At 51.3% G+C, this 57,671-nt stretch carries 50 protein-coding genes, 1 pseudogene and 1 riboswitch (2 of these 52 cut by a window edge); of the genes and pseudogenes, 26 read left to right on the top strand and 25 right to left on the bottom strand.

The window, feature by feature from the left end:
- Positions 1-471 carry the 5' portion of a transporter substrate-binding domain-containing protein gene (locus B3Z23_RS10835; RefSeq protein ID WP_294909366.1) on the bottom strand. Its footprint begins 300 nt before the window's first position, so the window shows 471 of its 771 coding nt (coding positions 1-471); the start codon lies at positions 469-471; its stop codon lies beyond the left edge, outside the window.
- A 139-nt stretch (positions 472-610) separates the two neighbouring features.
- On the opposite strand from B3Z23_RS10835, the gene B3Z23_RS10830 reads away from it, so the two are divergent.
- Positions 611-1,192 carry an NAD(P)H-dependent oxidoreductase gene (locus tag B3Z23_RS10830; protein ID WP_038017725.1) on the top strand — a complete coding sequence of 194 codons (582 nt, stop codon included), beginning with the start codon at positions 611-613 and terminating at the stop codon, positions 1,190-1,192.
- Here the strand turns inward: B3Z23_RS10830 and B3Z23_RS10825 are convergent.
- Both B3Z23_RS10825 and B3Z23_RS10820 read right to left on the bottom strand, forming a co-directional pair.
- Positions 1,189-2,115, bottom strand: a complete 927-nt coding sequence (locus B3Z23_RS10825) for a LysR substrate-binding domain-containing protein (RefSeq protein ID WP_294909363.1) — start codon at positions 2,113-2,115, stop codon at positions 1,189-1,191. The two genes, B3Z23_RS10830 and B3Z23_RS10825, sit on opposite strands and share 4 nt — an antisense overlap.
- Before the next feature lie 148 nt (positions 2,116-2,263).
- Positions 2,264-2,575, bottom strand: coding sequence for a MoaF-related domain-containing protein (locus B3Z23_RS10820; protein WP_294909361.1), 312 nt, complete (start codon positions 2,573-2,575; stop codon positions 2,264-2,266).
- Between the two features lie 186 nt (positions 2,576-2,761).
- Between B3Z23_RS10820 and B3Z23_RS10815 the strand changes: the two genes are divergently transcribed.
- Positions 2,762-3,691 (top strand): LysR family transcriptional regulator, encoded by a 930-nt coding sequence (locus tag B3Z23_RS10815; protein ID WP_294909359.1) that lies wholly within the window; start codon positions 2,762-2,764, stop codon positions 3,689-3,691.
- On the opposite strand, the gene B3Z23_RS10810 is transcribed toward B3Z23_RS10815, so the two are convergent.
- Positions 3,606-4,133, bottom strand: coding sequence for a GNAT family N-acetyltransferase (locus B3Z23_RS10810; protein WP_294909357.1), 528 nt, complete (start codon positions 4,131-4,133; stop codon positions 3,606-3,608). The two genes, B3Z23_RS10815 and B3Z23_RS10810, sit on opposite strands and share 86 nt — an antisense overlap.
- An 11-nt stretch (positions 4,134-4,144) precedes the next feature.
- Between B3Z23_RS10810 and B3Z23_RS10805 the strand changes: the two are divergent.
- Positions 4,145-4,471, top strand: a pseudogene (locus B3Z23_RS10805) (LacI family transcriptional regulator); the annotation flags it as partial.
- A gap of 32 nt (positions 4,472-4,503) precedes the next feature.
- Here B3Z23_RS10805 and B3Z23_RS10800 read toward each other — a convergent pair.
- A complete protein-coding gene (locus B3Z23_RS10800) occupies positions 4,504-5,427 on the bottom strand; it encodes an alpha/beta hydrolase (RefSeq protein ID WP_294909355.1) in 924 nt (307 codons plus the stop codon).
- 114 nt (positions 5,428-5,541) lie between these two features.
- Entirely contained in the window at positions 5,542-7,845 is a 2,304-nt protein-coding gene (locus tag B3Z23_RS10795) for a TonB-dependent siderophore receptor (protein WP_294909428.1), read from the bottom strand.
- 289 nt (positions 7,846-8,134) lie between these two features.
- Between B3Z23_RS10795 and B3Z23_RS10790 the strand changes: the two genes are divergently transcribed.
- Complete coding sequence (locus tag B3Z23_RS10790) at positions 8,135-9,052, top strand: DMT family transporter (protein WP_294909353.1); 918 nt, start codon at positions 8,135-8,137, stop codon at positions 9,050-9,052.
- Positions 9,053-9,138: 86 nt separating this feature from the next.
- Here B3Z23_RS10790 and parE read toward each other — a convergent pair whose 3' ends face one another.
- Genes parE through nudF form a run of 5 tightly spaced genes read right to left on the bottom strand, consistent with a single transcriptional unit; the run spans position 9,139 to position 13,581 of the window.
- Entirely contained in the window at positions 9,139-11,034 is a 1,896-nt protein-coding gene (gene parE / locus B3Z23_RS10785; RefSeq protein WP_294909352.1) for a DNA topoisomerase IV subunit B, read from the bottom strand.
- A gap of 45 nt (positions 11,035-11,079) precedes the next feature.
- A complete protein-coding gene (gene yqiA, locus B3Z23_RS10780) occupies positions 11,080-11,661 on the bottom strand; it encodes an esterase YqiA (protein ID WP_038017707.1) in 582 nt (193 codons plus the stop codon).
- 3 nt (positions 11,662-11,664) lie between these two features.
- Complete coding sequence (cpdA, locus tag B3Z23_RS10775) at positions 11,665-12,492, bottom strand: 3',5'-cyclic-AMP phosphodiesterase (RefSeq protein WP_294909349.1); 828 nt, start codon at positions 12,490-12,492, stop codon at positions 11,665-11,667.
- A 31-nt stretch (positions 12,493-12,523) separates the two neighbouring features.
- Complete coding sequence (locus tag B3Z23_RS10770; RefSeq protein WP_294909347.1) at positions 12,524-12,949, bottom strand: DUF1249 family protein; 426 nt, start codon at positions 12,947-12,949, stop codon at positions 12,524-12,526.
- Entirely contained in the window at positions 12,946-13,581 is a 636-nt protein-coding gene (nudF, locus tag B3Z23_RS10765; protein ID WP_294909345.1) for an ADP-ribose diphosphatase, read from the bottom strand. The genes B3Z23_RS10770 and nudF overlap by 4 nt, the downstream gene beginning before the upstream one ends.
- A 221-nt stretch (positions 13,582-13,802) precedes the next feature.
- On the opposite strand from nudF, the gene tolC reads away from it, so the two are divergent.
- From tolC to B3Z23_RS10750, 3 genes are all read left to right on the top strand, one after another.
- A complete protein-coding gene (gene tolC / locus B3Z23_RS10760; RefSeq protein WP_294909343.1) occupies positions 13,803-15,275 on the top strand; it encodes an outer membrane channel protein TolC in 1,473 nt (490 codons plus the stop codon).
- A gap of 140 nt (positions 15,276-15,415) precedes the next feature.
- Entirely contained in the window at positions 15,416-16,075 is a 660-nt protein-coding gene (locus B3Z23_RS10755; protein WP_294909341.1) for a DUF1190 family protein, read from the top strand.
- A gap of 8 nt (positions 16,076-16,083) precedes the next feature.
- Positions 16,084-17,244, top strand: a complete 1,161-nt coding sequence (locus tag B3Z23_RS10750; RefSeq protein ID WP_294909339.1) for a glutathionylspermidine synthase family protein — start codon at positions 16,084-16,086, stop codon at positions 17,242-17,244.
- Between the two features lie 48 nt (positions 17,245-17,292).
- On the opposite strand, the gene ygiD is transcribed toward B3Z23_RS10750, so the two are convergent.
- Together ygiD and ribB are read right to left on the bottom strand one after the other, a co-directional pair.
- Positions 17,293-18,078, bottom strand: coding sequence for a 4,5-DOPA dioxygenase extradiol (ygiD, locus tag B3Z23_RS10745; RefSeq protein WP_294909426.1), 786 nt, complete (start codon positions 18,076-18,078; stop codon positions 17,293-17,295).
- 198 nt (positions 18,079-18,276) lie between these two features.
- Complete coding sequence (ribB, locus tag B3Z23_RS10740; protein WP_294909337.1) at positions 18,277-18,933, bottom strand: 3,4-dihydroxy-2-butanone-4-phosphate synthase; 657 nt, start codon at positions 18,931-18,933, stop codon at positions 18,277-18,279.
- 106 nt (positions 18,934-19,039) lie between these two features.
- Positions 19,040-19,188: riboswitch (FMN riboswitch) on the bottom strand.
- Positions 19,189-19,370: 182 nt separating this feature from the next.
- On the opposite strand from ribB, the gene ubiK reads away from it, so the two are divergent.
- Entirely contained in the window at positions 19,371-19,667 is a 297-nt protein-coding gene (gene ubiK / locus B3Z23_RS10735; RefSeq protein ID WP_294909335.1) for a ubiquinone biosynthesis accessory factor UbiK, read from the top strand.
- A 48-nt stretch (positions 19,668-19,715) separates the two neighbouring features.
- On the opposite strand, the gene hldE is transcribed toward ubiK, so the two are convergent.
- The 3 genes from hldE to B3Z23_RS10720 form a co-directional block, all read right to left on the bottom strand.
- Positions 19,716-21,146 (bottom strand): bifunctional D-glycero-beta-D-manno-heptose-7-phosphate kinase/D-glycero-beta-D-manno-heptose 1-phosphate adenylyltransferase HldE, encoded by a 1,431-nt coding sequence (gene hldE, locus B3Z23_RS10730; protein ID WP_294909333.1) that lies wholly within the window; start codon positions 21,144-21,146, stop codon positions 19,716-19,718.
- Positions 21,147-21,328: 182 nt separating this feature from the next.
- Positions 21,329-24,169, bottom strand: a complete 2,841-nt coding sequence (glnE, locus tag B3Z23_RS10725) for a bifunctional [glutamate--ammonia ligase]-adenylyl-L-tyrosine phosphorylase/[glutamate--ammonia-ligase] adenylyltransferase (RefSeq protein ID WP_294909331.1) — start codon at positions 24,167-24,169, stop codon at positions 21,329-21,331.
- A gap of 45 nt (positions 24,170-24,214) precedes the next feature.
- The gene (locus B3Z23_RS10720) at positions 24,215-25,531 is read right to left on the bottom strand and encodes an inorganic triphosphatase (RefSeq protein WP_294909329.1); all 1,317 of its coding nucleotides are present in this window, start codon (positions 25,529-25,531) and stop codon (positions 24,215-24,217) included.
- A gap of 200 nt (positions 25,532-25,731) precedes the next feature.
- Here B3Z23_RS10720 and B3Z23_RS10715 point away from each other — a divergent pair, with 200 nt between their 5' ends.
- Together B3Z23_RS10715 and B3Z23_RS10710 are read left to right on the top strand one after the other, a co-directional pair.
- Positions 25,732-26,355 carry a TIGR04211 family SH3 domain-containing protein gene (locus B3Z23_RS10715; RefSeq protein WP_038017663.1) on the top strand — a complete coding sequence of 208 codons (624 nt, stop codon included), beginning with the start codon at positions 25,732-25,734 and terminating at the stop codon, positions 26,353-26,355.
- Positions 26,356-26,445: 90 nt separating this feature from the next.
- Entirely contained in the window at positions 26,446-27,672 is a 1,227-nt protein-coding gene (locus tag B3Z23_RS10710; protein WP_294909326.1) for a multifunctional CCA addition/repair protein, read from the top strand.
- Between the two features lie 54 nt (positions 27,673-27,726).
- On the opposite strand, the gene bacA is transcribed toward B3Z23_RS10710, so the two are convergent.
- Together bacA and folB are read right to left on the bottom strand one after the other, a co-directional pair.
- Positions 27,727-28,545 (bottom strand): undecaprenyl-diphosphate phosphatase, encoded by an 819-nt coding sequence (gene bacA / locus B3Z23_RS10705; RefSeq protein ID WP_294909324.1) that lies wholly within the window; start codon positions 28,543-28,545, stop codon positions 27,727-27,729.
- Positions 28,546-28,751: 206 nt separating this feature from the next.
- The gene (gene folB / locus B3Z23_RS10700) at positions 28,752-29,111 is read right to left on the bottom strand and encodes a bifunctional dihydroneopterin aldolase/7,8-dihydroneopterin epimerase (protein ID WP_294909322.1); all 360 of its coding nucleotides are present in this window, start codon (positions 29,109-29,111) and stop codon (positions 28,752-28,754) included.
- 103 nt (positions 29,112-29,214) lie between these two features.
- Between folB and plsY the strand changes: the two genes are divergently transcribed.
- Positions 29,215-29,838 carry a glycerol-3-phosphate 1-O-acyltransferase PlsY gene (gene plsY, locus B3Z23_RS10695; protein WP_294909319.1) on the top strand — a complete coding sequence of 208 codons (624 nt, stop codon included), beginning with the start codon at positions 29,215-29,217 and terminating at the stop codon, positions 29,836-29,838.
- Positions 29,839-29,867: 29 nt separating this feature from the next.
- Here the strand turns inward: plsY and tsaD are convergent, their stop codons facing one another.
- Positions 29,868-30,887 (bottom strand): tRNA (adenosine(37)-N6)-threonylcarbamoyltransferase complex transferase subunit TsaD, encoded by a 1,020-nt coding sequence (gene tsaD, locus B3Z23_RS10690; protein WP_294909317.1) that lies wholly within the window; start codon positions 30,885-30,887, stop codon positions 29,868-29,870.
- 282 nt (positions 30,888-31,169) lie between these two features.
- Here tsaD and rpsU point away from each other — a divergent pair, with 282 nt between their 5' ends.
- The 12 genes from rpsU (at position 31,170) to B3Z23_RS10630 (ending at position 43,652) form a co-directional block, all read left to right on the top strand.
- Entirely contained in the window at positions 31,170-31,385 is a 216-nt protein-coding gene (gene rpsU, locus B3Z23_RS10685) for a 30S ribosomal protein S21 (protein WP_001144069.1), read from the top strand.
- Between the two features lie 116 nt (positions 31,386-31,501).
- The gene (gene dnaG, locus B3Z23_RS10680) at positions 31,502-33,247 is read left to right on the top strand and encodes a DNA primase (RefSeq protein ID WP_294908061.1); all 1,746 of its coding nucleotides are present in this window, start codon (positions 31,502-31,504) and stop codon (positions 33,245-33,247) included.
- A 269-nt stretch (positions 33,248-33,516) separates the two neighbouring features.
- Complete coding sequence (rpoD, locus tag B3Z23_RS10675) at positions 33,517-35,361, top strand: RNA polymerase sigma factor RpoD (RefSeq protein WP_294908057.1); 1,845 nt, start codon at positions 33,517-33,519, stop codon at positions 35,359-35,361.
- Between the two features lie 359 nt (positions 35,362-35,720).
- Positions 35,721-36,533: a DeoR/GlpR family DNA-binding transcription regulator gene (locus tag B3Z23_RS10670; protein WP_294908055.1), complete on the top strand. Its 813-nt coding sequence runs from the start codon at positions 35,721-35,723 to the stop codon at positions 36,531-36,533.
- Positions 36,517-37,155: an aldolase gene (locus B3Z23_RS10665; RefSeq protein WP_294908052.1), complete on the top strand. Its 639-nt coding sequence runs from the start codon at positions 36,517-36,519 to the stop codon at positions 37,153-37,155. Before B3Z23_RS10670 ends, B3Z23_RS10665 begins: the two co-directional genes overlap by 17 nt.
- 45 nt (positions 37,156-37,200) lie before the next feature.
- Positions 37,201-38,115 (top strand): AEC family transporter, encoded by a 915-nt coding sequence (locus tag B3Z23_RS10660; protein ID WP_294908049.1) that lies wholly within the window; start codon positions 37,201-37,203, stop codon positions 38,113-38,115.
- A gap of 51 nt (positions 38,116-38,166) precedes the next feature.
- On the top strand, positions 38,167-38,865 hold the full coding sequence (locus B3Z23_RS10655) for a molybdate ABC transporter substrate-binding protein (protein ID WP_294908046.1): 699 nt from the start codon (positions 38,167-38,169) through the stop codon (positions 38,863-38,865).
- Positions 38,866-38,885: 20 nt separating this feature from the next.
- Positions 38,886-39,563, top strand: a complete 678-nt coding sequence (locus B3Z23_RS10650; protein WP_294908043.1) for an aspartate/glutamate racemase family protein — start codon at positions 38,886-38,888, stop codon at positions 39,561-39,563.
- Positions 39,557-40,828: a 3-oxo-tetronate kinase gene (gene otnK, locus B3Z23_RS10645; RefSeq protein ID WP_294908040.1), complete on the top strand. Its 1,272-nt coding sequence runs from the start codon at positions 39,557-39,559 to the stop codon at positions 40,826-40,828. The genes B3Z23_RS10650 and otnK overlap by 7 nt, the downstream gene beginning before the upstream one ends.
- A gap of 193 nt (positions 40,829-41,021) precedes the next feature.
- A complete protein-coding gene (locus B3Z23_RS10640; RefSeq protein WP_294908037.1) occupies positions 41,022-41,822 on the top strand; it encodes a hypothetical protein in 801 nt (266 codons plus the stop codon).
- A 271-nt stretch (positions 41,823-42,093) separates the two neighbouring features.
- On the top strand, positions 42,094-42,798 hold the full coding sequence (locus tag B3Z23_RS10635; RefSeq protein ID WP_294908035.1) for a GntR family transcriptional regulator: 705 nt from the start codon (positions 42,094-42,096) through the stop codon (positions 42,796-42,798).
- Between the two features lie 17 nt (positions 42,799-42,815).
- Positions 42,816-43,652 (top strand): urea carboxylase-associated family protein, encoded by an 837-nt coding sequence (locus B3Z23_RS10630; RefSeq protein WP_294908032.1) that lies wholly within the window; start codon positions 42,816-42,818, stop codon positions 43,650-43,652.
- A 160-nt stretch (positions 43,653-43,812) separates the two neighbouring features.
- On the opposite strand, the gene B3Z23_RS10625 is transcribed toward B3Z23_RS10630, so the two are convergent.
- Complete coding sequence (locus B3Z23_RS10625; protein ID WP_294908029.1) at positions 43,813-45,084, bottom strand: flavin-containing monooxygenase; 1,272 nt, start codon at positions 45,082-45,084, stop codon at positions 43,813-43,815.
- A gap of 169 nt (positions 45,085-45,253) precedes the next feature.
- A complete protein-coding gene (locus tag B3Z23_RS10620) occupies positions 45,254-46,138 on the bottom strand; it encodes a DMT family transporter (protein WP_294908026.1) in 885 nt (294 codons plus the stop codon).
- 106 nt (positions 46,139-46,244) lie between these two features.
- Here B3Z23_RS10620 and B3Z23_RS10615 point away from each other — a divergent pair, with 106 nt between their 5' ends.
- On the top strand, positions 46,245-47,579 hold the full coding sequence (locus B3Z23_RS10615; protein ID WP_294908023.1) for a PLP-dependent aminotransferase family protein: 1,335 nt from the start codon (positions 46,245-46,247) through the stop codon (positions 47,577-47,579).
- A 39-nt stretch (positions 47,580-47,618) separates the two neighbouring features.
- On the opposite strand, the gene B3Z23_RS10610 is transcribed toward B3Z23_RS10615, so the two are convergent.
- The 4 genes from B3Z23_RS10610 to malT all read right to left on the bottom strand — a co-directional run bounded on the left by B3Z23_RS10610 (position 47,619) and on the right by malT (position 53,840).
- Positions 47,619-48,860 (bottom strand): LVIVD repeat-containing protein, encoded by a 1,242-nt coding sequence (locus B3Z23_RS10610; RefSeq protein ID WP_294908020.1) that lies wholly within the window; start codon positions 48,858-48,860, stop codon positions 47,619-47,621.
- Positions 48,861-48,869: 9 nt separating this feature from the next.
- Positions 48,870-49,934 (bottom strand): sugar ABC transporter substrate-binding protein, encoded by a 1,065-nt coding sequence (locus B3Z23_RS10605; protein WP_294908017.1) that lies wholly within the window; start codon positions 49,932-49,934, stop codon positions 48,870-48,872.
- 284 nt (positions 49,935-50,218) lie between these two features.
- Positions 50,219-50,659: a hypothetical protein gene (locus tag B3Z23_RS10600; protein WP_294908014.1), complete on the bottom strand. Its 441-nt coding sequence runs from the start codon at positions 50,657-50,659 to the stop codon at positions 50,219-50,221.
- A gap of 454 nt (positions 50,660-51,113) precedes the next feature.
- A complete protein-coding gene (gene malT / locus B3Z23_RS10595) occupies positions 51,114-53,840 on the bottom strand; it encodes an HTH-type transcriptional regulator MalT (RefSeq protein ID WP_294908011.1) in 2,727 nt (908 codons plus the stop codon).
- 295 nt (positions 53,841-54,135) lie between these two features.
- Between malT and malP the strand changes: the two genes are divergently transcribed.
- Positions 54,136-56,553, top strand: coding sequence for a maltodextrin phosphorylase (gene malP, locus B3Z23_RS10590; RefSeq protein ID WP_294908008.1), 2,418 nt, complete (start codon positions 54,136-54,138; stop codon positions 56,551-56,553).
- A 9-nt stretch (positions 56,554-56,562) separates the two neighbouring features.
- Positions 56,563-57,671: the 5' portion of a 4-alpha-glucanotransferase gene (malQ, locus tag B3Z23_RS10585; protein WP_294908005.1), read on the top strand. The gene runs 979 nt beyond the window's last position; only the first 1,109 of its 2,088 coding nucleotides appear in the window; its start codon is at positions 56,563-56,565; the stop codon falls past the right edge of the window.

The raw sequence follows: 57,671 nt of genomic DNA, 5'->3' as shown, positions 1-57,671 counted from the left end.
ATACTGATGAACAAAGGCTTCATTGGTGCCCCCTGCCGGTTCAGTTACCCGCACCTCCGGGCGATTAAGTTGTTCCACCGTCTGATACTTTTCCCGATCGGCACAACGGACCAGCGGAATTTTTCCGTCACTGCCGAGCGGTCTGGCAAACCAGGCAATTCGCTGACGATTCAGAGTGACCGACACCCCGCCTACCGCAATATCGCAATGCTGGCTGACAAAATCATGACTGAGAGTCTTCCAGCGGGTTGCAATCCACTGTGGTTTAGCCCCAAGGCTGGCAGCCAGTGATTCAGCCATCGAAATATCCAGCCCTTCATAGTGCCCGTCAGGCCGCAAGAAACTATAGGGCTTATAATCACCCGTGGTGCAGACCCGCAATACTTTTGTCTGTAATACCGTATCAAGATGTGATTGTGCACTGACCATCAGTGGCAGTAACAATAGGGCCGGACAGAATACTTTTAACATTTCTTTCCCCGCAAGCAGTGATAACAGATTACATTCGCTGATTATTGCGCTGGCTGCAAAGGTATTATGCAGAACAGGCTATTTTTTTCTGCAACGTTGCGGTTAACAATAGGCGCATACTTTTCGAGAGGAACAGACAATGAGTAAGATCCTGATTATTGACGGGGGCACCACCTTCGGCCATTCCGCCGGACGCCTGAACCATACACTCAGCGACGAAGGTGCCAGCGAACTGAGCCGTCTGGGACATGAAGTGTCAGTCACCCGCATCGACCAAGGATACGACATTGAAGCAGAAATTGAGAAATTTGCCAGTCATGACACCGTTATCCTGCAAATGCCAGGTTGGTGGATGGGTGAGCCCTGGACGGTAAAAAAATATATTGATGAAGTCTTTACCTATGGCCACGGGCGTTTATACGCCAGTGACGGACGTACCCGTGCCGACAGTGAAAAGAAATATGGTTCCGGCGGACTGCTGCAGGGCAAAACCTACATGCTGTCACTGACCTGGAACGCACCGTTGCAGGCATTTACTGACCCTCAGCAATTCTTCGAGGGTGTGGGTGTAGATGGTGTTTACCTGCACAGCCATAAAGCGTTCCAGTTCCTGGGAATGAGTGGTCTGCCAACCTTTATCTGTAATGATGTGATCAAAAATCCACAGGTCCCGCTGTACCTGGAGAATTACCGTCAGCACTTACAGCAGGTGTTCGGTTAGTTTTTTGACGTAGCCGAGGGGGGCAGCAACAGGCCGTGTTCAATCACGGCCTGTTGCAGATAATCCAGAAAACAGCGGATTCGGACGGCCAGCGCGGTGTTACGGTAGTACAGCGCATGAACCGGTAATAACATACTTTGTATTTCCTGTTCCAGAATAGGTACCAGCCGGCCCTCTCTCACCGCGACTTTCGATGCAAAATCTGACAATCTTGCGATCCCCTGACCGGCAATCGCCAGCTGCAATAGCGTTTCGCCACTCGATGCACGCAGCGTTGGGGTAATCTGAATGAATTCCTGACGATGATTAAATACTGGCCAGTGGTTATGCACCACAGGCTGAGTAAATCCCAAAGTACGATGGTTTGCCAGTTGCTCTGTCTGCACCGGTATACCATAACGACGCAGATAATCCGGACTGGCAAACAACCGCAACGGGCTGTAGCCGAGGATTCGCGCATTTATACGGGAATCCTGCAATGCGCCCATGCGAATCGCAATATCCGTTTGTTGTTCTAACAGATCAATCGGCAGATCATCCGTTGTCAGTTCCGGGTCTATCTGCGGATAATGGCTGATAAATCCCTCCAATAGTGGCACGATGACATGCTGCATAAATGAGGGGGCAGTATTAATCCGTAACCGTCCGGAAGGGGTTTCCCGGCGTACAGCCAGTTCATCTTCTGCCGATGCCACAGAGGCCAGAATTTGTCTGGCCCGCTGAAGAAACAGCTCACCTTCCGAAGTCAATGCCATCCGCCGGGTGGTCCGCAGCATCAGCGTGGTATCCAGCTTATTCTCCAGACGGCTGAGTGAGCGGCTGACAGAAGAGACCGTCATTGCCAGTTGTACAGCCGCCGCCGTAATTGAGCCGCTGTCTGCTACCGCAACCCAGATTCGCATATCTTCCAGAGTGACTTTCATTGGTGAGTTCAGTGGTCCCCGCCATCCACTTTGAACGAGTGAATGGTCCTGTAAACATTCAAAGATTGCAGTTTGCCACCGTCAGGTCGGTGGCTACCAGAGAACCCGCACAAAATACCTGTCCGGGGAGGACGACCTGCTGTCCGTATCAGACGATTTGTCCTTCCATAATATAAAAATCGCCACCCATTGTCGTGTAGTAAGCGTAAGAGCGACCAGTGTCGAAGTTATCACAATGCACCACAGTATTATTATCCGATTCCTGCCAGCTGATCAGAAAACTGCCGTCAGCAAGGGCGCGCCACTGAAAAGGCACATCCATGATCGTCCCGGTCAGCTCACCACTCAGAAATTCCACGGTAATAATCTCCTGCTGTGGATGATAACTGTTTTTTACCACCAGCCCGTTATTCATTGTCAGGGTGAAACTTTTACCTGCTTGTGGAAACTGAATTGCCATGGTCTTTCTCCTACAAATTTTATTCACAGCCCCCGGTCTAAGCCGTTGAGCTTACCCACGCAAAACGCCACCCGAAGGGTAAGTTCTGCTGACCACGGCATACTAACTGTTAGCAGAGCCGGGAATAATCTACACTTAGGAAATAGTGAATAGAAAAATATTCTTTAATCAGTCAGGGATAAAAATATGTATTCAGTCAAAGACTTATCGATATTTATCCGGGCAGCGCACAGTCATAGTTTTGCTGAAGCGGCCAGCAGCCTGGGGTTAACCCCCTCAGCCGTCGGGAAGGTGATTCAGAAAATTGAAGATCGCCACCATATCCGACTGTTTAAGCGCAATACCCGCAATATTTTCCTGACTGAAGAAGGAGAGATCCTGTTGCAACATGCCACAACGATTGTCGGGGAATTTGATAATGCGGTGAATGCTTTCAGTGAACTGAAAAAGAGTGAACAGGGAAAACTGAAGATCAGTATTCCGAATATCGATTCGCTGTTTGGTCAACTGCTGGCAGAGTTTATGCGGGCTCATCCGCAGACAGAACTGGAGATCAATGTGAATGATGATCACAGTGACATCATCAAAGAGGGTTTTGATGCTGTGATTCGTTTTGGCGAAAGTGCCGATTCACGCTTGTATGCCCGGACAATTGGCACGCTGACGATGGGAGTATTCCATGCCCCTCACTACCCACCGGCAGAAACGCTGACTGCCAACCGGTTTCTGCTCTACCGCTTTCCTTCTACCGGCAAAACAGAACACTGGGAAGGAGCACTGCCGTTGGATCCACGGGCGGTAAAACACGCCAGTGTGGTGAATTCGATCCCACTTATCCGTCGGTTGTGTCTGGCCGGAAGCGGGCTGGCGTGGTTACCTGAAGTCGTATGTCGTGAAGACCTGCTGGCTGGCCGTCTGCAGAGAATGGCAGGCAGCGAAACCACCCAGCGTACCGTGAATATTGTCTGGCCTGAGAAACGTAATGCCGGGCTCAGATTACGTGCCTTTATCCAGTTTTTTGCCCGTGAATTTATGAATCACCCGATGCTGAAGCCGCCCGCAGAGGTTCAAGAGGCAGATAAAGGAAGGTCAGATCCAGCCACCGACCAAACTTAGTGCCGACTTCCGGAATTCTGACTTCACCGGTAAACCCGAGTGACTGATGCAATGCAATCGACGCCAGATTCCCGGATTCGATTGCAGCCACCATCACATGTAATCCCTGTGCGACCGCCAGCGAAATAAGTTCATTCATCAGCAACCGCCCCGCCCCTTTACCCCGAAAGTCATGCCGGACATAAACCGAATGTTCAACGGTAAAACGGTAACCTTCTTTCGCACTCCACTCTCCATAGCTTGCGTAACCAGCGACCTTATCCTGTTCATCAGTAATAACAATCACCGGATAGCCAGCCAGCCGTCTTTGCGCCATCCAGGACTTTCTCTCTTCACTGTCTACGGTGCTCTCAGTCCAGAGAGCCGTCGAATGAATAACAGCATGGTTATAGATACCGGCAATCGCTTCACAATCCTCAACACTGGCGTGGCGTATTTTCATGGTGGACACTCTCCGGGCTGTCGCGGGCAATGATCCACAAAATTGAACGGGGAGAAAGTAGCCCCGCCGCCATGTCTCCCCCGGCGCGATCCCCGTCGATCTGGTTAGTGTCGAATTGCCTCGCCGGCGTTTCGGTGCCAATGCCTGCCATCTCATACATGTCACGCAGACAACTGATCTGGGTACTGGAAGGTGAACTGGTGTTTAGCGAAGGCAATCATCAATTTACACTGGACCGCGGCGACTGCCTGGAATTAGGAGATCCTGTGGATTGTATCTTTACTAATGCCAGTGACCAGTTATGCCGCTACGCCGTGGTGGTCCTGAAGTCACAGTAATCAGAGGCTGGCAGAAGACCTGTCGGCCATGGTTATTGCTGCTGTGACACCCGCAGCAGTGCTTGTTCCAGAGATGCCGGGAACATCTGACCGTGGCTCAGCCCGGGGAATAGCAGATAACTGGCCGCAGCGCCTTTATCATGCAACTGAGTCACGGTTCTGCTGACCGCACCCAATACATCACTCCCCGGTGCCGCATTTTTCCGTTGCGGATCGCCATCACCTTCCATCAGAAACAGTTGTTTATCCCGCAGCTGTTCAGCCGGAAGTGACGTCATCTGTGTCAGCAGGCTAAAGTCCATCTGCCCCAGCGATGGACTGGCGGAATAATACTGATGAAAGAAATCCGAATTAACATACGAGTCCAACACCCATAGTCCGGCAAATGAGTGTCCCCAGACCCCACGTTGCGCGGTATTCAGTGGCAGACCTTTTTCTGCCTGCGGTGCGATGGTATCTTCCAGCAATTTACGAAACACCAGACTCCCGCCGGTGGGTCTGCCACGGCTCATCTGTTGCAGGGATCTTCCGTCCCCGGACGCCTCAGGGGTATAGTCGTAGGTCCGGGCGTTAAGATCGAATGGCAGGTCGGTCTGATAACCGACCGCTACAATCACCGGTGGGTTATGTTGTGACAGTTTTTCCAGCAGCGGTTCAGAGAGCTTATCCATCACTGAGTTACCGTCCAGCATATACAGCACGGGATACCCTTTCAACGGCGGTATTTTATCAGGAATCGCAGTCCACACCCTGTAATGTCGCTGTCCATCTGCCGAATCGAAACTGTTCATCCTGAAGTGGTAGACTGCCGAACCTTTGTCAGCAATGTTAGGTCCCAACGGGGCCATATTGGGTCTGGCATTTGCCACAGAGCAGGTGCCAACTAACCAACCGCTAATACAGATCAGCGATATCAGAGTCTTGTAGCCAGTCAGTCTGCGGCCAGAAACATTCATCAACATCTTTCTCCAATCGTCATACCGCCGGCAAAAAACGGTGGTATCGGGTTAACTCTGTCAGACAGTCAGCGAAAATCAGGGCAACAGAACGCCGCCCTGTTGTACTGATTATCAGAAGTGCATTCCCAGTTCCATGTAGTAAGTACGTCCTGACTCATTATAGGTCCGGGCACCGGCTCCATAAGCGTAAGTTCCACTGGCTCCGGAAGTTAAGGCATTACCCTCACGGTAGTGACGTTTATCCAGCAGGTTATCGATACCTGCAGTCACATCCACATTTTTATTCACACTGTAGACTGCGCTAAATCCAAATACCGCATAAGGATTCACCTGCCAGGTTTCTGTGCCGGAAGTAGCGACTCCCTGAGTATTATATTTTTGCGGTTTTTGTCTGCCATACCAGGTCATGGTCCCCTGAACAGCCAGGTCATTGGTCGCCTGCCAGTCCAGAGTAGAGTTGATAGTAAATTTAGGAATAATCGACAGATAATCACCGGTAGATTTATTCTCATTCGCAATGATATAGGTGAAGTTGTTATTCATCGTCACGCTATCACTGATCGGGAAGTTAAGGGTACCTTCCAGTCCCTCCACCAGTGACTTAGGTACATTGGCCCACTGATAAACATTTGAAGTACCGTTGTAGTACGAAGAGGTGGTACCGGCCTGGATCTTGTTACGGTAATCGTTGCGGTACCAGGTCAGACCGGCCTGAACACCATCGTGATGGTATTCAATCCCAATTTCTTTATTGATGCTGGTTTCAGCCTTCAGGTTTTTATTACCCTGCAGGTAGCAAGTAGACCCTGTGTCATAACAACCGTTGCCATTGCTGTACAGCAGGTAGTTCGGGTTGGTCTGGTAAAGATTTGGCGCTTTCCATGCACGCGCAATCCCCATCTTCAGAGTGAAGTCATCACCCAGATCCTGAGACAAATTCAGAGACGGACTGACATTACTGCCGGTATAAGACTGATGGTTAAAACGCACTCCTGGCGTGAGACGGGTTGAATCGGTCAGGTCGATATTATCTTCGGTATAGATACCCCAGATATTCGCCGAGCTGTATTTACTTCGGTTGGTTTCAGAGACTCCGTCAATTTCTGACGTCGCGGTATAGGAATTCGACGTCGGATCCTTCATCGCCTGATGGTTAAATTCAGCGCCAAAAGTCAGGTTTTGCTGCACCCAGCCATTGATCGGAATGTTAATATCCGAGTGGACATTGGTATCATTCAGATTAATGGTGGCGAAACCTTCATCGGTGCTCGAAAACAGCCCTTCCAGGCCGCCGGATAAACCTTCTTTCAGGCGGGTATTACGGGTTTTCTCGAACTGGATGTAGTTATTGGTGGTGACACCATTATCCCAGGCACCGGTATATTTCAGCGCCAGAGTCTGGCGATAAATAATGTTGGTTGCCTTACCGTAGTAAGCTTTGGTCAGAGTTGAACTGTTAGTATTCTGGGTATCTCCGGCATACAGGTTACCCTGACGGCTGTAGCCAGCATCTAGTTCCAGCGCCTGCATCGGGGCAAATTCCCAGCGCAGCACACCGTTAATATTTTTGTTGATGACCCCTTCACGGCCCGCCGGAACCTGACCTGCATATTTCCCGGTACGTTCTGCGGAATGGCCGTCGTTTATATTCTGACCATCGGCCTGGGTCTTACTCCAGTTACCGTACAGACGCATCGTCAGGTTATCGGTCAGCCCGCCACTCAGGTCGAAGTTTTCACGTTTGGTCGCGCCTTCCTGTTTGTGTTCCGGTACGTTGTAATAACTGTTAAAGCTACCATGCCAGGTTTTACCGGTCGGTTTAGTGACAATATTCACTACCCCGCCCATAGCTCCATTTCCATACATAGCTGCAGCAGGCCCGCGAATAACTTCGATATGATCGATCATCTCCGGAGGCACCCAGTTGCTGTCGCCACGAGTATCACGTTCGCCACGCCAGCCATAACGTACGGAGTTCTTGCTGCTGACCGGCATACCGTCGATAAGGATCAGAGTATTTTCCGGTCCCATACCACGGATATCAATCTGTCGGTTGTTACCGCGCTGACCACTGGTAGAGTTGCCCGTCAGGTTAACGCCAGGCATGGTACGGATAATTTCAGATACATCGCGCTGAATGGGATGTTTTTTGATAGCTTCCTGATCGATGATCGAGACTCCCGGCGCCTGTAAGGTCTGTACCCGCCCGGTCACTACTATGGTGGATCCATCTTCTTTCTTCGCTTCAGGAGCGGATGCGTGTTTGGTTTCAGGAGAGGCCGGTTTTGTCACTGCTGCTGCGGTGTTTTGTGTGGAATTTTGATCCAAAGTATCGGCTGCTTCAGATACAGGGATAATAAAACTGCCTGCTACCAGCGATGCCAGCAGCGAGTATTTCAATGAGTTATTTGCCATAGAGGAGTAAAATTGTGGTGTATTATTATTGAACACAAATAGTAATGAGAATCATTATTGATTTCAATAACACTCTGAAATACAAACGTAAGAAAATCGTAAAGCGCTTCATCCTGCCTCAGGCAAAGGTGATATTCTCCGTGACTACGGGTCTATTGAGCCATTTTTCATTAATAAATGATCAATAAACTCCGATAATTTAGTCATTTTTTTATTGGAATACATAATTTATTACAAATAGAATGACCCACAATTTTAGCGACAAGTGTCCGTAGAATTTAAGGTTGCAATGAATACATCCCGACAGGGTATCTATCTGGTTTTACTCGCCGCCACGCTGTGGGGAAGCTCAGGAGTCTGTGCCCAGTATCTTTTTGAATCATATCATTTCAGTGCCGGCGGAATGACAATGCTCCGCCTGCTGGCTGCCGGTCTGCTGCTGACCTTGCTTGGAATATTACAAGGCAATCATCCGTTGGCCATGTTCCGCGAAGCTACTTCCTTCAAACGACTGCTGATTTTCAGTGTCTTTGGTACCCTGCTGGTCCAGCTCTCTTTTCTTATCACGATTCAGAAAACCAATGCGGCAACGGCGACGGTATTACAGTTTCTGGCCCCGGTGGTGCTGGTGTTGTATACCATGTTCAGCAAGCGAACCTTGCCTGGGCTGATGACTTTTATCGCTGTACTGACTTCGCTGGCAGGTACGCTATTAATGGCGACTCACGGTGATCTGTCCTCATTACAACTTCCGGTATGGGGGCTCATCTGGGGATTAATTTCTGCCGGCGCAGCGGCATTTAACTCATCTTACTCGTCAAAACTGATCCGCCAGTTCGGTACCTTACCGGTGGTCGGAATCAGTATGCTGATTGCCGGAGGCTGTCTGGTTCCGTTTTGCCTGCCGGGACTTCACCTTGGGCAGCTGGATACCACTGGCTGGCTGGCGTTGGGATATCTGGTGCTGGTAGGAACCGCCTTAACTTTCAGCCTGTTCCTGAAAGGTGCCTTTCTGACCGGCAGCCAAAATGCCAGCATCCTGAGCTGTGCTGAACCTCTGAGCAGTACAATACTGTCAGTATTAATACTGGGAGTATCTTTTGGCGTGGCTGACTGGACAGGATCGCTGCTGATTATTCTGTCGGTAATATTTATTACCTTAGCACCGGACAGACAGCGGGCAAAAACCACCTTAACTGAGCTGTAACTCCGTCATCTCACAGGGAAAGGTTGATTCTACAGAGGTAAGGCCGAAAAGAGATTACCGGCAGGCGTATAGCCTGCCGTCAGTCACTAGACTTCGATGTCAACTTTATCACCGCGCTCCTGCAACCAGTTACGGCGGTCTTCTGAACGTTTTTTCGCCAGTAACATATCCATGACTTTGAGAGTTTCATCCACATCATCGTCATCAACGGTCAGTTGGACCAGGCGGCGGGTATTAGGATCAAGAGTCGTTTCCCGTAACTGCAGCGGATTCATCTCACCCAGGCCTTTAAAGCGCTGGACGTTGACCTTACCGCGTTTACGTTTCAGTTGTTCCAGAACCCCGGCTTTCTCGTCTTCATCCAGCGCATAGTAGACTTCTTTGCCAAGATCGATACGGTACAAGGGAGGCATGGCAACATAGACATGACCCCCTTTTACCAGCGAACGGAAATGACGAACGAACAGCGCGCACAGTAAGGTGGCAATATGCAGCCCGTCAGAATCGGCATCGGCCAGGATACAAATCTTACCGTAGCGTAGCAGGCTGAGATCTTCGCTGTCCGGATCGATACCGATGGCTACAGAAATATCATGAACTTCCTGCGAAGCCAGCACTTCATCCGAAGAGACTTCCCAGGTATTCAGTATCTTGCCTTTCAACGGCATAATGGCCTGATACTCCCGATCGCGGGCCTGTTTCGCAGAGCCTCCTGCGGAATCACCCTCGACCAGGAACAGTTCGGTTTTGTTCAAATCCTGCGCGGTGCAGTCGGCCAGTTTGCCAGGCAGTGCCGGACCACTGGTAATTTTCTTACGTACCACCTTTTTCGCCGCCCGCATCCGCCGCTGGGCGCTGGCAATAGCCATCTCTGCCAGTTGTTCTGCCAGCTGGACATTCTGGTTCAGCCACAGGCTAAAGGCATCTTTCACCACTCCGGACACAAAGGCTGCCGTCTGCCGGGAAGAGAGACGCTCTTTGGTCTGTCCGGCAAACTGCGGATCCTGCATTTTTACCGACAACACATAGGCACAACGGTCCCAGATATCTTCTGCCGAGAGTTTGACTCCGCGCGGCAAAATATTCCGGTATTCGCAGAAATTGCGCATCGCATCCAGCAGTCCCTGACGCAGCCCGTTGACATGGGTTCCGCCTTGCATCGTCGGTATCAGGTTAACATAGCTTTCTGTCAGTAATTCTCCACCTTCCGGCAGCCAGAGTAAGGCCCAGTCAACCGCTTCGGTATCGCCGGAAAAACTGCCGACAAAGGGTTGTTCGGGTAATGTCAGCAGGCCATCCACCGCTTCTTTCAGATAATCTGTCAGCCCGTCCTGGTAACACCAGCGTTGCTCAGTATTGTTGGCTTTATCGCGGAAAATAATCTCCACGCCAGGGCAGAGTACGGCTTTGGCTTTTAGCAGATGAGTCAGGCGTGAGACTGAAAAACGCGGGCTGTCAAAGAACGACGCATCGGGCCAGAAGTGCACACGGGTACCACTGTTACGACGCCCGACCGTGCCGGTAACCCGCAGATCTTCGACTTTCTCGCCGTTTTCAAACGCCATTTCATACACTTCGCCATTACGACGCACCGCCACTTCAACACGGGTCGATAACGCATTCACTACCGAGATCCCTACGCCATGCAGGCCACCTGAGAACTGATAGTTTTTGTTAGAGAACTTACCCCCGGCATGCAACCGGCAAAAAATTAATTCAATCGCCGGCACACCTTCTTCAGGGTGAATATCCACCGGCATTCCTCGTCCGTCATCAATCACTTCCAGTGACTGATCAGCATGCAGGATTACTTCCACACGTTTGGCGTGTCCGGCCAGTGCTTCATCGATACTGTTATCGATGACTTCCTGCCCAAGGTGGTTAGGACGCGTGGTATCCGTATACATGCCGGGGCGCCGACGAACGGGCTCCAGCCCGGTCAGTACCTCAATAGCATCCGCGTTATAACTTGATTGAGTCATCGTTCTCTTTTCGTTAGTTCTGAATTTTGTTAGCCGGATGCGAAGTTACTCGCTGGCTATCCCCAGGAAATCAATAAGCTGCGCAAAATAGCGATCAATGCCCTGGAAGGCATGATCGCCCCCTTCCTCGATGGTCTGCCGGCAGGCGGAGTAATACTCCAGTGCGACGCGATAATCGAGGACCTCATCTCCGGTCTGCAATAACAGCCAGAGCAGGTCCGGAGCCTCAAGGGGATCAATATGCATCACCTTCAGATCATAGATATGGCGAGACTCTAACACATAATCTTGCCCTGTGTATGGGTTCCGGTTGTCGCCGAGAAAATCTTCCAGCAGTTCAAAAGGCCGGGTCGCCGGGTTAATCACCACCGCCGGTAGCATAAAACATTGTGACAACCAGGTCGCATAAAATCCCCCCAGCGAAGATCCGACAATACCCAACGGACGCCCGGCATGTTGCATCACCAGTTCCTCCAGCAGCAATGCTGCTTCATCCGGATACGCGGGCAACTGTGGGATCAGCAGAGTAATTTCCGGATGGTGCTGCTGAATCCATTGCTGTAACAGGGTGGCTTTTGCTGAACGAGGAGAGCTGTTAAAACCATGCAAATAGAGCAAGGTGGACATTAGTTAATATCCTTCCGATTCCATATCTGGCAGAAATTCGCGGGTATTCAGACGACACACCTGCGTCGCCAACTGCCCATCGGCTCCCAGTGTCAGCCAGCGCCAGCCCGGAGCGACAGAATCGATAGTGAATCCTGAACAATGGGGTTTGAACTGCACACAGGTTGAAGGCGTTGCCAGCACCCGGCGGCCCTGCCAAATCTCGTCCATTTCCTGATGAATATGGCCGCAAAGCAGGGTTGCTGCCCGGGGATATTTTTGCAGAATCATATCCAACTGATGAGAATTACGTAAGCTGTGCTGATCCAGCCAACTGCAACCTGATGCCACAGGATGATGGTGTAACAGAATCACGGTATCTCTGTCGGGGTAAGCCGCCAGCGCTTTTTCCAGCCATTCCAGTTGAAACTCACTCAGCATACCATGAGGAACGCCATAGACCTGGCTGTCCAGCAACAGCATCTGCCAGCGATTACCGAGCAACACATGTTTAGACTGGCTGATACCGGCTTTCGCCAGGGTATCGTACATTGCCGGCTGAAAATCGTGGTTTCCGGGCAGCCATACACAAGGCGCGGGCAGGCGTTGGATACCCTCCGCAAAATGCTGGTAGGCCTCCACAGAATGGTCCTGCGACAGATCGCCGGTGGCAATAATCAGATCGTAATGCTGTTGCGAGGCGATGACCGCATCCAGCACAGCCTGATAACCCGACCAGGTATTGACCCCCAGCAGAGTTTCATTTTTTCCCTTAAACAAATGCGTGTCGGTGATTTGCAGCACTTTGATCTGCAAATCGTCAGCAATCCCGGGGACTAACACATTATCCAAGGCAAATCCTTAGTGAGTACACCATTATTCTTTAATATACGGCCTCAGCCATTGCACCGTAAATCAGGCAATAACGTAGCCATTCGGCAAGAAACTGGTTTATCTGATGTTTTTCATCACGCTGATGCAATTTTTTATTCGGGTAATCATAGCGTGCTTTAAAACGGTAGATCTGTTGAGTTGAACACACTTCCGCAACCATAGCATCATGATAAAGTCTGACAGACATCGCCGGCAGACTCCAGTAACTTACCGCCGGGGCTATCTGGCTGATATTGACTCTGGTTGTGTAACGCGTTGATTCTTCAATGGTCAGACGGTATCTGGCACCATTAATCTGATAGGTAACTGTGGCACCTTCCTGTTCGTCACGCGGTAACAAACGACGCAACTGAGCGTAATTTGTCTCGTTAAGGCGCATCATCTCAGGAAAATCCGGGGTGTAACGTTGTCTCATGTGGTTGTCCACTCTTGTTTCAGTCTTTTGTAGTGCAGTTCCAGCCATTGCAAAGCAATAACTGAGGCTGCGTTATCTATAATCCCCTCTTCTACCCATTGATAAGCCTGTCCCCGGCTCACCACCCGAACCAGAATATCCTCATTCTCTTCCTCCAGCCCGTGATATCCGGTTGCCTGGCTGGCATCCACTTCTCCGACCATTATCGAAATTCGTTCACTGGTTCCTCCGGGGCTTGAAAGATAATTTAGCACAGGTTTAATCCGGCCAACGGTCAATCCGGCTTCTTCCTGTGCTTCGCGGCGGGCAACATCTTCATCGGACTCCCCGGGTTCTTTCATACCCGCCACCATCTCCAGTAACCAGGGGGTTACTGAATTGTCATAGGCAGGAATACGGATTTGTTCTGTCAGAACCAGTTGATCGCGGTATACATCATACAGCATTAATACGACAGCATTACCACGTTCCAGGACTTCACGTGTCACCACCCCACTCATTCCTCCGCCATACAGTCGATGACGAAAGCGGTATTTTACTAAAGAGAAGAAACCGTTATAAACCGGGTCTCTGGTAATAATTTCGACATCACTGCGGCCGAAAATAACCGGAGAAGGTGATAATTTTTGCATCGTTGACTCCTGAGAACCTTTACTGACAAGCTGATGTAAAGTTATATACTGTAATTGTTACACCCCGTTGCGGGGAATTCAGTCCTTTATTTCGCATGATCCGGAGCAGAAGGCACGTTCAGCCAACTTAAGATGCCATCTTACTCTGCTAGAATCGCTGATTATTTTTTGGCTCCCGACAGCACCATTTATGCAATTTCGCTGCAATACAAGGAATGCAAATGAAAAAATTGCTCCCCGTTCTTATTAGCCTGAGTCTTGCCGGCTTTTCTCAGCTTAGCCAGGCCGAAGATTTACTTCAGGTTTACCAACAGGCCAGGGCAACTAACCCGGACCTGCGCAGTGCTGCTGCCGATCGTGATGCCGCGTTTGAGAAAATCAATGAATCACGCAGCCCGTTATTACCTCAGTTAGGTTTGGGCGGCGATTACGCTTTCAATAGCGGGTACCGTGATGGCAGCGGTCTGCACTCAAATGCAGTCAGTGCATCACTGCAGTTAACCCAGACTATTTTTGATATGTCGAAATGGCGCGCGTTAACACTTCAGGAAAAAACAGCAGGAATTCAGGATGTGACCTATCAGGTTGCCCAACAGGATCTGATACTGAATACAGCAACAGCCTATTTTAATGTGCTGAATGCCATTGATACACTTTCATATACTGAAGCACAAAAGCAATCTATTTACCGTGAACTCGACCAGACGACCCAACGGTTTAATGTTGGCCTGGTCGCGATTACGGATGTGCAAAACGCCCGCGCACAATATGATGCGGTTCTGGCCAATGAAGTCACCGCCCGTAATAATCTCGACAATATGATGGAAGCATTGCGTCAGGTGACAGGCAATGATTATAACGCACTGGCCTCACTGAATGTGGGTGTATTCAGAACTCAGCGTCCTGAAACCATTAATGCGCTGCTTAAACAAGCGGATAATCACAACCTGACCTTGTTATCTGCCCGTCTGACCCAGGATTTAGCCCGTGAAGAGATTAAATCTGCGGAAGCCGGACACATGCCAACGCTGGGTCTGACCGCTTCGACCGGCCTGTCCAATACCCGATATGGTGGTAAGTATGCCAATACTACCAGCTCTACGGATAACAATATCACCGGCAACAATCAGATTGGCCTGAGCCTGTCCATACCTCTGTATAGCGGCGGTGCAGTCACCTCGCAGGTCAAACAGGCTGAGTATAATTTTGCCGGAGCCAGCGAAAAACTGGAAGCTGCTCATCGTTCAGCAATTCAGACCGTACGTTCTTCGTTTAACAACGTTAATGCTTCTATCAGCAGTATTAACGCTTATAAACAGGCGGTGGTTTCTGCGCAAAGCTCACTGGATGCGATGGAAGCCGGCTATCAGGTGGGTACCCGTACGATTGTTGATGTACTGGATGCCACCACCACCTTGTATAATGCCAAGCAGCAGCTTTCCGATGCGCGCTACAGCTATATGATTAATCAGCTGAATATTAAATATGCGCTGGGTACCCTGAATGAACAGGATCTGGCGGTATTAAATTCACAGCTAGGTAAACCAGTACCGACATCCCCGGATGTGGTTGCCCCGGAAAACCCGCAACAGGAAGCTTATGCCGATGGGGCTGATACCCCGGCAAAAGCCACCCCTGCGGCAGCACGCCAAACCCGGGCTGCCCGCCACAGCGGAAATCCTTTCCGCCAATAGTTCTGAATTTGCCGGGGCCCCCTCCCCGGCAAATCTATGTATAGCAACGTAAAGATCCCCGTATCACCGGCCCTGCCGCTTCATTTTTAACCGACCTTCCCCTATCCTTATTCCTGACCTTTGGGCTATGGAAAAATAAAATGAAACGGACAAAAAATATCCGGCATGCTGCTTTTCGTAAAAGCTGGCAGGCGCGCCATCTGACGCCGGTTGCAGTTGCCATTTCGGCAGTTGTACTGCTCAGTGGCTGCGAACAAAAAGATGAAAAAGTCACAATGTACATGAACGCCGATCAATGCAGTTCGGCCAACCCGGGCCAGCAAGCTCAATGCAGCGTGGCCTATAACAATGCGGTCAAAGAAGCCGCCCGGACGGCACCTAAATATGCCAGCCGTGAAGACTGCGTGGCCGACTTCGGTGAAAACCAGTGCCAGCAGGCGCCGGCTCAGGCATCTACCGCCGCCGAGCCACAGCAAAGTGGCAGTTTCTGGATGCCACTGATGGCAGGTTACATGATGGGTCGAATGATGGGTGGAGGCATGGCGCAGCCACTGTTTACCCCGCGTAATCCGGCGAGTCCGGCGAATGGCCAGTTTGTCGATGCTGCCGGCAAATCCTATGGTCCGGCAGCGGCCGGCCGTACTGCCACCGTGCCGAAAAGCGCTATGGCCCCCAAACCCGCCACCACGACAACCATTACCCGTGGCGGATTTGGTGAGTCTGTGGCGCGACAAAATACCATGCAACGGCAGAATGCCGCTCCGGCAGGTCGCAGTACTTCCCGTTCATTCGGGGGCTAATCCAGATTATGCAACGAGTTAGCATTGCAGAACGGCCGGACTGGCGCCGTAAAGCCGAAGAGTATGGTTTTAATTTTCACACCATGTATGGCGAACCCTACTGGAGTGAAGAAGCCTGTTATCAGTTTAGCCTGTCACAGATTGAATATCTGGAAAGTGTCACGGCAGAGCTGCATCAGATGTGTCTGCAGGCGGTTGAGAGAGTGATTGGCAGTGATCAACTGCTGGATAAATTCCGCATTCCTAAGCATGTCCGGGAATTCGTAACCGAATCATGGCATAGCCGCCAGCCATCGCTCTATTCCCGACTCGATCTGGCCTGGAGTGGCAGCGGTGATGCTAAACTGCTGGAAAATAATGCCGATACCCCGACTTCATTGTATGAAGCGGCATTTTTCCAGTGGATCTGGCTGGAAGATCAGTCTGCCGCAGGGCTGCTACCCGCAGGCAGTGATCAGTTTAACAGTCTGCAGGAAAAGCTCATCGATCGGTTTGCGCAGTTGCATCAGCAATCAGGTATTAATTACCTGCATCTGAGCTGCTGCCGGGATACCAGTGAAGATCGCGCAACCATCCAGTATTTACAGGATTGTGCAACAGAAGCCGGACTGCCGAATGAATTTTTGTATATCGACGATATCGGGCTTGGCGAAAAAGGTCAGTTCACCGATATGCAGGATCAGGTGATCAGTAATCTGTTTAAACTCTATCCCTGGGAGTTTATGTTCCGTGAATCTTTTTCCATGAAACTGGCTGATGCCGGGGTGCGCTGGCTGGAACCGGCATGGAAAAGTATTATCTCGAACAAAGCTATTCTGCCACTGCTTTGGGAGATGTTTCCCGGGCACCCTAATCTGCTGCCCGCATGGTTCTGTGAAGATAATCCGCCGCTTCCGGAAAAATATGTGGTGAAACCCCTGTTTTCCCGCGAAGGTGCCAATATCAGGATCATCGAACACGGTCGTGAAATTGCCGGTGCTGACGGCCCCTATGGTGAAGAAGGATCGATCATTCAGCAATATCATCCGTTACCGGTGTTCGGTGATAACCACACAGTCATCGGAAGCTGGCTGATTGATGATGAGCCCGCAGGTATTGGCCTGCGTGAAGATAAACAGCTGATTACTCAGGATCTGTCACGGTTTTATCCACATTTCTTTACCAGCTAAACCCCTTTACAGGGGACAACGCTTTTTGTCCCCTGTAATGCCGGCCGGTTATTCCACCAGCACTGACAACATACTTAACGACCCCATTTCAATGCCGTCAACCGGTACAGAAATTTTATCTTCCGGTGTCGCTGCGCCCAGCACATACAGCAGTGGCAGGTAGTGCTCAACCGAAGGATTCGATAAGGCGGCACCGTCATGCTGCATAAAATTCACTAACGGATGTTGTGCCGGACTCCCCTGCCACTGCAGATTTTCCCGCACATAATCATTAAAAGATTCGGCCCAGGGGTAAGCTTCATCACCACCACCCCAGCGAGCTTTGCGCAGGTTATGTACCACATTGCCACTGGCCACAATCATCACACCCTGTGAGCGTAATGTCGCCAGTTTCTGTCCCAGCTCATAATGGTATTCAGCCGGTTGTGTACCATCAATACTTAGCTGAACAACCGGAATCGACGCGTCCGGATACATTTTGATTAACACGCCCCAGGAACCATGGTCCAGGCCCCAGTCGTGGTCCATAATCACGGGTACCGGTGACAACAACTCCGCGACCTGCTCTGCCAGTTCCGGAGATCCGGGCGCATTATACATTGTGTCAAATAATGCCTGCGGGAATCCCCCAAAGTCATGGATAGTCCGGGGCTTTTCCATCGCGGTCACTGCTGTGCCACGGGTATACCAGTGGGCAGAAATCGCCAGAATGGCTTTTGGCCGGGGTAACTGTTGCCCCAGCGCCTGCCAGCATTGTGTATAACGATTATCTTCCAGCACATTCATTGGGCTGCCGTGCCCTAAAAACAGAACCGGCATACGTGAACCCGTCATCATTTTTCTCCGCAAAATCAGATTACTCATGAGTGACAAAATACTCTTTTTTACAGGGAACACACCGGGTGGATAATGATGATCATATTCAGAGATTTTGAACGACGGGCAGAAAGCCGGTGAGATGACAGGCTGGCAGGCATAAAAAAAGCTGGCAGACTCTGCCAGCTTTCAGAAAACTGAGTGCAGGGACGGTATTCAGACGGCCTGGCGATTATCGTGCTGCTGACGCCAGGCAATCAAATCCTCAATAGTGACTACCGGCATGTTGTGCTGTTTAGCAAACACAATGGCTTCCGGCGCCCGGGCCATTGAACCATCATCATTGGTCAGTTCGCACAGTACACCCATCGCTTTAAATCCGGCCAGACGGACCAGATCAATCGTCGCTTCAGTATGTCCGCCACGTGTCAGGACACCACCTTCGCGGGCACGTAACGGGAACACATGACCAGGACGGTTCAGATCAGAAGGTTGGGCATCATCAGCCACTGCGGCACGTACGGTCGTGATACGGTCTTTAGCAGACACACCCGTGGTTACGCCCTGTGCAGCTTCAATGGTCACAGTAAAACCCGTGCCGTAAGGGCTGGTGTTGTTATCAACCATCATGGGCAAATCGAGCTGGCGACGACGCTGTTCGGTCATGCACAGGCAAACAATACCACTGCCATGACGAATGGTCAGAGCCATCTGTTCAACAGTCATGGTTTCTGCCGCGAAAACCATATCCGCTTCATTTTCGCGGTTTTCGTCATCAAGCACCATCACACCGCGATTTTCACGGAGTGCCGCAAAAGCACGTTCTACACGCTGTTCAGGCGTGCCAAATTCAGAAAGAAGAGTCTGATTCATGGTAAAAACCCTTATATGATAAATGTTACCAGAACCAGGGCAGCTTAGGAGGAATGTCAGTAAGACAAAAAATAACGGTAAGAACCGGTCAGGCTCACTAATGTATCGTTACCCTCTCCCATCCGGACTCTAACCGTCGGCCCCGGAATTACACCGGATCTGCTGACCTTCAGCCAGAGGCTGAAGCGCTCGCGGGCTTTCAGTGAAAACTGATTTACCGCCGGTGGGGAATTTCGCCCCGCCCTGAGAATAAGCAAAATCACTATATCCCCAAATGTTAAAAACGGCAATCACCTGGCGACTAAAAGTTATTAACAGATCCTGCGGTTTAATTAATAGGTTTCCCGTTTCCGACAGAGGCATTACACTTAAGTTATCCAGGGGGCGCCACCGACAGCGCCTCATTCGCTTTCGGGCGACAACTACAGGAACCGGTCATGATTGATACTAAAAAAATTGAACAGCTCGCCCGTCAGGTACAGGATGCTATGCCACAGGGGATCCGTAACTTAGGCGATGATGTCGAGAAAAAAATTCGTCAGGTACTCCAGGCGCAGCTGGGACGTATGGATTTGGTCAATCGCGAAGAATTTGATGTTCAGACTCAGGTCTTACTGCGGACCCGGGAAAAACTGGCTGCGCTGGAACAACGTCTTAACGCTCTGGAGGCTGCGGCCGCCCCGGCGAGCACGCCAGCCGCTAAGCCGTCAGCACCCACCGATAGCGAAGCGTAATCTATGAATGCACTGCGGGAGTCTCAACTTCCGCAGTGCCTGTCCTTATCAGGATGAACGGCTCGTGATGGTTTTGATGATATTAGTGGTGGAAATTCCATCTTCGAAATTCAGAATCCGGACCTCGCCGCCATTTGCCACCACCTCCTGGCCTCCGGCCACCTGTTCAGGCTTATAATCTCCCCCTTTCACCAGTAAATCCGGTAAAATTTCGCTGATCAGGCGTTGTGGCGTATCCTCTTCAAAAGATACCACCCAGTCCACCGCTTCCAGCGCTCCCAGTACAATCATCCGGTTAATCAACGGGTTGACCGGACGGCTGTCGCCCTTCAGACGGCGGGTGGAAGCATCACTGTTAACCGCAACAATCAGCCGGTCACCCAGTTGACGGGCATTTGCCAGGTAAGAGACATGCCCGGCATGCAAAATATCAAACACGCCGTTAGTCATCACCACCTTCTCACCACGGGCCCGGGCCTGTTCAACAGCCGCTTTCAGTTGCTGTTCGTCCATCACCCCAAAACCACTGTCTGGCCGGGCATGAATCGCATTTTCCAGTTCGACCGGGCTGACAGTAGAAGTGCCCAGTTTACCCACCACCACACCCGCTCCCGCATTGGCCAGGAAGCAGGCATCTTCCAGTGAACAACCCGCCGCCAGTGCGGCAGCCAGCACACCGATCACTGTATCTCCCGCCCCTGTCACATCATAAACTTCCTGCGCCAGGGTCGGTAAATGTACCGGCTCTTTACCCGGCTGAAGCAGTGTCATACCGTTTTCTGAGCGGGTCACCAGCAGTGCCGACAGCTCATAGTCGCTCAGCAGCGCCATGCCACGTTGTACAATATCGTCAACATCGCGACATTTACCGGCGACGGCTTCAAACTCAGACAGATTAGGTGTCAACAGTGTGGCGCCGCGATAACGCTCAAAATCGGTGCCTTTCGGGTCAATCAGTACCGGAACCCCGGCATCACGGGCAATACCAATCAGTGTCTGTACATCCGACAGTGCGCCTTTTGCATAATCAGACAATACTACCGCGCCAACACTGCCGACAGTGGATCGCATCTGCTGATTAATGGGTTCGGGATCGATACTGTCGAATCCCTCTTCAAAATCAAGGCGAATAAGCTGCTGATTTCTTGAAAGAATTCGTAATTTAGTGATCGTCGGATGTGTACTGACTTCGACAAAATCACAGCCAACATTCACATTTTCGAGGGTACGGGATAAGGTTTGTGCGGCCTCATCGGCCCCGGTCAACCCGATCAGGCGTGACGACGTGCCCAGCGCGGCGATATTCATAGCCACGTTGGCAGCCCCCCCGGGACGTTCTTCGATAGTTTCGACTTTAACCACAGGCACAGGGGCTTCAGGAGATATTCGTTGTGTCGGCCCATACCAGTAACGATCTAACATAACGTCACCAATTACCAATACACCCGCACGGCCAAAATCAGGCAGCGTTACTTTCATTCCAGCGACTCCAGAGCGTGTAAACCAGACTAAAAAATTTTGCCGATAATAACATAAACACCCGTCAGGAGTGGTTATCTGCAAACAATCTGGCCGGCCAGGCAATACAGCCGGCAGAATAATTCTCAGTTAAGGCAACAACAAGCTTAAAAAGTTGCCATTATTCAAACAGGTTCCTGGTTTCACTCCGCAGGTTGCTCCAGCCAGTGCTGCCAGCTCTGACGGACAATCTGACGCTGCTGTTCAAAGATTTGCGGGTCCACATGTCCGGGTAACGACTGCAATGCCAGATGGTGCAGGGTATCCCGCAAGGTGACATAAGTCGTGGTAAGTTCCGCCGCCTCCGGTTCCGGCATAATCCCCCCCCCGGCCATGGCTTCAAAAATCCGCACGTTATCCGGCCAGCGGGTCAGTGCAGGTTGTCCGGCGGCATAACGCAGAACCAGATACTGGGCAATAAACTCAATATCGGTAATCCCACCGCTATCGGCTTTAATATCCCAGCGACCCTTATGCTTATTGCCGAGGTGCTGGCGCATTTTTTCACGCATTTCACGTACTTCGTTTTGCAGCTGCTGTGGATCTCTCGCCCGGGTCAATACTTCGCGCCGGATATCGTTAAAGTGGTTTGCCAGCGACGGCTCGCCAAAAACCACCCGGGCCCGCACCAGTGCCTGATGTTCCCAGGTCCAGGCTTCTTCCAGTTGATACTGACGAAAAGCATCACAGGTGCTGACCAGCATACCGGCAGCTCCGGACGGACGGAGCCTGGCATCGACCTCGTATAAAATACCAGAGGCAGTTCGGGTGCTGAATAAATGCATCACCCGCTGGGCCAACCTCAGATAGAACTGACGACTATCAATACTGCGCTCTCCGTCGGTATACGAAGTGTCCGGGCTGTCATGCAAAAAAACCAGATCCAGATCGGAACTGTAGCCCAGCTCAAGCCCGCCCAGTTTACCGTACCCGACGACGGCAAAGCCGCGTTGCTGCTGATCACTGAGATGTGAAGGCCTGCCATAACGAGCCACCATCATGTTCCAGGCCTGTTGTACCACGGTTTCCAGAATGGCCTCAGCCAGCCAGGTAAGGTGATCACTCACTTTCATGACCGGCAGTGTTCTGGCGAGATCGGCCGCGGCAATTCGCAACTGTTGTGTCAGTTTAAACTGGCGCAATGCTTCCAGTTGTTGCTCTTCATCGTCCACCGGAATGCGCATCAGATACTGACGCAGTTCATCACGATAAGCATCGGTGGCGGTTGGCTGATACAGCGTTGCAGGGTCAAGTAACTCATCCAGCAACAGCGGATGACGGGCCAGTTGATCGGCCACCATAGGTGAAGCCGCACACAGACGTATCAGGTGAGATAACGCGGCAGGATATTCGGTCAGTAATTCCAGATAAGTACTGCGGGTCAATACTCCCGTCAGTAACGGGATTAGCCGGTGCAGTGTCTCATCAGCCTGCGAATTGCTACACAGTCCGGAAAGCAGCCGTGGCATCAGCTGATCTAACGCCAGACGACCGCGGGGGCCGATAGTCCGACGGGCTACATCGTTGCGAAAATCCTGCAATTCTCTGAGCAGGCGCTGTCGCTGTTGATCATTCAGCTCTGGGGTCAGCGGTGCTAACTCCCCGGGCTGATAATCGCCGAGCCACAGTTCACTGTAATCACTGAGTTCCGACTGTTCTGCCGCTTCAGGCACATCTTCGCCAATTAAATCATTAAATATCGTTCGCACCCGTTCCATGTGCTCTGCCAGCCGGCTACTCAGACCCACCCAATCGTTTTCATTCATCGCCCAGGCCAGACGTTCACGATCCAGAGCAGCAGACGGCAGGGTCTGCGTCTGCTCATCATTAATACTTTGCAACAGGTTTTCCAGCCGGCGTAACCAGCACCAGGCATCCCGTAACTGACTGACCTGCAACGGGGGTAGCAAGCCCAGTCCGGCAATGGCTTCCAGCGCCGCCAGCCAGGAGCGCTGCTGGAGTGAACGCTCACGCCCGCCACGGATTAACTGGAATACCTGCACGATAAATTCGCATTCGCGAATCCCGCCGGCCCCCAGTTTTATGTTATCTGACAGCCCACGGCGCCTGACCTCGCGGGCTATCATGCTCTTCATGGTCCGCAGAGACTGAATAACGCTAAAATCGATATAGCGGCGGTAGATAAACGGCCGTAACATTTGTTGAAGTTCCTGATAGCCCTGATCATCCGCAGGCCCCATGATGCGGGCTTTGACCATTGCATAGCGTTCCCAGTCCCGTCCTTGTTCCTGGTAGTAATCCTCCAGGGCCGCATAACTCATGACCAGCGGGCCGCTGTCGCCAAACGGCCGTAGCCGCATATCGACCCGGTAGACAAAACCATCGATAGTTTGCTGGTCCAACATTTTTATCAGCCGTTGCCCCATACGGGTAAAAAACTGAGTATTGTCCAGCTCGCGCCTTCCGCCACGGGTAACCCCGTTCTCCGGCCATGCAAAAATCAAATCAATATCTGAGGAAAAATTCAGTTCACGTCCGCCAAGCTTGCCCATTCCCAGGATATAGAGCGGCTGTTCCACCCCGTCAGCATTACAGGGCGTGCCCCAGTCAAGGCAGCACTGGTGATAACACCAGTCCCTGCTAGCGATGATTAATACCTCAGCCAGCTCACTGAGCTGTAGCAGGCTCTGTTCAGTCTCTGCCAGAGACAAACATTGCATCCAGCCAATCCGCACCATCATATAGCGCCGAAAAAGACGTAGCGCCTTCATCATCCCGGCTTCACTGTCAGCACCCTCCAGCCACTGTTTAAGCCAGACGGCATAGTGTTGCCACTCATTAGCCTGCGGGGGATGTTGCTGTAATTTAGCGCGCCATTCAGGATGTTGTTGCAGGTTTTCGGCAATAAAATCGCTGAAAGCCAGTGCTGCAGATTCCGGCCCGCTCAGGGAGACTACCGGCAGTTCGAGTAGTTCTGCCACTTTTTGGGTGTGTTGTTTCATTAACAAAGGTAACGGCAACATAGACTTATCCTGTGACATCCAATGAGAAGGCCGGTCCTGCTTTACTTATCCGCCGGTATGACGTACTTCACTACCGTTAATCCAGAACGGCGCCTGACGGTGCAGAGAACGAATCGTCCAGGGCAGATCCTGATAACGTCCCTGGTGAATGTGCTGAAGAACCAGCCACCAGGGCTCCAGCCAGCTATCCACCGCCGCCAGCGGGTAAGCTCCACATAACAGACACACGGCCAGCAGCTGTTTATGAATACGTTGTGCTTTATCCTGATATTCGGTCGGCTGATTAAATTCGGCAGTGGTCGCCTTCAGTTCGGCAAATACTCGTCCCAGCATCACATCGCAAAAACGTTTAAATGAACCTTGCAATTTTTTGCGGTGTTTTTCTTCCAGCACAGACTTCCAGGGCTGCTCTGTCAGCCAGTGAGTAAGCGCTAACTGGGTTTCACTCCAGCGGGCAGAAAAACAGAGTTCTTCGGCAGGGATTTGGGTCATTTCCTGTTCCAGCGTCAGCAAAGACTCACGCAATGAGCCACTGGCTTTACGAGGCAGCATGCTACCAAACAGGGTAAACACTTCACGCAGCGCCAGTAGAATCTCAGCCACCCGGGCACCGGCATCACTGTTTCCTTCCAGCCAAAGCTCTTCATGGTATTGCCATTCACTTAGCAGTACCGACAACATGGTGAGCAGCCCCTGCTCGCAGTTGAGTTTCCTTTCTGTCTGCAAACGCGGGAACGATCGGATGCTTTTCGGCGGATTGCCCTGAGCCAGATGGTAACCTCTGGCTGCTTTACTCAGGCTGCCCGGCCTCAGGCCACCGTCAGCAATCAAATCAAAAGCAAAGGCCATCAGCGCCTGCCGCGACCCCTGCTTTAGCTCCAGTTCAACTTCAAACAGTGGTGTCTGTAGCTCACCGGCAATGACGGCCCCCTGATCGAAAGCCACCTCAATTTCGCTGTCCTGATAACTGACCAGCCACTTTTCCCGGACAAAGTCGGTCCGGAATAACGGTTGTAAACGTTGTTGCAGCTCCTGAATATCCGCGCCCTCAGGCCAGACATGTTCCGGTAGCAGACGAATATCCAGCTCATCATTCTGCAGGCTGACATTGAACTCAGGACGCTGATGCAAACCGCCGATAGTCTGACCGCTGGTCTTTAACGTCATTTCATACTGCTGATTAATGCCACGGATACGTAACCCCATATCCCAGCGGCGTAACTGGTTATCCGGTGTCTCAAAGTAGATGTTGGCCAGTGCCTGTGGCGCAGAGTGTTGCTGTGGCCAGCGGTTGAGCCGTTCTGCCAGTTGAGAAGCAGCCTGTGAACTGGCAATGAACTTTAATTCTGTTTCGATGGTCATAGGATCTCTGAATGTCACAATTACTATCAATAAACCGGTAAATTACTCCGCTTCCAGAGTAATCGACTAAAGACGCACTGTCTCTGATTTGTTAGGCTTTAACATCGCCGAGAACAAGATAGTTCTCATTTATATCCGTCCGGCCCCTCTCCAGACTGTGGCAATAAATTTACCCATATAATATGCAAAAACGACGTCGAATGAATAAACTTACACGCACCGGTATTTTTTTACTCGCTTTCAGCACTATAGCCCCTGCGGTTCACGCAGATACTACCCGTTATATTTCTGATGAGCTTTCGACCTGGGTCCGGAGTGGACCAGGCGACCAATATCGCCTGGTTGGCAAAGTTAACGCTGGCGATCAGGTCACAGTATTGCAAACTAATCCCGACAGCAAATACGCGCAAATTCGTGATTCAGAAGGACGTACGACCTGGATACCTTTGTCACAACTGAGTGACACACCCAGTCTGCGTACCCAGGTGCCGCAACTGCAACAGCAGGTGAAACAACTGACTGATAAGCTGGCGAATATCGATAACAGCTGGAACCAGCGGACTGCCGATATGCAGAAGAAAGTGGCCGGCAGCGACAGTGCTATCGATGCTCTGAAACAGGAAAACCAGACACTGAAAAATTCGCTTATTGTCGCACAGAAAAAAGTCGCGGCGGCGAATGTTCAGTTGGATGACAAGCAACGAGCGATTATCATGCAGTGGTTTATGTATGGTGGTGGCGTGATGGGCTTGGGTCTGTTGCTTGGTCTGTTACTGCCACGGATGATCCCACGCCGTAAAAGTAATGACCGCTGGATGCGCTGACCAATTCCGGGCTCCTGCACAATACCACGCGCTGAGTGCTGACCTGACAGCCAGCAGCCGCGAACGGCTAACAGACACAGGAGTTGTGGTGTGAAAACTTATCTGGTCGGTGGTGCCGTCCGTGATGCGTTGCTTAATTTGCCGGTCAAAGACCGGGACTGGGTCGTGGTGGGGGCAACCCCGGAAGATCTGCTTAGCCTTGGGTATCAACAGGCCGGGCGTGATTTCCCTGTGTTTCTTCACCCTGTCAGTCACGAAGAATATGCTCTGGCACGTACTGAACGCAAAGCCGGACATGGCTATACCGGATTCACAACCTGCTTCTCCCCCGGGGTGACTCTGCCTGAAGATTTACAGCGTCGCGATCTGACCATCAATGCGATGGCACAGGACAGTGACGGAGAGATTATTGACCCATGGCAGGGGCAGCAGGACCTCAGACAACGTCTGTTACGCCATGTTTCACCAGCCTTTGTCGAGGATCCGTTGCGGGTACTACGGGTCGCCCGGTTTGCGGCGCGGTTTGCAGGACAGGGGTTTCGCGTGGCGGATCCCACGCTGACGCTGATGAAGCAACTGTCTGACAGTGGTGAATTACAACACCTGACCGCCGAACGCGTGTGGAAAGAGACGGAGAAAGCGTTAGCTACGGATAATCCTGATGTCTACTTTCAGGTATTACGGGATTGTGGTGCGCTGAAGGTATTATTTCCTGAACTGGACAACCTGTTTGGCGTGCCGGCCCCGGTCAAATGGCATCCGGAAATTGACACCGGCGTCCATAGCCTGATGACTCTGTCTATGGCTGCACGACTGACAGAAGATATCGCAATCCGCTTTGCTGCTCTGTTCCATGATGCAGGCAAGGCCCTGACCCCTCGGGAAGTCTGGCCTTCTCACCCGGGACATGGTGCAGCCGGGCTGCCACTGGTCAGTGCACTGTGTCAGCGTCTGAAAGTCCCTAATCATGTTCGTGAACTGGCTCTGGTTATTACCGAATATCATGATGTGATCCACACTATCCAGCGCCAGCCGCCGGAGAAAGTGATCCAGCTGTTTGACAATATTGACGTATGGCGAAGGCCGGAACGCCTGACGCAACTGATAACTGCCAGTGAAGCCGATGCCCGTGGCCGTGAGGGATTAACCGAACAAGCCTATCCACAGGCCGACTATACCCTGGCGTTGTACCAGGCTGCTGCTGCGGTACCGGTGTCTGAAGTGATTTGTGACGGATTCAGCGGCCCACAAATCCGCACTGAGCTGACCCGTCGCCGGGTCGCAGCACTTCAGGGCCACTCCCCATCCCCCACCTGAGATAAAAAAATGGCCGGAAAAAAATTCCGGCCATGCTTATCTTTTGAATCACCGTCAGGCAAAAATCATATATACCACCACCGCGAGGATAAAGCGGTAGATGGCGAACGGGATAAACGAAATTCGTTTAATCAGTTCCAGGAAGGTCTTAATCGCAATCAGGGCGACGATAAATGCCATAATAAAACCAATAGCAAACATCGGAATATCGCTGACAGTCAGAAAACTGAGGCTCTTATATAAATCCAACGCTGTCGCACCTATCATCATCGGCACCGCCAGCAGAAACGAAAATTCAGAAGCCGCATAGCGACTTATCCCCATCAGCATTCCACCGGAGATCGTTGCACCTGAACGTGAAAAGCCAGGCCACAGCGCCAGACACTGAAAGCAACCAATCATAAAAGCCTGGCGGTAGGTAATATCATCGAGACCCACCGATTTTGGCTGTTTGGGTTTAAAGTATTCTGCCAGCAACAACAGAATCCCCCCGGCAACCAGCGCATACATCACATTAATCGGGGTAAACAATGTTTTGATCCGGTCATGTAAAATAAGACCGAGAACGACAGCCGGAATCATACCCAGTAAAATATGAATCAGCGTCAAATGCCCCTGACCAGTGCCTTCATGGGGAACCTTCCCAAAATGGATGCCTATCAGCCCAAACAACCTGCGCCAGAACATCACAACGACAGCCAGTATAGACCCCAACTGGATGACAACTTCAAAGGTCTCTGCGGTTTCATCTTCAAATCCCAGCAAATGGCCGACAATAATCATGTGACCTGTGGATGAAACGGGTAAGAATTCTGTTAACCCTTCAACAATGCCCAAAATTGCTGCAACAAACAGGTGATGCATATCTGCCATCAAAAAATCCTCTCCAATTCACCCCAATCAACACAACACCTGGCTGTCATCTTTACTGATGACTTAAAATAAGCAACTATGTGAACTTATCTGAACAATGCCAGAACCGTTAACTCATTGTACCGACAATGAGTTCCACGGCATATGACAGTCAATACTCTGATTGGGTTTCAGTTTGATGGCAATTATTTACGAGCTGTTTCCGGTTATTTAGGAATAATTCCCCGCTCAATGCGCACTCCCACCTGGCTCGCCTGCGCAACAGCTCCGGGCTTGCTGACTTTAATTCGCACTCCGGGTAAGTTAAAACGCTGCATGAGTAATTCCGCGACTTCTTCTGCTACCCGCTCAACCAGGGCAAAGCGCTGTCCCTGTAGATGCTGTAACACTGCCTCAGAAACATCCGCATAACTAAGACAATCTGCCACATCATCACTTTTCGCGGCTTTGCGGTTATCCCAGGCCATTTCTATATCCAGTAACAATTTTTGCTGAATAGTCTGTTCCCAGTCATAGGCGCCAATGGTGGTAAATACGGTCAGTTGTTCGATAAAGACAAGATCCATCGTGATACTCTCTGTGTTTTTACGGTGATCAGATACCACTTCCGTTGCTTTATGCGTATTATCCAGACAGCAACCAAAACAACGGACAGGTATGGGAAGTATTATGACAGTAATCGCTGCAGGTATGATCCTTTTTGCGTATCTTTGCGGTTCCGTTTCCGGAGCAATTCTGTTGTGCAAACTCTGCGGGTACCCGGATCCCCGAACCCGGGGTTCTGGCAACCCGGGTGCGACCAACATTTTGCGGGTAGGCGGTAAACTGGCCGCAGTTGCAGTGCTATTATTTGATGTTATAAAAGGGATGTTGCCGGTCTGGCTGGCATGGGAGTTACACGTTTCTCCCTTCTTCCTGGGTCTGACGGCAATAGCGGCCTGTCTCGGCCATATCTATCCGGTATTTTTTGGCTTTCGCGGCGGTAAAGGCGTGGCGACTGCGCTGGGTGCGATTGCCCCAATTGGCTGGGACCTGACCGGGCTGATGATGGGCACCTGGATTCTGACAGTACTACTCAGTGGCTACTCTTCCCTGGGAGCGATTATCAGTGCATTAATCGCCCCCTTTTATGTCTGGTGGTTTAAGCCACAGTTTACCTTTCCTGTCTCTATGCTGTCCTGCCTGATTCTGCTACGTCATCACGACAATATTCAGCGTCTGTGGCGGGGTATGGAGCCCCGCCTGTGGAAACGCAAAACCAAATCGCGGCCTTCAGATAGCGGCGAACACTAAGCCTACTGCCGCTCCTGAAACCTCTCAAATCAGGGAACTAACGGCGGCAATTCTGCCAGTGGCCAGCGCGGCCGTACTGTAATCCCCAGATCACTGTGGGTTCCTCCTTTCAGACGAACCATTCCTGCATAGGCTATCATGGCACCATTATCGGTACAGAACGCCGGTCTGGCATAAAACACTTCACCGCCGCGTTGCTGCATCATCTCTGCCATTCTTTCGCGCAGTGTTTTGTTAGCACTGACACCTCCGGCAATCACCAGTTTTTTAAACCCGGTCTGCTGAAGTGCACGCTTACATTTTATCATCAGGGTATCCACCACTGCATCCTCAAATGCCCTCGCAATATCAGCCCTGGTGCCGGCATCATCGTCATGGTTACGGATAGTATTCGCGGCAAAGGTCTTCAGACCCGAAAAACTGAAATCCAGACCAGGTCTGTCGGTCATTGGCCGTGGAAAGGTAAAACGTCCTGCCGTCCCCTGCGCTGCCATTTTTGACAGCAGTGGCCCTCCGGGATAATCCAGCCCCAGTAATTTAGCTGTCTTATCAAAGGCTTCACCGGCTGCATCATCAATCGACTCGCCGAGCAATTCATACTCACCAATTCCGGTGACACTGATAAGCTGGGTATGTCCCCCTGAGACCAGCAAGGCAACAAAAGGAAATTCAGGTGGATTATCTTCCAGCATTGGAGCCAGCAGATGACCTTCCATATGGTGGACGGCAATCGCCGGCACCTGCCACGCAAAAGCCAGAGAGCGGCCGACGGTGGCTCCGACCATTAATGCCCCGACCAGCCCGGGACCGGCAGTGTAAGCCACCGCATCAATATCTGCAGCCGTCAGTCCGGCCTCAGCCATCGCCGCCTGAATGAGGGGTACCGTTTTACGGACATGATCGCGGGATGCCAGTTCCGGCACCACACCGCCATAATCGGCGTGTAAACTCACCTGACTATACAGCTGATTAGCCAACAGACCGGATTCATCGTCGTAAATTGCAATTCCGGTTTCATCGCAAGACGTTTCAATACCCAAAACTCGCATCACACTCACCTCTGATTTCGCCGCAGGAGTGTACCACAGCTAACAATTCTGGCCTACGCTGCACGATTTCATTAAAAAGATTTTTTACCGGCCAAAGAATAGGCTATACTTCGCGGTCTGAAAAAAACCGGCAACCACAGTGCTGCGAAGCGCTTTGTTGGTTTGAAATTGTTCATGGTGCTTTACAAGCCAGCCCCCGCTGGAGTAAAATACTGCACCATTTTGAAATAAGCTGGCGCTGCAGCCAGCTGCACAAATCGAATTTATCGAGGTGAGAGTTACATGCCGGTAATTAAAGTACGTGAAAACGAGCCTTTCGACGTAGCACTGCGTCGCTTCAAGCGTTCCTGTGAAAAAGCAGGCGTTCTGGCTGAAGTCCGTCGTCGTGAGTTTTATGAAAAACCAACGACCGAACGTAAGCGCGCTAAAGCGTCTGCTGTTAAACGTCATGCCAAGAAACTGGCTCGCGAAAACGCACGCCGCACTCGTCTGTACTAATTTGTCCGGGAGCCTGCTCCCATGCGTGTTACACGCAGACTGAGTAAAGTGAAAGGCCGTGCTTTCCGAAAGGAGGCGCGGCTTGTTGTCGTTTATGAGTTAAAGAACCGGAGTCTATGGCTGGGAAAATACCGCGTATATTTATCAATGACTTGCTTGCCCGCACAGACATCGTGGATCTTATTGATGCCCGCGTGAAGCTGAAAAAGCAAGGCAAGAATTATCACGCCTGTTGCCCTTTCCATAACGAAAAAACCCCGTCTTTTACCGTCAACGGTGACAAACAGTTTTACCACTGTTTTGGCTGTGGTGCTCATGGTAATGCTATTGATTTTCTGATGAATTTTGACCGTCTGGAGTTTGTCGAAACCATCGAAGAACTGGCCACCATGAACGGACTGGAAGTTCCCTACGAAAGCGGTAGCGGTGACACCCCCATGGAGCGACATCAGCGACAGAGCCTTTACCAGCTGATGGACGGTCTGAATCAGTTTTACCAGTCCTCTTTATCACAACCTCAGGCAGAACCTGCCCGACACTATCTGCAAAGCCGCGGACTGAGTCAGCAAGTGATCGAACATTTTTCAATAGGGTTCGCCCCACCAGGGTGGGACAACGCCTTAAAGCGTTTTGGCAAACATCAGGAAGATAAACACTCTCTGACGGAAGCCGGGATGCTGGTCACTAATGACAATGGCCGTAGTTATGACCGTTTTCGTGACCGGGTCATGTTTCCGATTCGTGATAAACGAGGAAGAGTGATTGGTTTTGGGGGGCGGGTACTGGGAAATGATACGCCCAAATACCTTAACTCACCGGAGACCTCAATTTTCCATAAAGGCCGGCAGCTGTACGGGCTTTATGAAGTCACCCAAATCCATAACCGGCCCGCCAGGTTATTAGTGGTTGAAGGCTATATGGATGTGGTGGCGCTGGCGCAGTTTGGCATCGATTATGCAGTAGCCTCACTGGGGACTTCAACCACCAGTGAACATATACAGCTTCTGTTCAGAAATACCGATACCGTGATTTGCTGTTATGACGGTGACCGGGCGGGACGTGACGCCGCATGGCGTGCACTGGAAACTGCCCTGCCTTACATTACCGATGGCCGCCAGCTGCGTTTTATGTTTCTGCCGGACGGCGAAGACCCGGATACGCTGGTACGTAAAGAAGGCAAACAGGCGTTTGAGCAACGAATGGAACAGGCTGTACCGCTGTCAGACTTCCTGTTCGACAATTTACTGCCTCAGGTAGACCTGAGTACCAGGGACGGAAAAGCACGTTTAAGTACCCTGGCTCTACCCCTGATTAGTCAGATCCCGGGAGAAACGCTGCGGATTTATATACGTCAGGTGCTGGGTAACAAACTGGGTATTCTGGACGACCGCCAGTTGGAAAAATTGTTACCGGCAAAGGCAGAAAACAAACCGGTGAACGCCTCGCCGGTGATGAAAAAAACCACTATGCGGATTCTGGTTGCGTTGCTGTTGCAGAACCCGGCACTGGCGGCTAAAGTCCCGTCGCTGGAAGGGTTAAAAGAGACCGGTATTGCCGGCCTGCCACTGTTCGCTGAACTGGTACAGCGCTGTAATGAGCAGCCAGGCTTAACCACTGCCCAGTTACTGGAAAGTTATCGGGATACTAAAACGGCACAGTCCCTTGAAACTCTGGCTGTCTGGAACCACATGATAGTAGATGATGAAGTGGAAGCGGTGTTTAGTGACTCACTGACCAGTATTTATAACACAGCGCTGGAGCAGCGACTCGAATGGCTGATCGCCCGCGATCGCACTCATGGGCTGACCAGCGACGAACGGCTTGAACTGCAATCGTTGCTGACAGCACTGGCCAAAAAATAGATTGTCGGTTGGCGTCTGCTAACACGCCGACCTGTGACTGAATGTAAATTTTGCTGTAAAAACCACCAGTTTCTACAGAGTTGTCAGGCTTCTTCTATACTGAAGCCTGAATGATGACAAAAAGATTACTCGCGGCTTAATTGCCGATTACTCAGGGCAGATGCCCATTGCTGCGATGAAGGCCGCAGCCAATGAAACGCCTTTACTGTTATTTGCCGGTTAACCCCGACAAACACCGATCTCATTAACAGAAGTGTGGATACCGTCTTATGGAGCAAAACCCGCAGTCACAGCTGAAGCTACTTGTCACCCGTGGTAAGGAGCAAGGCTATCTGACCTATGCTGAGGTCAATGACCATCTGCCGGAAGATATTGTCGACTCCGATCAGATTGAAGACATCATTCAGATGATCAACGATATGGGTATTCAGGTGGTAGAAGAAGCCCCTGATGCCGATGACCTGATGCTGAATGAAAACAGTTCCGATACTGATGAAGATGCAGCAGAAGCGGCCGCGCAGGTACTTTCCAGCGTAGAGTCTGAAATTGGCCGGACCACTGACCCTGTCCGCATGTATATGCGCGAAATGGGTACCGTAGAACTGCTTACCCGCGAAGGCGAAATTGATATTGCTAAACGTATTGAAGATGGTATCAACCAGGTTCAATGCTCAGTCGCGGAATATCCGGAAGCAATCACTTATCTGCTGGAACAATACGACAGAGTCGAAGCCGGAGAAGCACGGCTTTCCGATATTATTACTGGTTTTGTCGATCCGAATGCTGAAGAAGATCTGGCACCAACAGCGACCAATATCGGGTCTGAGTTATCGGAAGAAGACCGTAACGATGACGACGACGAAGATGAAGATGGCGACGATGATAACTCAGAAGATGATAACTCTATCGATCCTGAGCTGGCACGTGAGAAATTCGGCGAATTACGTGCTCAGTACGAAGTCACCCGTACTGTCATCAAAAGCAAAAGCCGCAGCCATGCTGATGCAATTGCCGAAATTCAGAATCTGTCTGAAGTCTTTAAACAGTTCCGTTTAGTGCCAAAACAGTTTGATTATCTGGTCAACAATATGCGCCAGATGATGGATCGTGTCCGTGCTCAGGAACGCGCCATCATGAAACTGTGTGTTGAACTGTGCAAAATGCCGAAGAAAAACTTCATCACACTGTTCACCGGTAACGAAACCAATGGCACCTGGTTTAAAGCTGCCCTGGCAATGAAAAAACCATGGTCTGAAAAGCTGCTGGAAGTCGAAGATGATGTGGAACGCGGCCTTCACAAACTGGCTCAGATTGAGGAAGAAACTGGTCTGACCATCGAGCAGGTGAAGGACATCAACCGTCGTATGTCTATCGGTGAAGCGAAAGCCCGCCGTGCGAAAAAAGAGATGGTAGAAGCTAACCTGCGTCTGGTGATTTCAATTGCTAAAAAATACACCAACCGTGGCCTGCAGTTCCTGGATCTGATTCAGGAAGGTAATATCGGTCTGATGAAAGCGGTTGATAAATTTGAATACCGTCGTGGTTACAAGTTCTCAACTTATGCGACATGGTGGATTCGTCAGGCGATTACCCGTTCAATTGCAGACCAGGCCAGAACCATTCGTATTCCGGTACATATGATCGAAACCATCAACAAACTGAATCGTATTTCACGTCAGATGTTGCAGGAAATGGGTCGTGAACCTTCACCGGAAGAACTGGCAGAGCGGATGCTGATGCCTGAAGATAAAATCCGTAAGGTGCTGAAAATCGCGAAAGAGCCTATTTCGATGGAAACACCGATTGGCGATGACGAAGATTCACATCTGGGTGATTTTATCGAAGACACCACGCTGGAACTGCCGCTGGATTCAGCAACGTCTGAAAGCCTGCGTTCTGCAACGCATGACGTACTGGCTGGTCTGACTGCCCGTGAAGCTAAAGTTCTGCGGATGCGTTTTGGTATTGATATGAATACTGATCATACTCTGGAAGAAGTCGGTAAACAGTTCGATGTGACCCGTGAGCGTATTCGTCAGATTGAAGCCAAAGCACTGCGTAAATTACGTCACCCTAGCCGCTCGGAAGTTCTGCGCAGCTTCCTGGATGACTAATCCACAGCCTGCCGGATAATTTCCCCGACGTCTCTGCTCAACGAAAACCTCATCCTCCTGATGAGGTTTTTTTTACCTGTATTCCCCTCTTATCATCGCTGATACCTGTTTGTTTAATCACCCAGGCCACGGGTATTTTAACCCTCTACCCGTCACTCTGATATTTCACAAGTCAGTGTGAAAAATAAATTCATAACATTAAGATTTAAAATAATTAATTTTCATAGAGTTAATTAAAAAAACCTTAATTTTACCCGGTGTAAAATCTGTGATTACGCAACTTTTAATGTGAAATTGATCACCGTAAACTACAGTCAATAACACAGATACAGAACAGACAGTGATAAGAGTGGTGGCAAATGGCGATTGCATTAACGGCTAATGAACGTCGGGACTTTATCTATCGCTATGTCCATGAAAACCAGATTGCGCTTTATGATGCCCTGGCGTCCCTGATGAACGTGTCACACATGACCATCCGCCGGGACGTACAGATTCTGGAACGGGAAGGCAAAGTTCAGCGGGTCAATGGCGGTATCAGACTCAGCGAACTCCTGCATCAGGAACTGCCCTATCAGGAAAAATCATACCTGAACCATAAGCTGAAAAAAGAGCTGGGTAAACGGGCTATGCAACGCATCTCTGAAGGTACCATTATCTATCTGGATGCGGGCACCACCACGTTTGAAATAGCCTGTTGTATTCCGGCTAATTTTCATCTGACGGTAGTGACCAATGATTTTTCTATCAGTCAGTTGCTGATGTCTAACCCCGCGATCGATCTCTATCACGTAGGGGGGCGGGTAGATAAACGTAATTTGTCCTGTGTCGGATTAAGCGCAGCCAATTTTATCAAAGCGCTGAATATTGATTTAGCCTTTCTGAGTGCCAGTTCCTGGGATTTAGTCCACGGAATTTCGACACCTTATGAAGGTAAAGCTGTGGTTAAGCAGACAGTTATTTCTGTATCAAATAAAACCATTCTGGTATCGGACAGCAGCAAATATGGAAAATACGGTTTTTATACCGTCTGCCCGTTAACCTCAATGGATGAAATAATTACCGACTCTATTTCCGGTGAATGTAAACAGAGCTTGCTTGAAGTCACGTCACCCAAAGTGACGTTTATCGATATATTTCAGGAAGGACGTTATTATGAAAGACGAAAATAAAATACGCGAAGAGATATGTCTGACCGGAGCAAGCTTATATAACAGAGGATATATTGTCGGTTCATCGGGAAATATCAGTGCCTGTCTGAATGATGGCTGGCTGATTACCCCGACCGACGCCTGTCTGGGAACTCTTGATCCGAATGATATTGCGAAAGTCAGCCTGGCCGGTGAATGGATTAGCGGGAATAAACCTTCCAAAACACTGTTGTTGCATCGCGGTATCTATAAACAGAATTCCGCAGCCAGCAGTGTTCTGCATACCCATTCCACCTCTTTGGTTTTACTGACCTTACTGGGGGTCTGGAATCCTGATGCTATTCTGCCTCCCATCACGCCTTATCAGGTCATGAAAGTCGGCAGAATCCCCTTGATTGAATATCAACGACCCGGTGCACCGGAAGTGGCAGAAATAGTGACCGGACTGGCGGATAAGGTCAAAGGTGTCATGCTGGAACGGCTGGGTCCGGTTGTCTGGGGAAACAGTGTTTCACAGGCAAGTTATATTCTCGAAGAATTAGAAGAAACAGCAAAACTATGGATAGAAACGGGTCGCAAGGCAGCACTGCTTTCTCAGCAGGCCATTAATGATTTGGAAACAACATTTAAATGCCGATGGTAATCACTGTTTAAATTACCCTACTTACTATACACAGGTAAAAATAAAATGACCGCTTATGAAATTATGCCACGCGTGGCATATTTAATCGCTGTGTCGATGATAGGCTGGTATGCGTCCAGGAAATTTAAAATAAATTCCAAAGACATTGCCAACTTATTAATTTATATTTTTTCACCGATTGTCTGTTTTGTATTAATACTGAATTCTCCGGCAGGCGTCGGATATGCCATGTATTCGGTAGTATTTTATGTCATATCCTGTATTGCTGCCTTTCTGGCGTTGTTCGTCGGGCGTTTTTTATGGAAAGACAACCGCGCCAACCTGTTTGGCGCTGCCGGCGGTCAGGGTAATGTTGGCTATTTTGTTCTGCCACTGGCCATAGGTCTGCTGGGAGGAACTCCGGATGGCGCGGCGGCAATCAGTATTGTGGTGTTTGCCAAGGTCGCTTCCAGTATCTATGAATTTACCGCGGCCTATTACATTACCGCTCGCGGACTCTATTCAGTAAAAACCAGTCTGATCCGTGTTGCCAAAATGCCTACCCTGCATGCAGCGATCCTGGCATTGATTCTAAAATATTTTCACTTTGAATTACCTGAGTTTATTAAAAGCGGAGTGAACGGTTTTGTAGGGGGGTACTCTACCCTTGGGATGATGATTATCGGGATGTCACTGGCGAGATTTGAAAAGCTGGTACCGGACTGGAAATTCGCCTTCTACTCCATCCTCTGGAAACAAGGGCTGTATGCTCTGGTGATTATCCTGATTTTCCGTCAGTTTCATCTTCAGACTTATGAATATGTGGTCATGGTTATGTTGGCCTGTAACCCGCTTCCGGCCAATATTGCCGCAGTAGCTTCAGCGCTGGATGTGCATCCGGAAAAAGCAGCCTTTGCCATCATGGTCAGTACCATACTGGCAGTGATTACTGTCCCCGTCACCATCTGGCTGGCCATGTAGCCAAACGGGCTGCTCTATGGCGGCCCACCACCACGAATTCAGGAGTTAACTATGAGTCATTCAGGTCCTTTATCACTGCACAGTGCATTGGTTGTTCGTTCACCTTTTGATGCGACATTGCTCGACCGCTATCGTCGCCAGTCCGGTGAGATTGATATTCACTGGACCCCGACCACAGTACTGATGAAAAACATAGAAAACGGTCAGCAATGCGATGTGGTCATTGTCACGGATCCGGCAATGGATCAACTGGTGGCTCAGGGTATTGTCGATCCAACAACCCGAAAACCGCTGGTGATCTCAAGGATCGGATTTGCGGTGAAACAAGGTGCCCCACATGTCGATGTTTCCGCTACCGAACAGCTGGTGAAAACCCTGCGTGAAGGACGCTCCATCTGCTACTCCGTCGGCGGAGCCAGTGGTATTCATTTCAAAACCGTACTGAAAAAACTCGGAATCGAACAGGAGATTGACGCCAAAGCCTGCCCTATCCCGGAAGGTTTTACCGCGGAAAAACTGATCACCGGGGAAGCTGATTTAGCCATTCAGCAAATCAGCGAGTTGCTGGTGGTGCCTGGTGTCGAAATCATCGGTTATCTGCCGGATGAATTACAGAAGATCACCGCATTTTCAATCGCGCAGTTTGCCGGTTCTGAACGTAAACAACAGGCGGCAGAACTGATCGATATTGTAACTGCGCCAGAAACCGCCGATGAATATCAGAAATTTGGGCTGGAACTGCGTAATTAATCCCTGACAGGGAGAATACTGTGACGAAATCAATAGTTCTGCTGCATGCAACGCCAGTGGCTATGCAACCAATCACGGAGGCAATGCAGGCTTTATGGCCGGAAGCCACAGCCATTCATTTACTGGATGAGGGATTATCGCTGGAACGGGCAAAATCTCCTCAACTAACGCCTGAACTGAAAAGCCGTTTTATCCGCTTTGGTACCTACGCCCGTGACATGGGTGCTGACGGTATTCTGGCCACCTGTTCCGCTTTTGGGGCCCCCCTGGAAATGCTGGGCGAAATGTTCACTATTCCGGTACTGAAACCGAATGAAGCAATGTTTGAAGCTGCACTGGAGCACGGCACCCGGATTGGTATGCTGGCCACCTTTGCCCCGGCCGTCAGTGGTATGGAAAACGAATTCTATGCACTAACCAGACAGCGGCAGAGCCAGGCTACCCTGAAAACCCTCTGTGTCCCCGGCGCCATAGAAGCATTACGGACCGGGGATGCCCCGCGTCACCATGCGCTGATCGCTGAATATGCAGCACAACTGTCAGATTGTCAGGCAATCATGCTGGCCCACTTTTCAACATCCGGCGCACTGGCGACCGTTCAGGCGGCCAGCGCTTTACCCATACTGGCGGCACCACAGTCCGCTGTACTGAAAATGAAACACCGGCTGGCCCGGGACACACGGAGCGACTCATGTTAATAGGTGTGATAGCAGATGATTTCACCGGGGCCAGTGATATTGGTGTCACACTGGCTGGCGGGTTACCGGAAGAAGGTGGCCTGAAAACCGCATTGTATATGGGAGTACCCAACGCCCCGGCCGAAAATACCATCGGCGCCGGCGTTATTGCTCTGAAAAGTCGTTCCTGGCCTGTTGAACAGGCCATTGAACAATCATTGCTGGCCTGTGACTGGTTGCTGGCACAAGGCTGCCGGCAGATTGTGTTTAAGTACTGTTCGACCTTTGACTCTACCGACCAGGGCAATATCGGGCCGGTCGCTGAAGCACTGGCAGAAAAATTATCGGCTCGGGGTGTGGTGGTTTGCCCGTCATTCCCGGCCATGAAGCGGACCTTGTATCAGGGGCATCTGTTTGTCAACGATCAGTTGCTGAACGAGTCTGGGATGGAAAACCATCCGCTGACCCCAATGACCGACGCCGACCTGCGACGGGTACTGGCCAGCCAGTCAACACTGCCGCAGGGTTTTATCCACTGGCAACAGGTACAGCAAGGCAGCGAAACAATACGAACCCTGTTACAGCAGCAGGCTGAGCAACAAAAATGTCTGGTTCTGGTGGATGCCATCAGTGATGACGATCTGTTGTCGATTGCCAAAGCCTGCCATGATGCTCCGCTGCTGACCGGTGGATCGGCGATTGCCCGTGGGCTGCCCCATAACTTTATTTCCCGGGGTGAAGCCCGCGGTGAAAAACCGGAATCCTTTTCCGTTCAGGGCCAGGGCGCCATTCTGGTCGGCAGCTGTTCGCGGATGACATTACGACAAATTGAATATCACCGTCAGCGTTATGCTGTGCTGCCACTGGATGTGGAACAAATTATCCGCGGCGAAGCCGGCTATGATGAGTTATTGCAGTTTGTGGCGGACCATCAGCAGCAGTTACCGCTGATTTATACCTCCGGCGATGCCGCCCGGGTCAGAGAGTTACAGCAGCAGTACGGGCGTGAAGAGGTTTCTCAGGCCATAGAAAAGTTTTTTGCAGGGCTGGCCCCCTTGCTGACGGATGCGGGAGTCAGGCGTCTGGTGGTTGGCGGAGGTGAAACATCGGGGGCGGTTGTCACCGGGCTTGGCATCCGTTCGGTGGTTATTGGCGCAGAACTGAGTACCGGCGTACCGGCCTTGTTGGCCAGGGATCAGCAAGGCCCGCTGGGACTGGCGCTTAAATCTGGTAACTTCGGTGAAGAAGACTTTTTCTCCAGGGCACTGACACTGCTGGATGAGTAACATGGGGGCGGCTCATACCCTGTAATTAAAGTGACGGGCATCGCAACTTCACCGCCCCTGCAACTCAGCGAGCCCGCGACTTTCTCAGCCAGATTATCAGTCACTGATAACTCTTCCCCTGCCGCCTCGCGGCAGGGTTGTCCGGTTTTCTTCATTGCCGATGATTTGCCGCGGGTGTTGCGCATGTTACCCTTTGTCAGACTATCCTTCTGATGCTTCGGGGTTATTTTTTATGCTGTTTAGCCAGTTTCGTCCGGCCATTCTCAGTTTCAGCCAGCCTGCAGCCCGTCAGTTGCCCCCGGAATTTCTGTTGCATCAGGAGGGGGCTCTCAGCGAATACTATATTCCGTTCGATTATCTGAATCCTGCAGCGCGCATTGTGTTGGTTGGCATTACTCCGGGCTATCAGCAATGGCTGAATGCGGTGACTGCGGCCCAACAGTCACTGCTCAACGGCGACACGGACCAGCAGGCGCTGTATCTCGCCAAACAGCAAGGTGCCTTCAGTGGCGCTATCCGAAATAATCTGACACAGCTACTGGATGTTATCGGTCTGGCGGACTGGCTGGGTATCCACTCCTGCCGCTCACTGTTTGCTAAAGATATGGCACTGGTGCATTTTACTTCGTTGTTTAATCAGCCGGTATTTGTGAACGGTAAAAATTACAACAATACCCCGTCATTCCAACGATCTTCGTTACTGCGACAAAGTATTGAGCGCGGATTTACAGCCGAAGCGCGGCAACTGCCACAAGCGGTGTTTGTCCCTCTCGGACCGGTGGCAACTGCCGGGGTAGCATGGCTGGCAGAACAACAACTGATTGATTCTGCACGGATACTGACAGGCCTGCCTCATCCTTCAGGCGCTAACAGTGAACGAATTCATTATTTCCTGGGTAAAAAACCACGCGAGGCTCTGTCCCGACAAACTAACCCGGCACTGCTCGATCAGGCGAAAGAGTTGCTGCTGCAAAAGGTCACCGCACTGCGCTGACTCTGTTGTTTTATCGCCGGTTTTATCTGAAAAACTACTGCTTGCAGACCTGATGAAGCACTGCTTGTTTCACCCGGTCTCTGGCAGTCGTTTCCCACAGCAATGACTTCCTTCACAGGGCAACTGGCACAACACTTTGCCCTGTGTTGTGACATGACTTCCTCTCTTCCGGACTCATTTTAATATAATCAATTGATTTATAATAAATTATAACATGGCATAAAAAATGCTTATCCATTGTTCAACAATAAAGCCTTTCTGAGAGGTCACGATGTTGGAATTGAGCAATGTCTCCCGACAGTTGAATATTGAAATTCCGGATAATACCGATTATTCAGGGCTGCCCGCATTTGCGCGGGTCGCTACCCTGCTGCGGGAGAATATTATTAACGGTAACCTGATTGCCGGTCAGCCACTGGCAGAGACAGAGCTGGCAGAACGTTGTGACAGTTCACGTAATACCCTGCGGGAAGCACTGCGCTTTCTGCATGCTGAGGGGCTGGTGAACTATCAGCAAAATCGCGGAGTATTTGTCCGACAGCTGGACCGACGTGATATCCGCGACATTTTTAAGGCCCGCCGGCATCTGGAGGTGTTGGCACTGACCACCAATACGCCGGTCAGTGAGTTTCATCTCTACCGTATGCAACAACATCTCGATAACGCTACTCTGGCCGCCAGTACGGAACAGTGGCGCGAAGTGGGTACACAGAGTCTGCGCTTTCACCAAAGTATTGTCCGGATGCTGGGCTGTCAGCGTTTCAACGACTTTTTCAGTGTCCTGCTGGCCCAGTTACGTCTGTTGTTCTGCAGCGGTGCCGCAGAGCGGGAATTCCAGCTCCCCTGGATTGCCCGCGACCAGGACATTCTGTCACTTCTGCGCCAGCAACAATCTCAGGCAGCCTGTTCTGCATTGATCGATTACCTCGATTATTCGGAACGCCAGCTCACCGCCTCTTTTAGTCATCCTGTTTAATACGGAGAATTACCCTGATGTCGAATTATCCTGCTGCCTATCAAAGTACCTCTGGTTCAGCCCTGGATGTGGACCGCGAGTTTTATAAATCGCTGGCCGAGGGTCCGCATGAACTGCTCTCTTCCCATCTGGTGCCGATCCGCACCGGATTTGCCTGGGAAGTACCCGCTGGTCACTTGTTCCGTATTACCGCCCCGCAAGGCCCTCAGGTAGGTGATCTGAATATCTGGAACCGCAATGACCCACGGGAAAGAATGTGGGTCTCCCGGACTCGTCAGTTACAGCGGGCACATCTTTCGGTCTACGATCGTCTGTGGTCGAATCTGCCCTTTATCCGCCCGATGGCGACCATCACCGCCGATTCGCTGGCAGATTATGGGACAGACAGTGACGGTGGTCGTGTTCATGACTTACTGGGCACCCGCTGCGATCCTTATGTGAATAAGCTGCTGACCGGGGAAGATTTTGATCATCACTGTCATTCAAATCTGGTGCGTGCGGTTCAGCCATGGGGTCTGACCGAATTTGATGTTCACGATGTGATGAATGTGTTCCAGTGCACCGGTCTGAATGATAATGATCAGTACTTTATGAAGGCCTGCCCGGCACAATCCGGGGACTACCTGGAGTTCTTTGCCGAAATCGATCTGTTATGCGCAATTTCCACCTGCCCCGGGGGTGACTTATCACTGCCCATGTGGGGAGATGAAGCTGAAGATACACTGAAAGTCTGCCGGCCGTTGGGGGTGGAGATTTTCAAACCCCAGACTGAACTGCTGACCGGCTGGAGTTCACCAAAGTCTCCGGACTACCGTGGAAATCACGGAATGCAACTGAAACCGGTGAGCTGGTAACGAAAAAAATCCCCCTGTGGTCAGATAAATACCTCAGGGGGAAACCGTAGTGCGGGTAAAATTATGATTAAAAACCTGCCATGGCCCTGGTGTTGGCTGACAGTCAGTTTCCGGATTCAGCGCCGCCAGTGGACTCAGGAACGGCGCTGATGACAGAAAATTACTTTGTCGATTCCGACTGCTGGTGATAATTCATATACTGGCGCTGGATAGCAATCTGGTCAGCAATATATTTAGCATCGTGCCAGACACCCCAGATAAAGGTTGAACCCCGACGTGATAACCACGGCAGACCCAGGAAATAAATACCCGGCTCGGAAGAGATCCCCCGCTGGTGTTGGGGTTTGCCCTGAGCATCAAAGGCATCTACCTGCAACCAGCTGTAATCTGTCGAATAACCGGTAGCCCAGACAATAGAAGTGATCCCTTCGGCCTGCAGATCCAACGAGAGTGTCGGGTTTGTAATGCAAGGCGGGTCCGGCAGAATTTCATGTGCTTCAGGCTCCGGAGGTAAATCCAGACCGTTTCGGGCAATATACTGATCGGCAGCCTGTAACATCCCCAGATAGCTGGCATCACCATTGGCAATATTCTGTGCCAAATCATCGGCAAAGCTGACTTTACCGTCAGCGTAACCGCGGGTCAGCCCTACAAGATTGACCCCCTCGTTCGCCAGTTTCCGGAAATCGATGGTGTAACCCCCGTTGGCACCGCTGACCGCAATCGTCACGTGCTCTTTACCCGGTTTTGTCGCCGTGGCATCCCACTCACCCAGCACACCCAGCCACCAGCAAAAATCGCGATTACGATAGGCGCGCGGCGGACGATCATGGGCACCGACCGACAGATAAACCTTTTTGCCGGCACGGCACAACTCTTCGGCAATCTGAACTCCGGAAGAACCGGCACCCACCACCAGTACCCCACCTTCGGGTAACTGCTGCGGGTTATGGTAATCGGCGGAGTGGATTTGGGTCAGACCAATATCCTGTGGGATGACCGGCGGGATAACCGGCTTCTGGAAAGGACCGGTGGCAGCCACCAGACGGCGGGCTTCGATAATTCCTTCGGACGTTTCAATGGTAAATCCAGGACGCCCTGTGTTGCGGGTCACTTTTTTAACTTCGACACCGGTGCGAATGGGGGCATTAAATTTTTCGGCATAGGCTTCAAAATAGTCAGCAACACTCTCTTTTGGGGCAAAGCCATCAGGACTGACATCAGCAAATTCCATATTCGGGAAGCGGTCATGCCAGGCCGGGCCGTTAGCCACCAGGCTGTCCCAGCGACGGCTTCTCCAGTTACCGGCAATGCGGTTACGCTCAATCACCAGGTGAGGAATTTCCAGTTTGGTCAGGTGTTCACTCATCGCTACACCCGCCTGCCCGGCCCCAACCACCAGCGTATCTACTTCCAGTTTCTCAGTCGTCATTAGCTCTATCCCCTGCAGGGTTTTCGGTACAGCATTACCCTGTACTTAGTGAATCATCATTAATTGACTCCAAAGTAAGGACGCAACGGGTTTTAGTAAAATACTTTAAAACTGGTTACTGGCTATAAAATAATGATGGTCAGTCATTGGCCCGTCATCACAACCGTGTTCAGCGCCTCGCGATGACGACACAAACAATGACCCCGGCGGTCACCGCCAGTACCTGAAGTGTAAGGGTTTCCCCTAACAGCAGAGCTGACAGCATCAGACCAAAAAACGGCTGTAATAACTGCAACTGCCCGACCACTGCTATGCCTCCCGTGGCGAGTCCCTGATACCAGAAAATAAACCCAATCAACATACTGAACAGCGAGACATATCCCAGTGCCAGTTGCCCGCGGATACTGATGTCAGTCAAACTGAGCGGACAGGTCAGCAGGCTGACTGGCAGAGTCAGCGGCAGGCAGAAGATCAGCGCCAGGCAAATGACCTGTAATCCACCCAACCGCCTGGACAGACGCGCACCTTCGGCATATCCCAGGCCACAGACCGCAACAGCCGCCAGCATCAGTGCATCTCCCTGTAAACTGCCGCTGCCAGGCTGTGATACAGAAAAACTGCCGACCAGGGCGCTGCCACAAAGTGCAGCTATCCAGAAACGGAATGCCGGGCGTTCAGCGCCCAGCAACACCGCACACAGCGCAGTCATCAGCGGAAGCAGGGCCAGGAAAATGATCGAATGCGAGGCACTCATCTGTTGCAATGCCAGCGCACTGAGCAGAGGAAAACCGATCACCACGCCGGCAGCAACCGTGAGCAATCCGCAAATATCACGACGATCCAGCTTCGTCCTGTGAGCACGTCTGCGGAAAACCAGCAGTAATGCCAGTAAACCGGCGATCGCTGCACGACAAAATGTCAGGAACAGCGGGTCCATCTGCTGAACCGCGATGCGGGTGGCAGGTAACGAACCGCTAAAAATTATCACTCCGGTCAGCCCCTGAAGAATTCCGGCCAGTGGCGTACTTCCCGGGCAGTCAGCCTGTTTATTCATTATTCGTCTCCTGTAAGGTGGACAGACCGGAAAATCATCCGGTTGACCGCGGAGAGATTAATTCGCATCATTTATGACAATCAAAAAATTGTCATGGATACATCCGATGAGAAACCGCTACAAATTGCTGGTGGATCAGTTTGCGACAGATATCCGCCACGGCCGACTGATAGCCGGAGATCGCCTGCCCACTCACCGCGCACTCGCCCGTCAGCACCAGATTTCACTGGCTACCGCCAGCCGTGTCTATGCCGAACTGATGGCCATCGGTCTGATTCAGGGCGAAACAGGACGCGGCACCTTTGTCAGGGATATTTCACTGCCCCCCGGTATGGGGGTCGATCAACAGGAAATTGCCAGCGATATTGTTGATCTGAGTTTTAACTATCCGATGCTGGAGCAGCAAACCCCCTGGCTGCGGCAGGCATTGCGCCAGCTGAGTGACAGCAGCGATCTGGCAGCATTACTACGTTATCAGCCGCATGCCGGCAGGCTGGCCGACAGACAGGCGATAGCTGACTGGGTACAGTCGGCCGGAGTCAACGCCAGTGCGGAGGATGTGTTAATCGTCAATGGCGCACAGCATGGCCTGAATATAATTCTGATGAGCCTGTTGCAACCCGGCGATGTCATTGCTGCCGATACGGTGACTTATCCCGGATTTAAAGCCCTGGCCAGCCTGTGCCATCTGGAAGTGGTACCTATACCCGTCACCCCGCGCGGACCGGATCTCAGTGCACTACAATTGCTCTGCCAGCAAAGGCGGGTCAAAGCCCTGTACTGCATGCCAACACTGCACAATCCACTGGGCTGGGTATTAACCAGCTCGCAACGTAAAGCCCTGGCTGCGATAGGCCGTCAGCATGACCTGTTACTTATTGAAGATGCGGCCTATGCCCGGCTGGTAAAAAAACCGCCTGCTCCGCTGTGTCGGTTCGCGCCGGAACGCACCCTGTATATTTCCGGTTTTTCAAAAAATATCGCCACCGGATTGCGGGTTGGCGTAGTGGTGGCGCCTGCCTGCTATCGACCACAGCTCGAACGGGCAATTCGTGCGACCAGCTGGAATACCCCGGCACTACTGACCAGCCTGATCCGTGGTTGGTTGCAGGATGGAACGGTACAACGGTTAGAAGCGATGAAACGTCAGGATGCCAGGAAACGCCAGGCGCTGGCCCGCCAGATTCTGGGTGACCTGAACCCTACCGGACATCCGGATTCTTATTTTCTCTGGATACCGCTGCCTGGTGAGATACGTGCCAGTCGGGTTGCCAGCCGGCTGGCCGGGATGAACATTGCGGTTTCCACAGCGGAGCCTTTTTCGGTCACGGGGAATCCACCCGATGCGTTACGTATCGCGCTGGGATCCGTGGATCTGCCAGTTCTGGAAACGGCGTTGCAGCAGGTCAGAGAAGCCATTGAGTATTTCAGAGATCTGTAATACAGAGAAAAAAGCCAGCCTGTCGACTGGCTTATCTGGTTATCCCAGGTATTCGATGATCGACAGCCCGGCATTGTAGTCGGTGCTGTAAATAATACCTTCTGCATCCACAAACACGTCGCAGGACTGAATGACCTTTGGCCGTCCGGGCCGTGTATCCATCATTTTTTGTGGCGCAGCAGGCACCAGTGCCCCCGTCTCCACCGGACGATACGGATTACTGATATCAAAAGCCCTGACTCCGGCATTCTGGTAAGTAGCAAAAATCAGTGTTGAACTGATAAAGCTGCCCGGCCGGTTCTCATGCAGATTATGCGGCCCGAAATGCGCCCCTTTTGCCAGATAATCGGTGTCATCCGGCTGTGGAAAGGTGGAGATACTCACCGGGTTGGTCTTATCGCGGATATCAAACAACCAGATCAGTTTTTCACCGTCCTGCTGCTCATCCAGCACAGCTTCATCCAGCACTACCAGCAGGTCGCGATCCGGTAACGGTAGTGCGGTGTGTGTCCCTCCGCCAAACGGCGGGCTCCAGTTGCGGTGGCTCAGCAACTGAGGCGCGGTCCGGTCTTTCACGTCCAGAATCGTCAGCCCGCCATCCCGCCAACAGCCATAGGCGGTATCGCCGCTGATTATCGCGTGATGCAGAGCATAGCGTTTGCCTTCCGGCCAGTCAGGCACCTCACCGGTCTGCTGATTCATCCCCGGTAACCACCATCTTCCGGCGACTTCAGGCTTACGCGGGTCGGCCAGATCAATGGTCAGGAAGATATAGTCAGTAAAGCCATCGATCAGTGCCGAAACATAGGCCCAGCGGCCACCTACATACCAGATACGGTGAATTCCAATACCATCCAGCGACAGAAAGCTGATTTCCCTTGGCTGCTGTGGAGAGGAAATATCAAATATCCTCAGCCCCGCACTCCAGCCTTTATCCTGTACATCACTCACGGTATGGCCCACCTGACGGGTGTAATAGACCTTTTCATCTGCGAAGCGCGCATCAGCAAACAGATCACGGGCATTAATCACCAGCAGCAGATCATCATGGGCCTGCAAATGAACATTCCACGTACCTGGCGGGGCTGCGACATAATTGACGGTTTTTGGCCGGGCAGGATCACGCACATCCACCACCGAAAATCCTGAAGAGACCATATGCCCGATATAAGCAAAGCCACGGTGCACCATCAACTGCACGCCATCAGGCCTGCCGCCCTGACAGCTGTGACCAATCAGCCGCATATTACGGCTGTAGTCGGGTTGCGGTAATGCGCTCATTCTGACCCCTTACTTTGCTTTAGCTTCCAGTGTCGCGAACCAGGGAGCGACGAAATCATTAGTCTGTCCCCAGCCAGGGATAATTTTAGCCAGGCTGGCCATATTCACTTCGCCACTCTGTTGATTCAGCAGGGCCTGAGATACAGATGACGCTTTAAAATCATAAGTCGCCGGAGTCTTTTCACCGGCAATTTTCAGCGCCACCAAACGGACGTTTGTTGCCCCAATCAGTTGTGGATCAACCGCCGCGGTCATCTGCCACGGGCTGTTTTTACTGTGCATCATCTGCAGGTCCTGATTGGAAATATCGATGCTGTACAGTTTAATTTCGGTACGACCATTTTCCTGCAGCGCTTTATAGGCTCCCTGACTAAAGGCATCCCAGGAGCCCCAGATAGCGTCAATTTTGCCTTTTGGATATTTCGCCAGAATGGCTCCGACTTTATTGGCGGTATCTCCCTGAACGTCACTGGAGACAGCCCCCAGCGATTCCAGTTGTTTTATCCCCGGATTTTGTTGCAGCAGTTTCTGGTACTCTTTTTCACGACGATCCATCGGCGGAAAGCCAGCCACCCAAAGTTTCACGATGTTGGCTTTACCATGGAAATCTTTGACCAGTTGCCCAAAGGACATATCGGTCAGCGATGCATCGTCCTGCTGAGTTACAGTGACGCCTGGAATGTTATCCGGTACTGCGGTATCAAATACCGACACCGCAATCCCTGCTTTGACAATCTGTTTAACCAGCGCTTCAGAATAGGGAGCGCGGCCCTGCGACAAAATAATGCCGTCATACTTCTGGGTAATCGCCTGATTCACGAAATCCTGGAAACGGGCGTCATCTCCGTTGCTCAGAAAGGTATTCACTTTAAAACCCAGCTTACGCGCCTGCTTTATGGCACCAGCCACAAACTGGGTGGTGTTATCGTCTGACCCCAGGTTACGGATTACCGCGATACGCACGGGTCCCTGATGGTTAGCCAGAGCTGCCGGTAGCGGCGCCGGTGTTTCGGCAAAAGCCGCAGTGCTGCTAAATAAACTCAGTGCCAGTAACGAGAGTGCTATTTTTTTCATCTTCTGCCCCGAAATGTTCGCCTGTCATCAGGCTGATTATTGTGATTTTCAGAAAATAATGCAGAGAACGACTGCGGTTATTTTCCTGCAGCCCTGCCTGGTTTTTTGCTGCCTGTCCTTAACCGTCTCCCGCCAGGCCAGTCAAATCCGGTAACGCGGATTCTCTGCCGGGATATCCTTCCAAACATACATACGTCTGGATGTCTGAACGTGATACTACCTAATCCGTTCACTACTGGCTACTGCCTTACGCAGGCATCCCAGAAATTTATCTGCACAGGGTGTCAGGACTGATAGCGGATATGGCTGATACGCAAGTGATGAGTCATTTCCCGCAAAAAAACCAGGTAGCAAAATGCAGTAATGTCTCCGGCGCTAAGCTGCAGCGGACCGTAAGAAAGCCGGTCCGTCAGTTGATTAAAGGCGCTTTCCAGTGCCTGCGGGGTGATGTCACTCCTGCCCGCCAGCCAGCGCTGGCTGACCTGCTGAAGCAGCGCATCATTGCTGCGGGCTTCCCCCGGCCCCGGCAGTTTCCCGCCCTGCGATTCGAGAATCTCTTCCACACGGTAGATAAGCATTTCTACCCCCCAGGCATCCACCTGACCGGCGTTAAATAATCCGGCGGCGGCCTGCTGATAACCGCCTTGCAGCTCAGACAGTAACTGCAAGGGTGACTGATAAAATGTCACTGAATCTGCTGATACAGAAAAAATGTAACCTGACATGGTGATTCTCCGGCTTCCGGCCGCGTCCTTTGCGCCTTAGCAACACTGTTTTATCGATTATTTTACGCTTCCGGCAATATACAGCCCAACAGTCGGACTGTAAGCTGTTTATCTGCCCACAGAGCAATAAGCCGGCTAACGACTCCTCAGTCCGGTTATCTCTCAGGCTTATCATCTTGGTGTGGTGAAAACGCTGGGCCAGCAGGCGACCCACTCTTTCCTGCGTTACTTCCTGCTGCCGGGGGGCGGGTATCGGGTATCGGTCGCTGTAGTCGTGGCGATGATAAGCCGGTGAAATCGGAGGCGTTTGCCAACGTCATCTTTGGCAATGAGGCAAATGCATGGAGAGGTCCTGATAATCAGAAAAATTATCAGGTGACAGATAACGCGCGACAGGAAGTCGCGCACTAATGATCTCCACTTTCCGGCACTGCATATCAGTGCCGGAACTTATTCAGGCAGTGTATCCCATGACTTTCAATAACTGCTGCGCCTGTTGCACAGCTTCCTGGCGATGAGCGACCCCCAGTTTCTGATACAAATTGCGAATATGGGTTTTAATGGTGGTCGAAGCCACATCCAGTTCACCGGCAATCTGATCATTGCTGTATCCCGAATAAATCAGTCCCAACACCTGCCATTCACGTTGGGTCAACGGGCTGGTACGAATAAGCTCCGGGACCCGGGGATTAGTCAGCAGTTTACTGACAAATCCCTCATCAAAATGGGCAAACTTGTGCCGGTGATGCTGGTTTATTTCCCGTAATATCTGTTCAGCCCGCCGCAGTTCCAGTTCAGGTAACAGATTTAACTGCATCAGTTGGCGCAGTTGCTGTGCCATCATTTCGCCTTCAATCACAAAGTGGCTGATAAATCCGGTACGGTTTGCCAGAGTCAGGGCTTCTAAAAGAACCCGCTGAGCCTCGGTTTTCCGGCCAGTCTGCCAGTAAAGCAAATTACTCAGCAACAGGTTGCGGTTCAGATCACTTATCAAACGCAACTGTCGGGCATTCTGATTCAGCTCATCCAGCACCACTTCGGCTTCATTATATTTTTCCAGTAAAATCATAACCCTGGAAATATTTCGCCACTGTCCCTGCTGAAAATGGTTACCCGCTACGTCAGGTTTACGTGCCTGTAATAACCACTGGCGGGCGGCTGCTTTATCACCGATCATTTGCCAGTAAATTACCAGGGGTTTATCGGTATTAGTGATCCAGTCGGTATGATACTGACCGGTTTTCAGTAGCCTTTCACAACGCTGTAAATGGTAGCTGGCATTATCTATCTGCCCCCTGGCCAGCGCGCATTTTGCCAGGAGTGCCAGGCACTGTAACTGCTGTTGCGGCTGATAGTTTTCCAGCACCGTCAGCCCTTCGCGGGCGGCCTGCTCCGCATCGTCCAGTCTCGACCAGGACCACAGCACCTGAGCACGTAAACGCAGTAAAAACTCATGCATGGGCAACTGCTCTAAATGCTGCTCCCTGACCAGCTCAAAGGCCCGGTCCTGCATTTCATAAGCTGCCTGCAGATAGCCCTGAGCAATCAGAATCTCACTCTGTTGCAGCAATGCCCACAGAGCATAGTGATAGGCCTGATACCGTCTGGCTATCTGCTCCGTCTGCTGCATCAGTGGCAACGCACGCACTAAATCGCCTTTACAATGCTGAATTTCCCCGGTGACCGAGGTAGCAACGATCCGGCTGTAATAACTTTCATGTGGAAGGTGCGCCAGCGCATTAGCCGCCAGCGCTTCTGCTTCTTCCTGGCGACCATCGTTAATCGCCACCTGGGCACGTAATGCATTAAACCCGCCAATGACCTCCGCCGGCATATCAATATTACGTCGCTGCATTTCCGCTTCAACCCCCGTCAGCAGTGCATCCACCTCAGTGTAGCGATGCTGACTTTGGGCCAGCCAGGCCTGCAGCAATACCAGTGTGGGTTCTTCGAACAATAGTTCATTCGGTAATGCGTTCAGGCATTGTTCCAGTAACCGCAACTCACTCTGGTTGAACAGCACCCAGGCGTGCTGAAGAAGAATTTCACGTAACAGTAGCGTATCACTGGCTCTCAGCGCATGATAAATGGCCTCGGCAGGAAAGCCTTGTGCCAGCCAGCCTTCGGCAGCAGCCCGGTGAATAGCCGGCAATTCAGTGGCCAGCTCTCTCTGACAGCGTTGACGCAAAAAACCAGCAAACAAAGGATGGAAACTGAACCATTCACCATTGTCATCCATCCGGTGGATAAACAGCCCCTGTCGCTCCAGCTCTTCGAGTCGCTGCTGTCCAAACTCACCGTTAGTCAGACGCATAATCAGAGCATCATTCATAGAACGTAACACTGAGCTGCGGAGCAGGAAGTCACGGGTGGCGCCATCTTCACGATCCATCACTTCATCAGACAGATATTCACACAAATGGCCGGCATTCAGTCCTGCAAGTTTGCTGGCTGACTGACGAACAGTTTGTTGCGGGGAACCGGCAGACTGACGGGCAGAAAACGCGATTAATTGTAACGCTGTGACCCAGCCCGCAACTTCATCACATAACTGCCGGCTGTCGCTTTGGTCAATCGGATCTTTCAAACGGTAATCAAAAAATTGCTGGGTTTCCTGGTGGTTAAATGCCAGTTGCTGAGTGGTCAGTTCCAATAACTGCTCACGCACCCGCAGATTAGCAATACCCAGTGGAGGCACGGTCCGGGAGAGGATCACCAGAGAAACATTCTCCGGCTGATGACGCAAAAAGAAACGCATCGCCTCATGAATTTCTTCATTAGAGATCAGATGATAGTCATCAATAACCAGCAATAATGGGCGGTGCCAGTCAGAAAGCTCGACAAACAACTGAGAAAACAGGGCTGACAGGCTGGCATACTGGAGCTTCTGGCTCATGGCTTCACTTTTAACACAATGCCCTCCACAGGCCTGCTGAATTGCAGCCATCAGATACCCGGCAAAACGCTCCGGCTGATTATCACTTTCATCCAGAGAGTACCAGCCCAGCTCATTACTACCTGCGGCCCAGTGAGAAACTAACGTTGTTTTTCCGTAACCGGCAGGGCCGGAAACCAGAGTCAAACGATACGCCGTGGCCATCGAAAGGCGCTTGAGCAGTCGTTCCCTGACTACAGTATTCTGCTGCCGCACTGGGCGGCTGAGTTTAGAAGGTATCAGCATAATATCCAGCTCTTATCGCCGTCTCCGGCTTGCATCATCTTTATTTCATTAACTGAATTAATCATTTTTTTATAACTTCTACCTTTGAAACATCAATTGCAATATTGTTACGTTTTTACATATCGTTTAGTTGCTCTCCGTCACATTTTGAGCAAGGCTTTTTAGAGTCTTATTCTTCCCAGGCCAGTGTCCTCCGGCTACGCCCTGTTCCTCCTCCCTGTCTAATCGTCATCAGGAGGATGCTGCCGCCCTTCACTGGATACAGCATAGCGATAATCTATTCCAATCATGACCGATGAATGAGGCAGGTGATCAGGTGACTTTAGATAAGACGCAATTTTCAGACGCACTAAAACGCCAGTGGCAGGGCTATGGTTTGCAGCGGGCGGAGGAAATGACCCCGCATCAGTGGTGGCAGGCAACCAGTGCAGCTCTCAGTGAACTTCTTAAGGCGCAGCCGTCTGAAGCAATCGCTGACCAGACACAACGCCACGTCAATTATATCTCGATGGAGTTTCTGATAGGTCGTCTGACCTCCAACAATCTGATCAATCTCGGCTGGTATCAGAGCGTGGCAGAGACCCTGAAACAATATGGTGTGGAACTGGCCGATGTACTGGAACAGGAGACGGATCCGGCGCTGGGCAATGGTGGTTTAGGCCGGCTGGCCGCTTGTTTCCTGGATTCGATGGCCACCGTGGGTCAGTCTGCCACCGGCTACGGCTTAAATTATCAGTACGGCCTGTTTCGCCAGTCGTTTGTTCAGGGCCAGCAACATGAAGCGCCGGATAACTGGCAACGTGAACATTACCCGTGGTTCAGCCATAACAGCGCGCTGGCGGTGGATGTGGCTTTTGGTGGCAAACTGACCCGTGACAGCCAGGGTAAAGAACAGTGGCAACCCGCCTTTACTCTGCGTGGTGAAGCCCATGATCTGCCGGTAGCAGGCTACCGTAACGGAATCAGCCAACCACTGCGGTTATGGCAGGCTACCGGTGTTCATCCGTTTGACCTTAGCCTGTTCAATGACGGAAAATTTCTGCAGGCGGAGCAGCAGGGTATCGATGCCGAAAAACTGACTAAAGTGCTCTACCCCAATGATAACCATGAAGCTGGCAAGCGCCTGCGTCTGATGCAGCAGTATTTCCAGTGCGCCTGCTCCGTTGCCGATATTTTGCGCCGCCATCATAAAGCAGGACGTAAGATTGCTGATTTGCCTAAGTATGAAGTCATTCAGTTGAATGATACCCACCCGACCATTGCCATCCCTGAACTGTTGCGCATTCTGCTGGATGAGCATCAGCTGGAATGGGATGCCGCCTGGGAGATCAGCAGCCGTACTTTCGCCTATACCAACCACACTCTGATGCCTGAAGCACTGGAGCGCTGGGACGAAAAACTGGTCAAAAGCCTGCTGCCTCGCCACTTCTCGATCATCAAAACCCTGAATTCGCGGTTTAAAAAACTGGTCGAAAAACAGTGGCCCGGCCAGCCTGAAATCTGGGAAAAGCTTTCTGTTCATCAGGACCGGCAGATACGCATGGCCAATCTGTGCGTGGTCAGTGGCTTTGCAGTTAATGGTGTGGCGGCCCTGCACTCAGAGCTGGTAGTGAAAGATCTGTTTCCGGAATATCACCAGCTATGGCCGAATAAATTTCATAATGTGACCAACGGCATCACACCACGTCGCTGGCTGAAATTATGTAATCCGGCATTATCAGACCTGATTGATGAGCGACTGGACACTCCGTGGGTAGATAATCTCGATGCACTGAAAGGACTGGAAAGCGCAGTAGATGACCCCGCGTTCTGCCAACGTTATCAGCAAATTAAGCGTGAAAATAAAGATAAGCTGGTGCAGTACGTCAAAAATGTGACGGGTCTGGAACTGAACCCGGAGGCGATGTTTGATGTGCAGATTAAACGCCTGCACGAATACAAACGCCAGCATCTGAATCTGCTGCATATTCTGTCGTTATACCGTCAACTGCGGGATAATCCAAAGGCCGATATTGTGCCCAGGGTGTTCCTGTTCGGCGCTAAAGCTGCGCCGGGTTATTACCTGGCGAAAAATATTATTTATGCCATTAACAAGGTCGCCGAAAAAGTTAATCATGACCCGCAGGTTGCCGGGCGTCTTAAGGTGGTGTTTATCCCGGATTATCGGGTATCCGTCGCCGAACTCATGATTCCGGCCGCCGATCTCTCTGAGCAAATCTCCACGGCAGGTAAAGAGGCCTCCGGTACCGGCAATATGAAGCTGGCGCTGAATGGTGCCCTGACTATCGGGACCCTCGATGGTGCCAATGTAGAAATCGCCGACCAGGTGGGTGAAGAGAATATCTTTATTTTTGGTCATACGGTCGATCAGGTAAAAGCATTGCAGTCTGCGGGCTATGATCCGCTCAAAATCCGCAAAAAAGATAAGCACCTCGATGCTATCCTCAGCGAACTGGAAAATGGCTTTTTCAGCGACGGAGATACCGATGCCTTCCGGCTGATGCTGGACAGTCTGCTCAGTGGCGGCGATCCCTACCTGGTGCTGGCTGACTTTGCGGCTTACAGCAAAGCCCAGCAACTTGCGGCCGATCAGTATCGTGACCGCTCCCTCTGGACCCGTAAAACGATTCTTAATACTGCCCGTGTCGGGATCTTCAGCTCCGATCGCTCTATCCGTGACTATCAGCAACGGATCTGGCAGGCAAAACGCTAAGGAGACTGCATGGACAACAAAGCACTGGAACAGGCAGCCAGAGAAGCGGGTATCTCCTCCGGCTTTATCAATGCACATGGTAAACAACAGGAGACTGCCCCGGAGACCCGGCAAAAACTGTTAGATGCCATGAATTTTAGCCACCGCCCGGAGCCGGAATTTAGCCCGGTGCCCGGGGTACGGGTGTTTACCACCGGCGGCCGTCTGGCCCTGCCGGTCAGTGGTAACGGCGAATATCAGTGGCAGTTGCAGCAGGAGAACGGCACCCGCCATCAGGGCCGGATCAGTGGCGAGATGACGCTGGTGCTGCCGGGAAAAATTCCCGTCGGATATCATCAGCTGACTCTCTCCCGCGACGAACAACAATGGCACTGCCGGGTGATTGTCGCCCCGAAACGTTGCTTTGAACCGGAAGCCCTGCTTTCTGGAAAAAAGCTGTGGGGAGCCTGCATTCAACTCTATACGCTACGGTCTGAGAATAACTGGGGAATCGGTGATTTCGGAGACCTCAGACAGTTGCTGCCACAGATTGCCGAACGTGGCGGCGCATTTGTGGGTCTCAACCCCATTCACGCGCTTTACCCGGCAAATCCGACCGCGGCCAGCCCTTACAGCCCCTCTACCCGGCGCTGGCTGAATATCATTTATATCGATGTGAATGCCATCGAAGATTTCAGGCACAGTGACGAAGCACAACAGTGGTGGGCGTTACCCCAAACCCAAAACAGGCTGAAAGCCGCACGTGCCGCTGAGTTTGTCGATTACAGTGAAGTGATGTCACTGAAACTGGCCGGTCTGCGGCTGGCGTATCAGCAGTTTATAAAACGTCCTGCCCGGGATCCGCAGGTAAAAGATCTGGCCGCATTCAGTGAACGCGGTGGTGAAAGCCTGAGATTGCAAGCGGTATTCGATGCACTCTACCAGCATCTGGCAGAAATCCGTGGCGAAGCTTTGGGATGGAACGACTGGCCGCAAGAGTATCATGATGCCCGGGGAAAGGCAGTACAGCAGTTCTGCGAACAACATACCCGTGAGGTCGGATTTTACTGCTGGCTGCAATGGCTGGCAGAGACTCAGCTGGTCGGTTGCTATGAGGTCAGCCAGCAGCATGAGATGCC

It is taken from the genome of Tatumella sp. UBA2305 (genome assembly GCF_002345795.1).
In the GTDB taxonomy this organism is placed as follows: domain Bacteria; phylum Pseudomonadota; class Gammaproteobacteria; order Enterobacterales; family Enterobacteriaceae; genus Tatumella; species Tatumella morbirosei.
This window is presented reverse-complemented; position numbering and strand designations above follow the sequence as displayed.

Bases quoted from the DNA above. Each gene is read 5' to 3' on its own strand.
- B3Z23_RS10720 (WP_294909329.1), bottom strand. From the start codon at position 25,531: ATGACCATCGAAACAGAATTAAAGTTCATTGCCAGTTCACAGGCTGCT.
- B3Z23_RS10770 (WP_294909347.1), bottom strand. From the start codon at position 12,949: ATGAGACAACGTTACACCCCGGATTTTCCTGAGATGATGCGCCTTAAC.
- B3Z23_RS10630 (WP_294908032.1), top strand. From the start codon at position 42,816: ATGTCGAATTATCCTGCTGCCTATCAAAGTACCTCTGGTTCAGCCCTG.
- yqiA (WP_038017707.1), bottom strand. From the start codon at position 11,661: ATGTCCACCTTGCTCTATTTGCATGGTTTTAACAGCTCTCCTCGTTCA.
- B3Z23_RS10825 (WP_294909363.1), bottom strand. From the start codon at position 2,115: ATGAAAGTCACTCTGGAAGATATGCGAATCTGGGTTGCGGTAGCAGAC.
- B3Z23_RS10620 (WP_294908026.1), bottom strand. From the start codon at position 46,138: ATGAATAAACAGGCTGACTGCCCGGGAAGTACGCCACTGGCCGGAATT.
- B3Z23_RS10715 (WP_038017663.1), top strand. From the start codon at position 25,732: ATGAATAAACTTACACGCACCGGTATTTTTTTACTCGCTTTCAGCACT.
- ribB (WP_294909337.1), bottom strand. From the start codon at position 18,933: ATGAATCAGACTCTTCTTTCTGAATTTGGCACGCCTGAACAGCGTGTA.
- plsY (WP_294909319.1), top strand. From the start codon at position 29,215: ATGACAGTAATCGCTGCAGGTATGATCCTTTTTGCGTATCTTTGCGGT.
- B3Z23_RS10610 (WP_294908020.1), bottom strand. From the start codon at position 48,860: ATGAGCGCATTACCGCAACCCGACTACAGCCGTAATATGCGGCTGATT.
- B3Z23_RS10625 (WP_294908029.1), bottom strand. From the start codon at position 45,084: ATGACGACTGAGAAACTGGAAGTAGATACGCTGGTGGTTGGGGCCGGG.
- malP (WP_294908008.1), top strand. From the start codon at position 54,136: ATGAATGAGGCAGGTGATCAGGTGACTTTAGATAAGACGCAATTTTCA.
- B3Z23_RS10815 (WP_294909359.1), top strand. From the start codon at position 2,762: ATGTATTCAGTCAAAGACTTATCGATATTTATCCGGGCAGCGCACAGT.
- parE (WP_294909352.1), bottom strand. From the start codon at position 11,034: ATGACTCAATCAAGTTATAACGCGGATGCTATTGAGGTACTGACCGGG.
- B3Z23_RS10795 (WP_294909428.1), bottom strand. From the start codon at position 7,845: ATGGCAAATAACTCATTGAAATACTCGCTGCTGGCATCGCTGGTAGCA.
- B3Z23_RS10600 (WP_294908014.1), bottom strand. From the start codon at position 50,659: ATGTCAGGTTACATTTTTTCTGTATCAGCAGATTCAGTGACATTTTAT.
- otnK (WP_294908040.1), top strand. From the start codon at position 39,557: ATGTTAATAGGTGTGATAGCAGATGATTTCACCGGGGCCAGTGATATT.
- tolC (WP_294909343.1), top strand. From the start codon at position 13,803: ATGAAAAAATTGCTCCCCGTTCTTATTAGCCTGAGTCTTGCCGGCTTT.
- B3Z23_RS10670 (WP_294908055.1), top strand. From the start codon at position 35,721: ATGGCGATTGCATTAACGGCTAATGAACGTCGGGACTTTATCTATCGC.
- B3Z23_RS10810 (WP_294909357.1), bottom strand. From the start codon at position 4,133: ATGAAAATACGCCACGCCAGTGTTGAGGATTGTGAAGCGATTGCCGGT.
- dnaG (WP_294908061.1), top strand. From the start codon at position 31,502: ATGGCTGGGAAAATACCGCGTATATTTATCAATGACTTGCTTGCCCGC.
- hldE (WP_294909333.1), bottom strand. From the start codon at position 21,146: ATGAAAGTAACGCTGCCTGATTTTGGCCGTGCGGGTGTATTGGTAATT.
- B3Z23_RS10605 (WP_294908017.1), bottom strand. From the start codon at position 49,934: ATGAAAAAAATAGCACTCTCGTTACTGGCACTGAGTTTATTTAGCAGC.
- B3Z23_RS10750 (WP_294909339.1), top strand. From the start codon at position 16,084: ATGCAACGAGTTAGCATTGCAGAACGGCCGGACTGGCGCCGTAAAGCC.
- B3Z23_RS10800 (WP_294909355.1), bottom strand. From the start codon at position 5,427: ATGAATGTTTCTGGCCGCAGACTGACTGGCTACAAGACTCTGATATCG.
- tsaD (WP_294909317.1), bottom strand. From the start codon at position 30,887: ATGCGAGTTTTGGGTATTGAAACGTCTTGCGATGAAACCGGAATTGCA.
- B3Z23_RS10655 (WP_294908046.1), top strand. From the start codon at position 38,167: ATGAGTCATTCAGGTCCTTTATCACTGCACAGTGCATTGGTTGTTCGT.
- rpsU (WP_001144069.1), top strand. From the start codon at position 31,170: ATGCCGGTAATTAAAGTACGTGAAAACGAGCCTTTCGACGTAGCACTG.
- rpoD (WP_294908057.1), top strand. From the start codon at position 33,517: ATGGAGCAAAACCCGCAGTCACAGCTGAAGCTACTTGTCACCCGTGGT.
- ubiK (WP_294909335.1), top strand. From the start codon at position 19,371: ATGATTGATACTAAAAAAATTGAACAGCTCGCCCGTCAGGTACAGGAT.
- glnE (WP_294909331.1), bottom strand. From the start codon at position 24,169: ATGTTGCCGTTACCTTTGTTAATGAAACAACACACCCAAAAAGTGGCA.
- B3Z23_RS10830 (WP_038017725.1), top strand. From the start codon at position 611: ATGAGTAAGATCCTGATTATTGACGGGGGCACCACCTTCGGCCATTCC.
- ygiD (WP_294909426.1), bottom strand. From the start codon at position 18,078: ATGACGGGTTCACGTATGCCGGTTCTGTTTTTAGGGCACGGCAGCCCA.
- B3Z23_RS10820 (WP_294909361.1), bottom strand. From the start codon at position 2,575: ATGGCAATTCAGTTTCCACAAGCAGGTAAAAGTTTCACCCTGACAATG.
- bacA (WP_294909324.1), bottom strand. From the start codon at position 28,545: ATGGCAGATATGCATCACCTGTTTGTTGCAGCAATTTTGGGCATTGTT.
- malT (WP_294908011.1), bottom strand. From the start codon at position 53,840: ATGCTGATACCTTCTAAACTCAGCCGCCCAGTGCGGCAGCAGAATACT.
- B3Z23_RS10615 (WP_294908023.1), top strand. From the start codon at position 46,245: ATGAGAAACCGCTACAAATTGCTGGTGGATCAGTTTGCGACAGATATC.
- B3Z23_RS10755 (WP_294909341.1), top strand. From the start codon at position 15,416: ATGAAACGGACAAAAAATATCCGGCATGCTGCTTTTCGTAAAAGCTGG.
- B3Z23_RS10790 (WP_294909353.1), top strand. From the start codon at position 8,135: ATGAATACATCCCGACAGGGTATCTATCTGGTTTTACTCGCCGCCACG.
- folB (WP_294909322.1), bottom strand. From the start codon at position 29,111: ATGGATCTTGTCTTTATCGAACAACTGACCGTATTTACCACCATTGGC.
- B3Z23_RS10660 (WP_294908049.1), top strand. From the start codon at position 37,201: ATGACCGCTTATGAAATTATGCCACGCGTGGCATATTTAATCGCTGTG.
- B3Z23_RS10635 (WP_294908035.1), top strand. From the start codon at position 42,094: ATGTTGGAATTGAGCAATGTCTCCCGACAGTTGAATATTGAAATTCCG.
- nudF (WP_294909345.1), bottom strand. From the start codon at position 13,581: ATGCAAAAATTATCACCTTCTCCGGTTATTTTCGGCCGCAGTGATGTC.
- B3Z23_RS10665 (WP_294908052.1), top strand. From the start codon at position 36,517: ATGAAAGACGAAAATAAAATACGCGAAGAGATATGTCTGACCGGAGCA.